Genomic DNA, 50,575 nt, shown 5'->3' with positions numbered 1-50,575 from the left:
ATCTTGCGCAGGTCGAAGGTCCCGCCCATGCCGGCGTCGTTGATCAGCTCGGGCAGGGCGTTGGAGAGCCCGCCGGCGCCGACGTCGTGGATCGAGACGATCGGGTTGCTGTCGCCGAGCGAGATGCAGCGGTCGATCACCTCCTGGACGCGTCGCTCCATCTCGGGGTTGGCGCGCTGGACCGAGGCGAAATCCAGCTCGGCGTGGCCGGCGCCGGAATCCTGCGAGGAGGCCGCGCCACCGCCCAGGCCGATCTGCATGGCCGGGCCGCCTAGCACGATCAGGAGGTGCCCCGGGGCGATCGGTTCCTTCTCGATCAGGTTGGGGCGGATCACGCCGACGCCGCCGGCGATCATGATCGGCTTGTGGTAGCCCCAGGCCTTGCGTTCGTGGCTGGCCTCGTCCTCGCCGGTGTTCATTTCCAGCGTGCGGAAATAGCCGCCGAGGGCCGGGCGGCCGAACTCGTTGTTGAAGGCCGCGGCACCGATCGGTCCATCGAGCATGATCTCCAGCGGGCTGACGATGCGCTCCGGGCGGCCGACGTCGGCGGTGGCCGCCTCCCAGGGCTGCGGCAGCGCCGGGATGCGCAGGTTGGAGACCGAAAAGCCGGTCAGCCCGGCCTTGGGCTTGCCGCCGCGGCCGGTCGCGCCCTCGTCGCGGATCTCGCCACCGGCACCGGTGGCCGCGCCCGGGTCCGGGGAGATGGCGGTGGGGTGGTTGTGGGTCTCGACCTTGGCCAGGAAGTCGATGCGCTCGTCGACCGTCTCGTAGCGGCCGGTGGCCGGATTGACGGCAAAGCGGGTGCCATCCTGGCCCTGCAGGACCGCGGCGTTGTCCTTGTAGGCCGACAGCGTGCCCTCGGGGTGGCGCCGGTGGGTGTTGCGGATCATGGCGAACAGCGACAGGTCGCGCTCTTCGCCGTCGATGGTCCAGTCGGCGTTGAAGATCTTGTGGCGGCAGTGCTCCGAGTTCGCCTGGGCGAACATCATCAACTCGACGTCGGTCGGGTCGCGATCGAGCTCCCGGTAAGCACGTGCGAGGTATTCGACCTCGTCGTCGCTCAGTGCCAGGCCCATACTCAGGTTGGCCGCCGCGATCGCGCCTTCGGCGTCATCGCCGAGCGTGATGCGCGAGAGCGGCGTGGGCTCGGCGTGGGTGAACAGGGCTTCCAGCGAGCGGCTGTCCTGGTAGACCGCCTCGGTCATGCGATCGTGCAAGACCTCGAGCAGCGCCGGGCGCCAGTCGAAGTCGTCGGCATTGATCGTTGGCCCGGAGACGGCGAACTCGACGCCGCGCTCGAGGCGCGCCACGCCGGACAGCCCGCAGATGCGGGCGATGTCGGTGGCCTTGGAGGACCACGGCGAGATGGTGCCGGCCCGCGGGGCCACCACGATGCGCGGCCATACCGACGACCAGTCCTCGGCCGGCTCGCCGTAGTCGAGCAGTTCCTCGAGCCGGGCCTCGTCGACCCGTCCGTCATCGTCGATGTCGACCAGGTGGACGAAACGCGCGTGCACGGCCTCGATCCCGGGATGGATGGCGGCGAGTCGCTCCTTGAGCTTGGCGAGTCGAAACGGGGATCGGGCGGCGTTACCGGTAATGATGCGCATAGGTCGGTCGGGCGTTTCGGTGTGTGTCGGGTGGCGATCACGGGCCCCTCAGGCGCCGGGGCGGGCGCGTGCGGCGGCTCGCGTCGAGGGCGGGAATTGTACAACAGGCCGGTGTAACCCCGGCAGGTTCCGGGACGTGTCTCCGGGACACTGGTTCGAGTGAGACGAACTCGCCCGCAGCGGCGAGTCAGGCGAGGAACAGGGCGCGCCAGTCGCGGTTGTCGTTCCGTGGCAGCTCGGGTTGCTCGCCCGGAAGCGGCAGTTCGATGCCGATCTGGCATTCGCCACTGTCGAGGCGCCGGCACCAGATCACCTCACCGACCAGGTAGAAGGGTTCGGCACTCTCCTCGAGCCGTGCTACAACCTCGACGGCACTGCCGGGAGGCACGCGGTCGACCCATTCGGCATCGCAGCGCAGGTTGAGCCCGTTGGCGCTGATATCGGCGATCCGCCCGCTGGCTATGGGGCGGGACTCGCCGGACCGACGCAGCAGCCCCGTACCGGTCTTGTCGAGCCGCATGAAATCACGGCGATCGCGGTACGGATCGCCCCGGGTGGGGAGGGTCGCGCGATCAGCGGTCATCGCGGTGCCTCTCCAGCTGAGCGCGCAGATCGGCGAGCGCGCGGTTGAACTGCGGATTTCCGAACACGAGCCGGGTGCGGCCGCCGAACAGATCCTCGAGCACCTGGCCGACCGGCAGGCTGAGTTTTGTCTGGCCCGTGCGATTGGCGAAGTTGACCACCCCGTTTTCCGGGTCGAGGTCGCGAATCTTCAGGCGACGCAACGCCCGGCCGGGACCGGTGTGGACCTCGAACCATTCCTCGCTGCGGCTCTGCTGTTCGAAGAACGTCCGGATGCCCTCGAGTGAGGCGAGCAGCAGGCCGTCGGTTGGAATGTCGCTCTCTTCCGGTTCACGCAAGGTGGCCTCGGGGTCGCCATTGGCGGGCGGTGGGGCGGAATCGCGCAGGCCGGGTGATTCGGAGGAACTCGTGGCCGACTCCCGCCCGGTCTCGCCTGACGGGACATCGGTGGCCGAATCCTCCGGCATCGCCTCGGACCGGGCGGATTCGGGCGGGACGGGCGCGACGTCCGTGGCCGCATGCTCGACGGGCCCCGGCTCGGCGTGCCTCGGCGGTTCGGGTGTCGGCTCGGTAAAGCTCGGGTTCTCGCGGCTCTGGAGCACCAGGTAGTCGACAAACGCGTCGAGGGCCAGCTGTTCGCCGGCAAGCAATGCAGCGCTGTCCCGCTCGCCGAAAATGTCGGCTGCCTTGCGGCAGAAGACCTTCACGTCATCCGGATCGATCGAGGGGTCGATCTGCAGGGTCAGCGCGTCCTGCAGCAGATCGATGATGCCGGCCCAGGGCGCACTCTGGCGCCCCTGGTTGATCATGGTGCGGACCATGAAGGGCTGGAATACCTGGTCGAGCAGCGCGCGGGTGGGCTCGCGCAACGGCATGTCGTTGGCGTGGCCGGCAAGGATCTTTCCTACTCGAAGTCGGCACCGCTCCTCGATCTGTGCGAGACGTTCCTGGGCGGGAGTGACTACAGGCACCGGAGCGTCGGTCGTCTGGCCGCGTGAGATGTCGCGCAGACGGTCGGACAGGGGGGTGAGGCCGGCGGGATCGTCGATCGTGGCCTGCTGGATCGGGCCGAGCAGGGTGGCGGAGGACTCGACGTCGGGTTTCAAGTCGGGGTCGGAACCGATCAGCGCGAGCAGGTTGAGGATGCGCCGCATCGGATGGTCGGCGTCCGAAAGGAAGTGCCTGTCACGCGCGGCAAGCAACAGTACCGCGAGCTGCAGCGTGGCGATCTGTCGGCGATGGCGCGGATCGATGAGGCGGTCGTTGAGCACGTCGCTCAGGGTCATGCCGACCAGGCGGATGATCTCGCGGCTGCGCGTGGGCCAGTTGGCCGCCGGCAGGGTGGGTTCGAGCTGTTCCATGATGAAGCCGGCGAAGTCCTCGGCTCGCCAGTCCTGGTCGCGTTCGAAACGGAAAAGGTACTGGTCGTCGCCGGCGATGGTGGCTCGCACCAGGGGAATCAGGCGCTCGGCCAGCACCTCGGGCACCGGACCGGCGTGCCGTGGCACGTCGGGGATACTCGGTTGGGGTATGGTCGCCTCGGTCAGCGGGGCGGCGTCGGCAAGGGGGTCTCGTAGGCGCTTGATCCCGGGCAGGACCCCGACCTGGATCAGGTAGTCGTTGAGCACCGAGTAGATCGGCGAGAGGCGGAACAACACCTGTTCGGCCCAGTGGGCGATCAGGCGGTGGCGCACGCTGTCCGGCAGGTCGAGGGTTCGGGCGAGAAAGACGCGGCTGATCGACTCGAGCGTGAACAGTCCGGCGGGCACATTCTCCGGGTCGTCCTCGTGAAGTTGCCCGACCCGCGCCTCGAACTGGGCGTGTTCGATGCCGCAGCGCTGGCTGGCTTCGGCCAGGTCGTCCTCGAAGCGCATCGCGCGGGCGCGATCCCCGATCAGTTCGTGCCACTCGGCGGGCTGCCAGTCGGACCCGGGGGCCTGCAGTTCCGCCATGAGCGACCGGAAGAATTCCTCCTGTCCGCTGCGACACAGGGCGATCGCCTCGAAGGCCTCGGACCGACCATCGCTGTCGGTTGCCGACGAGGCAAGGTCGAACAACTGTCGCTCGGCCTGGACAAACAGTCGCTTGACGCCCTCTTGCAACGCGGCCCCCATCAGGCGGGCCAGTTCGTCGCGAACCTGCGCCGGGCTGGTCTGGAATCGGTTCATCATTGTCGGTCAGCGTTCGAAATCGACTGGTAGAGATCGAGGTAGGAACGGGCACTCGCGCCCCAGTCGTACTGCTGGCCCATTGCCTCCAGGCGCACCTGCCGGAGATCGTCGGCACGGTTGAACAGGGCGGTGAATTCGTCGATCGCCCAGAGGATCGAGGTGACGTCGACGTGGTTCATCACGATGCCCGTCGCGCTGCCGTCGCGCAGGGTGGCCGGGGTGACCGGGGTGACGGTGTCGGCCAGACCGCCGACGCTGTGCACGATCGGTACGGTGCCGTAACGCAGGCTGTAGAGCTGGTTGAGCCCGCAGGGCTCGAAACGACTCGGCATGATGAACGCATCGCCCCCTCCCTCCAGTCGATGGGCCAGCCCCTCGTCGTAGCCGATGCGCACGGCGATTCGCTCGGGGTCGGCCTCGGCGCGTGCCCGCAACGCCTGCTCGAAGCGGCGCTCGCCGCTGCCCAGACAGGCGAACTGCACGTCCCGTTGGCCGAGCATCGACAGGGCCTGGATGACCAGGTCGATACCCTTCTGCTCGACCAGCCGGCCGACGTGCACGATCAGCGGCACGTCATCCCGTATCGGCAGGCCGAGCTCCTTCTGAAGGGCCGCCTTGTTGGTCGCCTTGCCCTCGAGTGTCTCGCGCGAATAGGGCGCGACCAGGGCCGGGTCGGTCTCCGGGTTCCAGTCGGAACCGATACCGTTGAGTATGCCCACAAGGACATCGCGGCGATGGCGCAGGAGTCCATCGAGCCCGTAGCCGAACTCGGGCGTCTGGATCTCGCGGGCGTAGTTGGGGCTGACCGTGGTGATGCGGTCGGCGAACACGATGCCGCCCTTGATGAACGACATGTTGCCCCAGAATTCCAGTCCGTCCGGGCGCCACAGGCTCCAGGGCAGACCGAGGCGTTCGAAGGTGGAGCGGTCGAACACGCCCTGGTAGGCGAGGTTGTGAAGGGTGAAGACGGTATGCGGTTTTTCCGCCTCGTGAAGCAGGGCGGGGATCAGGCCGGTCTGCCAGTCGTTGGCGTGCACGACGTCAGGGCGCCAGCCGGGTTCCACGTCGCCGGTGGCCACCGCGACGGCCGCCCGCGCGAACAGCGCGAACCGGTCGGGGTTGTCGTGCCAGGAATTGCCGTCGGGCCCCATGTAGGGATTGCCCTGGCGTGCCGAGAAAGTCGGGTGGTCGACCAGGTAGACGCGCACGCCGCTGTCGGGAATGACCGTGTGCAGGATGTCGACCGGCTGGCCGAGCACGTCGAGCCGGGCGACGTGTTCGGTGGTCTGGTCATCGCGCAGGGCGAGGTCGCCGTAACGCGGCAGCACGAGGCGCACGTCGACCCCCAACTCGGTGAGCGCGGCGGGGAGCGCGCCGGAGACGTCGGCAAGACCCCCGGTCTTGATCAGGGGATAGGCTTCACTCGTCGCAAACAGCACAGACAGCGACACGTCGGTATCTCCTCGATATCGGTTGGGGCGGCCGGCCCGGTTCATGCCGGGTTCAGGCCTCGCCGGGTCGTGCGACCTGCGTGCCCGATTGCACCAAGTATCGCATGTTATCGGAGCGGCGTGGTTGGCCACAGCGCCATGCGACTGGTTCACCCGCCGGGCAGGCCAGACTCACGCACGGGTCCCCTTGAGCACCACGGCGGACAGGCCGGGCAGGTCGAGCGTCAGGCTTGCCGGCTGATCGTGCCAGGGCGTGGCCTCGCCGGTGCTCGGCGAGGGGTTGTGGCCCGAGCCACCGAAGCCTTCACTGTCGGTGTTGAGAAGCACCTGGTAGCGCCCAGGCTCGGGCACCCCGATACGGTAGCCGGGCCGTGGGACCGGGGTGAAGTTGAAGACCGCCACCACGGTTTCGAAATGCCCGTTGCGCCGGAAGCTGATCACCGACTGGTTGCGGTCGTTGCAGTCGATCCAGGCAAAGCCGCCGGGGTCGAAGTCGCGCTCGTGCAGTGCCGGCTCGTTCCGGTAGCGGAAGTTGAGCTGATCGACCAGGGTCTGGATGCCCTGGTGCAGCGGGTAGTCGAGCATCCACCAGTCGAGCTCACGGGCGTGCGACCACTCGTTGCCCTGGCCGAATTCGGTGCCCATGAACAGGAGCTTCTTGCCGGGGAAGGTGTATTGCCAGGCGAGCAGCAGGCGCAGATTGGCAAAGCGCTGCCACTCGTCGCCCGGCATCTTGTTAGGCAGCGCTCGCTTGCCGTGTACCACCTCGTCGTGGGAGAGCGGCAGGATGAAGTTCTCCGAGAAGGCGTAGAGCAGGCCGAAGGTCAGCAGGTTGTGGTGGTGCTGCCGGTGGAGCGGATCCTCGGCGAAGTAGGCGAGCGAATCGTTCATCCAGCCCATGTTCCACTTCATGGAAAATCCCAGCCCGCCGTGTTCCGGTGGCCGGGAGACCATCGGCCAGGCGGTGGATTCCTCCGCCATCATCAGGGTGCCGGGGTTGCGCGACAGGATGGTGTGGTTGAGGCGTTGCAGGAACTCGATCGCCTCGAGGTTCTCGCGGCCGCCATGACGGTTGGGCAGCCAGTCGTCGGCCTGCCGCGAGTAGTCCAGGTAGAGCATCGAGGCGACCGCGTCGACCCGCAGCCCGTCGAGGTGCAGTTGCTCGATCCAGTACTGGGCCGAGGCGATCAGGAAGTTCTGCACCTCGCGCCGGCCGTAGTTGAAGATCAGGGTGCCCCAGTCGCGATGCTCGCCGCGCCGGGGGTCATCGTGCTCGTAGAGCGCGCTGCCGTCGAAACGCGCCAGGGCGAATTCATCGCGCGGGAAGTGGGCCGGCACCCAGTCGAGGATCACGCCGATGCCGGCGGCGTGCGCCCGGTCGACGAACCGGCGGAAGGCCGTGGGGTTGCCGAAGCGGCTGGTGGGGGCGAAATAGCCGGTCGTCTGGTAGCCCCAGGAGCCGTCGAAGGGGTGTTCGGTGACCGGCAGCAGTTCGATGTGCGTGAAGCCGCGTTCCTGGACGTAGGGGATCAGCTGGTCGGCCAGTTCGTCGTAGGTCGGGAACCGGCCGTCGGGCAGCCGCCAGGAGCCCAGGTGCACCTCGTAGATGGTGATGGCGGCCTGGTCCCACTGCCATTGCTCGCGGCGCGTGATCCAGTCCTCGTCCTGCCATTCGTAGGGCTGGAACTCCGGGACGATCGCGGCGGTGTCGGGGCGCAACTCGAAAGCGCGTCCGACCGGATCGGTACGCAGCCGGGTCTCGCCGGTGATGCGGCTGGTGATCTCGAACTTGTACAGGTCGCCAACGGTCATGCCCGGGACGAACAGCTCCCAGACGCCGCTGTCGCCGAGGACGCGCATGGGGTGGCGGCGGCCGTCCCAGTCGTTGAACGTGCCGACCAGGCTGACGCGCTCGGCGTTGGGGGCCCAGACGGAAAACCGGGTGCCGACCACCTCGTCGACCGACAGCACCTGGGCGCCCAGCATCTGCCAGAGCTGCAGGTGGCGTCCCTCGGCGAACAGGTGCAGGTCGAGCTCGCCCACGGTCGGCAGGAAGCTGTAGGGGTCGACGATCTCGTAGCGATGCCCGCCGGTCAGGGTAATGGTGTAACGGGGATGTTTCGGCATCCAGGACCGGGGCAGGGTGGCCTCGAACAATCCCGGGCAATCCTCATGGCGGCTGAGTGCCAACCATTCGCCGTCGCGGTCGACCGTTTCGACGGCCTCGGCCTGCGGCTGATAGGTGCGCAAGCGGACGTTTTCGTCATCGACGGCGTGGACGCCCAGTACCCGGTGCGGATCGTGGTGGCGCGTGTCGACGAGGGCTTGGAGGTCGTTTTCCATGCGGGTTCGGTTCCGATGAGTGACGCGGATATGAGCTGGCGGGCGATGCCCGTCCTCGGACACCGACTATGGCATAGGCGTCCGGTTGCGGCGAGTCCGGTCAGGTGTTTCCTTGAGTTTCGATCCGGGTGGCCACCAATGCCATCCGGGATCCATTGAGGAATCTCAGCGCGACTGGCAATGCCGCTCTGGCTTGCCGGGTCATTCGCCATCCAGGCGCGGTATCGCAGGCGTGCCGGTGGTCACGTCAAGGCACCGTAACGCCGTGGGCGGGCGGCTCGGCAAGCGTTGGACGGCGCGCCGTGAGGCCGGCATCTGCCGCGTTGCCTCCTCGAAAATGGGACCACCCTTCCCCGGCGGACGGTCGCCTTGAATTTGCCCCCGGCTCAAGGCTCGCAGAGCACTATCACGGTTCGAGCAGAGGCTCCACCGGGAGTGTCTGAACCGAAACATCCCAGGAGCATTCGGGTTCGCTGTCCGGCTTCCATTCACCGGCCCGGGGAGAAGTTGACATGCCCACGAAAATTGTTATCCAACGGAAACACGGATGCGCTAGTCTCTTGAGTGACGGCTTGCCGCCGATCTCGACCACACGGACCGCGAGAGGAAATTCGGGATGATTGTCGACAGCCCCAAGCGACTGGTCAGTCGAATCACCAGAGACACGTTGGCGCTGGTACTGGCCGGTGGGCGCGGCTCGCGCCTGCGCCAGCTGACCGACTGGCGTGCCAAGCCTGCGGTGCCTTTCGGCGGCAAGTTCCGCATCATCGACTTCCCCCTGTCGAACTGCGTCAATTCGGGCATTCGCCGCATGGGCGTGCTCACCCAGTACAAGGCTCACTCGCTGATCAAGCACGTGCAGCTCGGCTGGGGCGGCAACCATGTCGCTCGTGGCGAGTTCGTGGAACTGCTGCCGGCCCAACAGCGGATGAACGACCAGTCCTGGTACAGCGGCACGGCCGATGCCGTCTACCAGAACATCGACATCCTCCGCGCTCACGCGGCGGAGTACACGCTGATACTGGCCGGGGACCACGTCTACAAGATGGACTACGGCCCGATGATCGCTTATCACGTCGAGAAGGGGGCCGACCTGACGATCGGCTGCATCCAGGTGTCCGTCGACGAGGCGAAGGCCTTCGGCGTCATGGGCATAAGGGAGGGTGGGCGCATCGAGTCGTTCGTGGAGAAACCCGAGCACCCGCCGACGATACCCAGCTCGCCGGACCAGTCGCTCGCCTCGATGGGTATCTACGTGTTTCGGACGGCATTCCTGTTCGAGCAGCTGATCCAGGACGCCGACGACCCGGATTCCGAGCACGACTTCGGCAAGAACGTCATCCCGCGGCTGATCGAGGAGCATCACGTCTACGCCTATCCCTTCCGGGAGCCCGGCTCGGACGCGCAGTCCTACTGGCGTGACGTGGGGACCATCGACGCCTACTGGTCGGCCAACCTCGAGCTGATCGGCGTGCAGCCGGACCTGAATCTCTACGACACGGAATGGCCCATCTGGACCTACCAGGAGCAGTTGCCGCCGGCGAAGTTCGTCTTCGACGAGGACGGCCGGCGCGGCATGGCGATCGACTCGATGGTCAGCGGCGGTTGCATCATTTCCGGCGCCGTGGTGCGCCATTCGCTCTTGTTCTCGAACGTCATGGTGCGTGATCAGGCCTACGTGGAAGACTCGGTCATCCTGCCGAACGTGCAGGTGGGCGAGGGCGCCCAGGTGCGCCGGGCCGTGATCGACAAGGGCTGCATCATCCCGCCGGGCATGAAGATCGGAATCGACCTCGAGGCCGACCGAGAGCGGTTCGAGGTCAGCCCCGGCGGGGTGGTGCTGGTGACCCCGCAGATGCTGGGACAGAATTTGCACATGGTGCGCTGACGCCCGCCGGGCGCCGGCATCCTTCACGACAAACCGGGTGCCCGCGGCACCCCCACGGGTTTCTTCGGCATGACAAGCAAACGCCCATCGACCGGCGTGTCCGCGCCTTCGGTTTCAGTGGTGTTCCTCTGGCACATGCACCAGCCGGAATACCGCGATCCGCGCGACGGGGTCTACCAGCAGCCCTGGACCTACCTGCACGCGATCAAGGACTACGCCGACATGGCCGCCCACCTCGAGCGCTGGCCGGAGGCGCGTGTGGTGGTCAATTTCGTGCCCATCCTGCTCGAACAGCTCGATGATTACGCCGAGCGCATCGAGACGTACCGCCGCGGCGGCGTCGATGACCTGCGCGATCCCGTGCTGGCGAGCCTGGTAGCTCCCGAATCGTTGCGGGGCGAGCCGCGCCTCGAGGTATTGCGCAGCCTTTTGCGGGCCAACCGTGATCGCATGATCGAGCGCTTCGCACCCTTGTCCCGCCTGGTCGAGGCCGCCGAGGCGTTGCTGCAGACGGCCGATCCGGCCGGCTACGCCAGCGACGCCTTCCTGGCCGACCTGTCGACCTGGTATCACCTGGCCTGGTGTGGGGAAACCCTCCGCCAGGCGAATCCGGTGATCCAGGGATTGCTCGATCAGGAACAGGGGTTCGACGCCACACAGCGTGATGCCCTGCTCGGGGTGATCGGCGAGACGATCCGGGGGCTGTTCGAGCGCTATCGCCGTCTGGCCGATCGCGGTCAGATCGAGCTGTCGATGACGCCCTACGCCCATCCGATCATGCCGCTGCTGCACGATCTTCGGGCCGGCCACGAGACCGAACCCGATGCCCCGACCACCCGTTCGGAAAGCTACCCCGACGGTGAGGAGCGCACCCGCTGGCATATCGAACACGGCCGGGAGGTATTTCATCGACTGCTCGGCTGCGAGGCACGCGGCTGCTGGCCATCGGAGGGGGCGATCTCCGCGGACATCGCCCGCCTGCTTGACGATGCCGGGTTCGCCTGGGCGGCCAGCGGTCAGCAGGTCTTGCGCAACAGCCTCAATCGCGCCCACCAGTCGCTGCACTGCGAACACCAGGTGTTCACCCGGCCGGAGTCGTCGTTATGCCTGTTCTTCCGCGACGACGGCTTGTCCGATCGGATCGGCTTCGATTATCAGAACTGGCATTCCGACGACGCGGTCGAGGATCTGACCCACCACCTGGTATCGATCGCCGATACCTGTGACCATCTCGGCGTCGAGTACCCGGTCGTGCCGATCATCCTCGATGGCGAGAACGCCTGGGAGCACTACCCCGACAACGGGTTCTGGCTGCTCGACGGGTTGTACAAGCGCCTGTCGGCGCACCCGCGCATCGAGATGACCACGTTCTCGGCGGTGCTCGAGCGCCAGCCGCCGGCGGTGGTGCTGCAATCACTGGTCGCCGGCAGCTGGGTATACGGCAACCTCGCCACCTGGATTGGCGAAGCGGCCAAGAACCGGGCGTGGGACCGGCTGGTCGAGGCCCGGCGCGCCTACATCGAGGCCGAGTCCCGCGGCGGCTGGGACCGGGAAACGGAGGCGCGCAACGCCCAGCAACTGGCCGTCTGCGAAGGCTCCGACTGGTTCTGGTGGTTCGGTGACGACAATCCGGCCGACGCCACGCGGGACTTCGATCGCCTGTTCAGACTGCAGCTTGCGCGTCTCTACGAGCTGATCGAGGTGCCCGTGCCGGCCAAGCTGGACGAGCCGATCAGCGTGCCGACCGACACGCCGGGGCAGGTGACCGGCGGCGGAACGATGCGGCGGGGGCAGGCGTGACCCCGGACGCTGATGCAGAAGTTGGCCCGCCGTCGGTCTTCGAACCACCGGCCACCCGCCGTCGCGCAGGATTGTTGCTGCCGATCGGCAGCCTGACCACACCCGGTTTCGGTGGTGAGGCGCGCGAGGTGCTGGGGTTTCTTCAACGCGCCGGGTTGACCGTCTGGCAGGTCCTGCCGCTCGGCCCCACCCATCCCGACAACAGTCCCTACCAGTGCCTTTCCTCGTTCGCGCTCGAGCCCGCCTATCTCGACGAGCGAGACCTGGCGGACGATCCGGCCTTCGACCCCGGGGTACCGGTAGGCGAACGTCGTCACGGTACCGGTGCGAGCAAGGAATTGCGCGCGGCGTTCGAACGCTTCCGTCATCGCGAATCGCATTGGCTCGAGGATTACGCTCGCTTCGTCGCGATCCGTGAGGCGCAGGGGAGCCGGCACTGGACGGAGTGGCCCCGGGGACTGAGGGACCGGGAACCCGAGGCGATGGACAGCTTCGAACAGGCGAACACCGAGCGGATCGAGGCGATCGCCTTCGAGCAGTTTCTGCTCGAGCGCCAGTGGCAGGTGTTGCGAGGAGAGGCCCTCAGGGGCTCGATTTGCCTGTTCGGCGACCTGCCGATCTTCGTCGCCGGCGATTCGGCCGATGTCTGGGCGAATCGGCGCCTGTTCCAGCTCGAGGCCGATGGCCGGCCGAGCGTCGTGGCAGGTGTGCCACCGGATTATTTCTCCGCGACCGGGCAGCGCTGGGGCAACCCGCTGTTCGACTTCGCGCAAATGGCGGCGGACGGGTACGCCTGGTGGCGGCAACGCCTCGCCCGGCACCTTGCCTTGTACGACTGGGTTCGCATCGATCATTTCCGCGGAATCGCCGGCTACTGGGCGATCCCGGCCGAGGCACCGGATGCCACCGAGGGCGAATGGGTCCCCGGGCCCGGGGACGCCCTGCTCGAGGCACTGGGCACGGTCGGGTCCGTCGATGGCGGTCTGCCGCTGGTGGCCGAAGACCTGGGTGTCATCACCCCGGACGTGACCGCGCTGCGCGATCGGTTCGACCTGCCGGGGATGGTCGTGCTGCAGTTCGCCTTCGACGGCGACGAGGACAACCCGCACCTGCCGGTGCACCATCGGCCACGGAGCGTGGTCTACACCGGCACGCACGACAACGACACCACCCTCGGCTGGTGGCGCTCGCTCGACGAGGCCTATCACGCCCGGGTGAGACGCTGGCTGGAGTCGATGCAGGGCATCGATGCGGGATTGCCCATGCCGGAAGCCCTGATCGAGTCGGCGCTGGCCTCCCGGGCGAATCTGGCGATATTGCCCGTGGGCGATCTGCTCGGACTGGGTTCGGAGGCACGCATCAACATGCCCGGCACGGTGGAGGGCAACTGGTGCTGGCGTCTGCCGGCGGGCGCGCTCGATGACGGGGTGGCTGCCCGCCTGCGTGAACGACTGTCACGTCGCGATCGGCTGGTCTGAATCGAGACGACACGACTCCGCCATAAACGACAGACCGCCGCCCGAGGGGGTCGGATGACGGCCTCTCTCCCGGCCAGGCCCCAAGGCCCGGATCGACGCCCTGCTCAGCCGGTATTGCGCATGCCGGCGGCAATGGCGTTGATGCTGCGCAGCAGCGGCGGCAGCCATTTCTCGCGCTCGCCCTCGGGCACGGTCTCGTCCCGGTGGCGGGAGAGCAGGGTGATCTGGATGTGGTTGAGCACGTCCAGGTAGGGGTTGCGCCGCATCATCGAGGTGCCGATGTACTCGTCGATCTCCACCAGCGAGTCGGCGTGGGCCACCTCCAGCAGCTGCTCGACCGCGCAGTCGTATTCGGCACGTATCTTCTCGTAGACGGCCTGGGCCTGTTCCTGGTCGGAAACCAGCCCCGCGTACTCGCGCGCGATGTTCATCTCGCCCTTGGTCAGCGACAGCTGCGTGTTGCGCAGCATGCTGTGGAAGAACGGCCACTGCTCGAACAGCTCGTGCAGCAGATCCTCCCGACCCGGATTCTCCTCGCGCCAGCGCTTGAGCGCCGAACCCATGCCGAACCACGCCGGCAGCGTGTGCCGCGATTGCGACCAGCCGAACACCCAGGGAATGGCGCGTACCGAGGCCTTGGAGAGGTCGCCCTTCTTGCGCGAGGCCGGGCGCGAACCGATGTTCAGCAGACCCAGTTCGCGTACCGGGGTGGCCTCGTGGAAGTAGTGAAAGAAGAACGGCGTGTGGTCGGTGAGGTCGCGATAGGCCTCCTCGCCGAAGCGCGCCAGATCCCCCACCACGTGCTCGTATTCCGTCGGCACGGGGTCCTCGTCGACCACCTGGTGCTGCGAGGCCTTCATCAGGCCGGTCGCGCCCATGGTCAGTTCGTAGATCGCCGTCTCGTTGTTGCTGTACTTCGAGGAGAGCACTTCACCCTGCTCGGTGAACTTGATCTGGCCCTCGACGGTGCCCTGCGGCAGCGAGAGGATCGACTCGTGGGTCGGGCCGCCACCGCGAGCGACCGTCCCGCCGCGCCCGTGGAACAGTCGGCATCGAACGCCGTGGCTGCGGGTCAGGCGGATGACGCGCTTCTGGGCGTTGTAGAGGCTCCAGGCCGAGGCGAGCGAGCCGCCGTCCTTGCAGGAGTCGGAGTAGCCCAGCATGACTTCCTGCAGTTCGCCGGAGGCGCGCACCAGGCCACGGTAGGTGGGGTTGTCGAACAGCGTGCCCAGCACATGTTCGATGTGCTTGAGGTCCTCGATGGTCTCGAACAGCGGCGAGACCTGGATATCGCTGAACCACTCGTCGTTCTCGGTCTTGCCCACCAGCCCGGTCAGCGAGGCGAGATACATCACCTCCATCACGTGGCTGGCCGAGTGGGTCATCGAGATCACGTAGGTGCCGAAGCACTCGCGGCTGATGTGGTCGATCAGCTGGCGCTTGATCTCGAGCACCTTGATCACCTCGCGGGATTTCTCGCTCAGGCCTTCACCGAGGTCGTCGACCCGATGCGTGCCCGCCTCGATCAGCTCGCCCAGCACGCGCGTGCGATCGTCCTCGGCCAGGTTGGCGTAGTCGATCTCGGGGGCCAGCTGTCCCAGCACCTGGGTAACCGTTTCGGTGTGCTCGGTGGATTCCTGTCGGATGTCCAGCCGCACCAGGTGCCAGCCGAAGGTCTCGGCGAGGCGAATCAGATCCTTGAGATCCCCCTCGGCCAGCAGGCGGTCGCCGATGCCGATCAGCGAGTCGCGCAGGCGGTAGAGGTCGTCGAGGAAGGCATCCTTGCTCTGGTAGGCGCGCGGGTCGAGCGCGGTCGGCTTGCCATCAAGTTCGCTGTGGATGTAGGCGAGGTTGTAGCGCAGGCGCTGGCGGATGGCGCGCAGCTTGAGGCGGTAGGGCTCTTCGGGGAAGAACTCGCCATCCTGCTGGTTGGCCTCCAGCATGCCCAGGGCCTCGGCATCGGCCTTGAGCTGCAACTGCTCGCAGTCGATCTCCGGCACCAGCTGCAGGGAGTGGGTCAGGATGCGCTTGAGGGTCTCCAGCCGGTCCAGGTATTCCTCGAGGATGGTCTCGGATGCCAGACAGACCGCCTTGACGGTGACGTCGTGGGTGACGTAGGGGTTGCCGTCGCGATCACCGCCGATCCAGGAGCCGAACTTGAACAGGCTCGGCACCGTGATCGGGTTTTCCGGGTGGTGCGAGTTGTAATTGAGATTGACCGCCCGTTCGAGGTAGCGGTAGGCCTTGGGCACGGCGGTGAAGATCGAGGTGCGGAAGTAGTACATCCCCAGGCGGATCTCGTCTGCCACCTCGGGGCGCGTCGTGCGCACCTCGTTGGTGCGCAGCAGGGCGAGGATGATCGATTTGACTTCATCGAGCAGTCGCTCGCGTTCGACGCCGGTGGATTCCGGGCGGTCGAGTTCACCGCACAAAAGGAAGATGCGGCGTTGCAGGTCCATGACCGTGCGCCGCTTGGCTTCGGTCGGGTGGGCGGTGAACACCGGCATGTAGACCAGCTGGTCGAGCAGGCCCTGCAGCTGTTCCGGCGTCATGCCCTGGCGCTGGAAGCCACGGATGGTGTCGTAGAACGAGCCGCGCCACAGCCGCAGACCACGGCGGATCTGTCGACGGCGATGCTGGTGGGAATAGTCCTCCTCGGCGATGTTGACGAGGTTGAAGTACAGGCCATAGGCGCGCACGACCAGGTTGAGGCTGTCGGCGTCGAGCGCCTCGATCTCGTCCATCAGCTCGCGGTAGAGCTCGGGGTCGTAGCTCTTGCGCAGGCGGATGAAGCCGCGGCGCAGGCTCTCGACGATGTCGAACACCGAATCGCCGGCCTGTTCGCGCAGCACTTCACCGAGCAGGTTGCCGAAAAGGCGCACTCGGGCGCGCAGGGCCTTGTCCTTGTCTTTGCTAATCGTCATCGCGTATGAGTTCTCGCGGATTGATGGTTGCGGCTCCGGGCCGCCGTTAGTCTCGGCCGGAGTGGCCCGTCCGACCGGGGGGACCCTGGGGTTGGCCCGTGGGAAGGGGGTCGGGATCGTCGGGCAAAATCGCGGGCATTATAGCGATTTCTGTCCGTCCTTGCCGGTTTGCCGTGGCATCCGCGTCATGGCGGCGTTTGGGACGGTCACTTCCCGCGTCGTCATGTAATTGGAACGTTCGTTGGCTAGGATTTGCGGTGAGAGTCGGCGTGCCGTCGCCCCCGGCGCCTCGCCTCGCCAGATGTGGTCGGCACAAGAGGGGATACGGTAGCGGGTGCCTGCCGAGCGCCCGTGGTCTGGTGCAGACAGCGTCGACGGTAAATGGCGCGAACCTTGCTCGACGTTTAGTGCTAGCGTTTGGGTTGCCCGTCGCCGGGCACCGGCTGGCAAGATGGCGGGCGGACGTAGCGGTGTCGCCGCGGACCGGTCAGCCGGCGGGACTCAACCATTCAACACAAGGGAGACGGTGTCGATGAAACTCGCGATTATCGGACTTGGGCGCATGGGCGCGAACATGGCGCGCCGCCTCTCGCGCGGCGGGATCACGGTGGTGGCGCACAATCGCAGCCGCGGGCCCATCGACGAGCTGGTGGCCGAGGAGGAGCACGTCGTGCCGGCCTACGAGGAAGGCGACGTCTTGCGGCAACTCGACGGCCCGCGCGTGATCTGGTTGATGTTGCCGGCAGGCAGGGTCACCAGTCAGGCGATCGAGCGGTTGTTGCCGCAGATGAGCCCCGGCGATGTGCTGGTCGACGGAGGCAACTCGCGTTACAGCGAGACCATGGCGCACGCCGAGCGTGTCGAGGCCGCCGGAGTGCACTTTCTCGATTGCGGCACCTCCGGTGGCGTCTGGGGGCTGAAGAACGGCTACAGCCTGATGGTCGGGGGCACCCGTGAGGGCTTCGCGCTCATCGAGCCCGCCATCCGTGTGCTCGCACCCACCCCCGATTCGGGTTGGGGACATGTCGGCCCGGCGGGAGCCGGTCACTTCACCAAGATGATCCATAACGGGATCGAGTACGGGATGATGCAGGCGATGGCCGAAGGCCTGGCGGTACTGCGCAAGAAATCCGAGTTCGATCTCGATCTCGCCCAGGTTACCGAGCTGTGGCGCGAGGGCTCGGTGGTGCAGAGCTGGCTGCTGGACCTCACCGCCGAGGCGCTCAAGCAGGAAGGTCAGGGGCTGGAGGCGATCCGGCCGCACGTCGCCGATTCCGGCGAGGGCCGCTGGACGGCCATCGAGGCGATCGATCTGGGCGTGGCCGCGCCGGTGATGACCCTGGCCCTGCAGATGCGCTTTGCCAGCCAGGACGAGGAGGGTTACGGCAATCGCGTCCTGGCGATGATGCGCAACGCCTTCGGAGGTCATGTCGTGCAACGTCGGGACGAATCATGATCACGCGTTACCTTCGGGATTCACCAATCGGGAGTGGCCTGCATGCGTAAACCCATCCGCCGTGAACCGCCGAGCCCCGTAACCATCGTCATTTTCGGCGCGACCGGGAGCCTGTCGCGGCACAAGCTCTTGCCGGCGTTGTATCAGCTCGAGCGCGCCGGCCAACTGGCCGAGGGCAGTCGCATCATCGGTTTCGGTCGGCGTGATTGGGACGATGCCACCTGGCGGGAAGAGGTGCGGCGCCTGTGCCTGGCCGGCGAAGGCGAGAAAGACGATTGCCCGTCGGACCACTCCATCGAACGCCTGCTGGGCAAGCTGCACTTTCACAACGGCGATCTCAACGAGACCGACTGCTTCGAGAACCTGGCCGACCGACTCACGCACGACGAGTTTCCGGATTGCGTGGTGTTCTACTTCGCCGTCTCGCCGTCCGCCTTCGGCGCAATCTGCCGCAACCTCGGAGCCTGCGGTCTGACCGACGAGACGCTCGGTTGCCGGCGGGTGGTGATCGAGAAGCCCTTCGGCCACGACATCGACAGCGCGCACGCCCTTGACGGCCTGTTGCACCAGTATTTCGACGAGCACCAGATATTCCGCATCGACCACTATCTCGGCAAGGGGACGGTGCAGAACATCATGGTGATGCGGTTCGCCAACCTGCTGCTCGAGCCGCTATGGAATCGCAACTACATCGACCACGTACAGATCTCCCACGCCGAGCAGCAGGGCATCGAGGGGCGCGGGGAGTACTACGACTCGGCCGGCGCGCTGCGCGACATGGTGCAGAGCCACCTGATGCAGATGCTCGCGCTGACCGCGATGGAACCGCCGGCCTCGATGGATGCCGAAGCGGTGCGCGACGAGAAGGTCAAGGTGCTGCGCTGCATTCGTCCGATTTCCCATCGCGGCGTGCACGCGCAGGCGTTCCGGGCGCAGTACGCCCGCGGCACGGTGGACGGACAGAACGAGCCGGGTTATCTCGACGAGCCGGGTGTGCCCGACGACTCGGTGACCGAGACCTTCGCCGCACTCAAGCTCTACATCGACAACTGGCGGTGGCGGGACGTGCCGTTCTATCTGCGCACGGGCAAGCGCATGGCCAAGAGCCATTCGCAGATCTCGATTCGTTTTCGCGAGCCGCCGCAGCAACTGTTCCGCGAAACACAGATCGCGAACACCGCGCCCAACTGGCTCCTGATCGGCATCCAACCGGAGGAGAACTTCCGCTTCGAGATGCAGATCAAGACCGAGGGGCTGGAAATGCGCACGCGCACGGTGCAGATGGATGCCACCTACACCGGGGAGGAGCCGACCAACCTGGACGCCTACGCAACGCTCCTGCTCGACGTGATCAACGGCGATCAGACCCTGTTCCTCCGCTATGATGAGGTCTCCTGGGCCTGGCGAGTGGTCGATCCGATCCTGCGCAACTGGGCGGTCGAACGTGACTACATTCCGACCTACTCAGCGGGCAGCTGGGGGCCGCCGGAGGCGGATCGGCTGTTCGATGCCGACTGGCACCGCTGGAGAAACAACCTCAAGATCCCGGGAGAGAATTGATGCGAAAGGAACGATACGTCGGCCGGATGAGCCCGATCTGGCAGTTGCTCGAGGTCAAGGCGACCGAACACATGCGTCGTCACCCGAACGAGTGGTTCGAGACCGACGTCGATCGGGCGAACCGACTCTCGGGACGGGCGGCGGGGCTGTCGATCGATTACTCCAAGCAGCGCGTGACCGATGACGTCATCGACGGGCTGCTCGCGCTGGCCGAGGAGCGCGGCGTGCTCGAGTTGCGCGACGACATGTTCAACGGCGTGCACATCAACGGCAGCGAGGACCGGGCGGTCCTGCACGTGGCACTGCGCAACCGGTCGAACCGGCCGATCCTGCTGGATGGACAGGACGTCATGCCCGAGGTCAACGCCGTCCTCGACCACATGGAAACCTTCGTCGAGTCGGTCCAGTCGGGTGAATGGCGTGGGTATGCCGGCGATCCGATCACCGACGTGGTCAATATCGGGGTCGGCGGCTCGGACCTGGGCACCCGCATGGTCTGCCGGGCGCTGGGGTCGTATGCCGATCGCTCCATCCGGGTGCACTTCGTTTCCAATATCGCGCCGAGCGATCTGGCCTCGAAGCTCGCCGTACTCGACCCGAAGACCACCTTGTTCGTGGTGGCATCCAAGAGTTTCGGCACCCAGGAAACCCTGGCCAACGCCCGCTCCGCGCGCGCTTGGTTCCTCGAGAGTGCGCCGGACGAGGAGGCGATCAAGAAGCACTTCGTCGCCGTCTCCACCCACACCCAGCGGGTGCGCGATTTCGGCATCGACCCGGACAACATGTTCCCGATCTGGGACTGGGTCGGCGGGCGGTATTCGCTCTGGTCGGCCATCGGCCTGCCGATAGCCCTGTATCTCGGCATGGATCGTTTCAAGCGCCTGCTCGACGGGGCACATGCCCTCGACGAGCACTTCCGGCTCAATACCGGACGCGACAACCTGCCGCTGATCCTCGGCCTGATCGATGTCTGGAACGCCGACTTCCTCGGTTCGGACTCGCTGGCGGTGTTCCCCTACGGCACGCGACTGGGCTTTCTGCCCGCGCACCTCCAGCAGGTGATGATGGAATCGAACGGCAAGCGCGTGCGCATCGACGGGCAGCCGGTGGATTCGCACACCAGTGCGGTGCTTTGGGGCGGGCTGGGCACCAACGGGCAGCACGCCTTCTACCAGTTGTTGCACCAGGGCACGCGGTTGATCCCGTCGGATTTCATCAGCGCGATCCGCACCCACTCCCCGATCGGTACGCAACAACGCCAGCTGCTCGCCAACCTGGTCGCGCAGAGCCGGGCACTGATGCTGGGTCGCACCCAGGAGGAGGTCGAGGCGCAGATGCGTGCGGAGGGCGCCGACGAGGAGACCATCGAGCGCATCGCCCCCCACCGGGTCTGTCCGGGCGGTCAGCCGTCGAACACGATCCTCTTCCCGCAGATGACCCCGGAGGCGGTAGGGGCGCTCCTGGCTCTCTACGAGCACCGGGTGTTCGTGGCCGGGGCGGTCTGGCAGATCGACTCGTTCGACCAGTGGGGGGTGGAGCTCGGCAAGCAGATGGCTGACGAGATCGAGCCCTTCGTCGGCAGCGACCAGCCCGACGATCCCTTCGACGGCTCGACGTGCTGGCTGCTCGACGAGATTCGCCAGCACTGGGACCCGGCCCAGGACGGCTAGGACGCCTCCTGACGGGAGGGGGGGGAACGCTCCCGCATCCTTGTGGAGTCATGACGCCGCACGGTCTTCCGTGTCGGTTCCGTTAGAATTCGCGCCTGTCGAGTCCTTGCCTCGAATCGACGCCGTCCGGCCATGCCGGGTCGGCCGTCATCCTTCTGTTCGTATCGCGCCGGGGTGCCCGTGAACATTCTGTACTTCGACTCCTCCACCGAGGCCTGCACCGCCGGCGTGCTGGCCGGAGAACGACTGGTCACCGACTTCGAGGTCGCCCCGCGGGGACACGCGGAAAGGCTGTTGCCCATGGCCGAGGCATTGCTCGACGAGGCGGGGATCGGGTTCGATGATCTCGACCTGGTCGGATTCGGCCGCGGGCCGGGATCGTTTACCGGCGTGCGCATCGCCACGGCCATGGCCCAGGGGGTCGCGATCTCCCGCGACCTGCCGATGGCGGGGGTTTCGTCGCTCGCCTGTCTCGCGGCCGGTGCGTTTCGTCGCCTGCAAGCCAGCGGGGAAACCACCGAGGGGGTGGAGGCCCGGGCTGCGATCGATGCCCGCATGGGCGAGATCTACCGCGCCGCCTACCGGCTGGACGGGGCGGGCGGGCTGGTCACCGTTCTCGAGGAGGCGGTGGCCGAACCGGTCTTCCCGCCGACGGCATCCGGGCGTGTCGTGGCCAGTGGCAGCGGTTTCGCCCGCTATCCTGCCCTTGGTGAAGGGAGCGAGGTGCTCCGTCTCGAGCCCGACGCGTTGCCCCACGCCAGGGATGCCCTTGCGATCATCCGCCGTCTGCCCGAGACGGCCTACATCCCACCGGATCGCGCCGTGCCCCATTACCTGCGCAACAACGTCGCCGGCCGGTAGGGACTTGCCTGGCAGGCCGGCCGGGCGGTCGGCTGAGGGTACAAACAAAAACGCCCCGGCCGGGGCCGGGGCGTCTGGTCAGGGTAAGGCAGTACGCTTACTGGATATTGCCGCAGGCGGTAATCGTGTCGTCATCGTAGACGGCGATCGAACGCGGCTGCCCCATGAGATCGTCGATCGAGATGTCGATCGTGGTCATGGATTCGCCGTCCTGGAACGGGGTGCAGCGAAACTCCGGCTCCTTGTTGAAAGCGAGATCTTCCGGCGCGCCCTCGCTGTCCTCGGCGTAACGGCAGAGGCCTCGGTGAATACCGACCGACATGTCGTCGGCATTCTGGGCATTGACCGTCACGGCGATCTTGCCGTCTTCAGGAACGAAGATCGCCGTGCCGGAAACGCCGGAATCCCCGCGCTCGTCGATCGTTGCCTGATACTGCTCGTACTTGTTGTCGGCTGCCATGCTCGGCATGCTCAGGCCCACCGAGAGTCCAGCAATGGCACTGGCGAGTAGCAATTTTTTCATGCGTTCTCCTTGACTTTGCTTGGGTTGAGAAGAGCGGTGGCGACCTGCAACGGACATGCTGGGGTCTGGATGACGGCTCGTCCCGGGGTCGTCGTACGAATGAAGCTTAGGACACTTGCGCGCCGTTTCAACCCGGTGCGGATGGGCGAACTATCGCAGGAGCCTGCCTTCACCGCGTCCTTCCGCTGACCGGGCGTGGCGGCGGGCCGTGATAACCTCGCGGCGATTCCTGATCATGGCGCCGGCGGTCGAGGTTCCCGCCGAGGAAAAGAGTGGCGAAATGAAACTGTACCTGTTGATCGGACTGGCCGGGGGACTCGGCGCCATGGCGCGCTACGCGATCACGGTGGCCTTGACCCAGCTCGGTGGCCGCGCGTTTCCCTGGGGTACGTTGAGCGTCAACGTGATCGGTTCCGGTCTGATGGGGTTTCTTGGCGTGTGGCTGCTCACTCGCTGGCAGTTGCCGCTGGAGTATCGTCTCGCAATCCTGACCGGCTTTCTCGGTGCATTCACCACGATGTCCGCCTTTTCCGTCGACACGCTGGCCCTGATGCAGCGCCAGGCGTGGCTGTGGGCGGGCATTTACGTGGTCGGCACGGTGGTACTGTGTCTGGTGGCCGCTCGGGGCGGAATGCTGATGGCCGAACGCCTGGGGGGCTGATCGTGGAGCCGTCCGAGCTCAAGCAGTCCATCCGCACCTGGGCCGGGGAACTCGGGTTCACGGACGCCCGCGTCACCGATACCGACCTGTCGGCCTACGAGGCGGGGTTCGAGCGCTGGCTGGCCGAGGGGCACGCCGGCTCGATGGGCTTCTTCGAGCGCCACGGGATGATGCGCTTTCACCCGGAGGAACTCGTTCCCGGAACCCGGCGCGTGTTGATGGTCACGCGTGACTACCTGCCGCCCGAATCGCACGGCCCATCCCGCGTTTTGGGCGCCCCCGGCCTTGGCTACGTCAGCCGTTACGCTCTGGGACGCGACTACCACAAGCTGGTGCGAAAGCGCCTGGCGCAACTGGCAGGGCGCATCAGTCAAGAGGTGGGTCCCTTTACCTACCGCGCCTTCTGCGATTCCGCGCCGGTATACGAGACGGGGCTTGCCGAACGGGCCGGGATCGGCTGGAAAGGCAAGCATTCGCTGGTGCTCAACCGCAGCGGGGGGTCCTGGTTCTTCCTTGGCGCGCTGTTTCTCGACATCGACCTGCCGGTCGACCAGCCGGTCGAACCGCATTGCGGGACCTGTACCGCCTGCCTGGACGTGTGCCCGACCGGGGCGATCGTCGCCGACGGAGTAGTCGATGCCCGTCGCTGCATTTCCTACCTCACCATCGAGTCCCACGACGATATCCCCGAGGCCTTGCGGCCGCTGATGAGCAACCGCATCTACGGCTGTGACGATTGCCAGCTGGTCTGCCCCTGGAACCGTTTCGCGCGGACCACCGATGATGCCGACTTCCACGCCCGCCAGGGGCTGGATGCCCCGGACCTGGTCGAGTTGTTCGAGTGGGACGAGTCGACCTTCCTGCACCGGACCGAGGGCTCGGCCATCCGGCGGATCGGCTGGCGCCGCTGGCGCCGCAATCTCGCCGTGGCGCTGGGAAACCTCCCGGGCGGGCACGAGCGTGTGCCGGCGGCGATCGAGGCCCTGCGAAAGGGATTGGGCCAGGCGGGCGACCAGGTCGATCGCCACATTCGCTGGGCGTTGGCTCGGCTGAACGGCGAGGTCTGAGAACGGATCAGATGCGGTCGAGCGCGGTGATGATCTCTCGTTGTCGATCGCCACCTGCGCCGCGAACCAGCAGGGTCGAGATCAGCTCGCCGTCGACCGCCAGTGGCGCGACCACCAGCCCGGCCCGGGTGGCCGCCTCGAGGGTCTTGTCGAGGTGCGGTGCGAGACGCTCGCGGTTCTGCTCGTCGATGCCCAGTGTCTCAAGCCGGGACTGCAGCCTGGTCAGCAATGGCGACTGGCCGAGAGCGAGGGTTTCCGGCAGCTCGCCTTGGCCCGCGCGGCACCAGTGGAAGCGACGCTGGGAACGCCCCTGTGCGGCGTTCTCGTAGAGCGCGATTTCCTCGACTTCATCGAACCGGGTCAGTTGCCGGATTGCCTCACCGATCCGCCGTCCGGGCGTGGTTGCCCTCGTGGTGCCGCCGCTGGCGTGAGAGACGTTGTCGCTTGCCTCGAGCCCGTAGTCCGCCGGCAGGGGCCAGAGCAGTTCTCGTCCGTCGTCATGCTGCACCAGCAGACGCCCCGGGTGATAGAGCGGGATGTCCACGAATTCGCGGGCATCCCAGAGCGTTTTCTTCACCGTCACGCGCCAGGCGGCCGCCGGCGAAAGATGCAGCTGCTCGGCGATCGCCGGGATCAGGCGGCGGATCACGGGGTGATACCAGCCGAACTCGCTGGCGAAGGCCAGACGGCGTGCCAGTACGAGAATGGCCTGGTGGTGCGCCCCCAGAACGGGAATGCTGGCTTCCTCCGCGAGGAGCATGACCGGCAGGTAATAGCGTTCGGTCAGAGCCGTTTCCAGTTCGAGCAAGTCGACGCCCGCCTCGGCCAGCACGGTCTCGAACGCGTGACCCACCGAAAAGCAGCGATCCATGCTGGCATCTTCCACGTAGTCCCGGGTGAATTCGATCAGGCTCGTTCTGGCGATCGCGAGTGCCTGGCGGGCCATCTCCGGGGCATCGCGCCAGAGGGCGAGTTCGATCAGGTTGTGGAGCAGGGCGGCGACCGAGACCATCTCGAAGCTGGTCTCGCGGCGTTCGATCAGCCATGCCTCGGTCAGGCGGGCGGCCCGCATGGCGCGCGAGGAGGCGGCGAGGTAGCCGGCCCGCTGGGCCTCGTCTGTGATGCTGTTCTCGAGGATCGGCAGCGTCGGCAGCTGGTTGCGGGCCCAGTCGCTGCCCAGCAGCGACAGGGCATGTTCGAGATTGTGTGGCGCACTCCGCTCGCGCTTTCGCTGTCCGCTGGCTGCCGTGCCCAGGACGAAACTGGCCGCCGCCGGGTCGCGGCGCAGCCAGCCGACGAGCCGGGGAAAGTCCGGCGACTCGCTCAGCAGTTCCCGGCACATGCCCTGATGAATTGCCCGCCGTACGGGCAGCGGGTGTTCGAGCAGGTACTCGCTCCAGTTGTCGGGCAGGGTCATGCCGGCATCCCCCAATCAGTCCCTCGACGCCGCGTGCCGGGCGTCATGCCGTGTCCTTCGGTCAAACAATGCGGGCTTTTCGCCCCTGGCGCAATGGTGAAGCCCGTCCGGCCGCTTCCGGGGCACGCTCACCTTGCATCTGCCCGGCTCAAGGCGCGCAGAGCGGTATGGCATTCGTGCAGAGAGTCCCTAGATGCGCTCGGCCATTTCCTTGGCGTTGCCGATATAGTCGCCCGGCGCCATGGAGGCAAGCCGTTCGCGTGCCTCGGGCGGCAGCTCGTCGATGCCCTCGATGAACTCGCGCATGGCCGGGCCGTCGACCCGCTGGCCGCGGGTGAGGGCCTTGAGCTTCTCGTAGGGCTTTTCCACGCCGTGGCGACGCATGACCGTCTGCACCGCCTCGCCGAGCACCTCCCAGTTGCCGTCGAGTTCGGCGGCCAGCTGGTCGGCGTTGATCTCCAGCTTGGACAGGCCCTTGGCCAGCGAGCGGTAGGCGATCAGAGAGTGACCGATACCCACGCCCAGCGTGCGCAGTACGGTCGAGTCGGTGAGGTCTCGCTGCCAGCGGCTGATCGGCAGCTTGCGGGCCAGATGTCCCATCACGGCGTTGCCCACGCCGAGGTTGCCCTCGGCGTTCTCGAAGTCGATCGGGTTGACCTTGTGCGGCATGGTCGACGAGCCCACCTCGCCCTCGACCAGGCGCTGCTTGAAGTGCCCCAGGGCAATCTGGCCCCAGATGTCGCGGGCGAAATCGATCAGGACGGTGTTGGCCCGCTCGATGGCATCGAACAGCTCGGCGATGTAGTCGTGCGGCTCGATCTGGATGGTGTAGGCGTTGTGGGTCAGGCCCAGCCCTTCGACGAAGCGCCTGGAGAATCCGGGCCAGTCGATCTCGGGGTAGGCGGCCAGGTGCGCGTTGAAGTTGCCCACCGCGCCGTTGATCTTGCCCATCAGCGCGACTTCGGCGATCTGGGCGCGCTGGCGCTCGAGGCGGGCGACCACGTTGGCGATCTCCTTGCCGATGGTCGACGGCGAGGCCGGTTGCCCGTGGGTGCGCGAGAGCAGGGAGACGGCGGCCCACTCGTGGGCCATCTTGCGCAGGGTGTCGATCAGCCCGTCGATTTCCGGCAGCACCACCTCGGCGCGTGCCTTTCTCAGCATCAGGCCGTAGGCGAGGTTGTTGATGTCCTCGGAGGTGCAGGCGAAGTGGAAGAATTCGCTGATCGAGGCCAGCCGCGGGTGGTCGGCGACCTGCTCCTTGAGAAAGTACTCGACCGCCTTGACGTCGTGATTGGTGGTCGCCTCGAATTCCTTGACGCGCATGGCCGACTCGACCGTGAACTCGGATGCGATGGCGTCCAGCGAGGCGCGGTCCTCGTCGTTCAGCGTCGGGACCTCGGCGATCTTGGGCTCGTCGGCCAGCGCCTTGAACCATTCGATTTCCACCAGCACGCGATACTTGATCAGCGCGTATTCGCTGAAGCACTCGGTCAGCGCTCGCGTGTGGCGGGCGTAGCGGCCATCGAGCGGCGAGACGGCGGTCAGGGCGAAGGCGGCCGGGGAATGAATCGTTTGGGCGGAGTCGGTCATGCGCGTTCCTGTGAGAATCGGTTGGTCGAGTCGGGAGAGAGTCTCGAATTCAACGGGTCGGTTCGTGATTATGCGATTTGGCGGTCAGGGTAGCCAAATGCGACCGGCACCCGACCAGGGTCGTCGGTCAGTCGCTGGCGGTCAGCTGGCCTTGCCGGGGCGGGCCAGGGCCTCGTGCAGCACGCGGGTCAGTTCACGCAGCACGTCGAGCGTCAGGCGTTGCTCGGCCTCCAGGCGGGTGGCCGGATCGTCCAGGCCGTCGTCGTCGAACTCGTCGTCGAGGGTATCGAGCGCCTTGACCTTGGTCAGCGCACCGTCGGCCCGGATGGTGAAGCGCAGCCGGTCTCGCCAGACCAGTTCGAGTTGCTCGACGGTCATGCCGTCGCGCAGGTGGGCCAGTACGTTCTCGTCGGGCAGTCCCAGGCGGGTGACCGTGATGCTGCCGCCGTCGCGCGGTTCGAGCAGCTTGGCCGAATCGCCCAGTTCGAACCCGGCCGGCGGGCCCTCGAGCAGCCAGCGCGACAGGCGACTGCCGTGCTCTTCCGAGCCGAACGCCGGGGTGACGCGCCACTGGCCGAGCGACTCGCGCAGCAGGGAGTTGATCTGGCTGTTGCGCTTTTCGCCGGCGTTGGCCAGCCACGCCTGTTTGTTGCGTGTATCGATGATTACCCGGGTCTCGGCCTGCCGCGGGAAGGCCTGCGGAAGCAGTTCGAGCAGGGCGGTCTCGCGTGCCTGGCGCAACTCGTCGCGGGAGGGTTCGCGTTCTCCGGCCTCTTCGGCCAGCTTTTTGGCCGCGTGGTCCTGGACCACCCGCGGCGGCACCGCGCGTTCCTCACGGCGGAACAGCAGTCCGAAGGCGCCGTCGGTCTCGAGGGCGAGCCTCTCGTCGACCACCGGCGCCCAGCCCATGGATTCCACCTGTTGGGAGAGGGTGGGGGTAAAGCGCTTCTCGGCCAACCGTTCGGACAGCGTTTCCAGTGACGGTTCCGACCAGTCTGACAGGTCGAAGGCGGCAATCTGGGTAAAGAGCATGGCGTCGGCGACTCCGGTGATTGGTTGCAAACGGGTGACCGGTGGTGGGCCACCGGGTTCACGACGGGGCGCATTATGCCTGATGGCCCGGACCATTGCCCGGGGCCATTGTCCGGGACCATTGATCGGACCATCGGCTGACGCAGTGCTCGGCATGAACAGGCGCGGAACCGATATGGTTCCTGATATGCTCTCGGGTTGAGCCGTCCAATTTCCTGTCGTCATTTCAAAGGCCACCATGACCGAACGACACGCGCACACTGTCCGCCTCGCCGACTATCGCCCGCCGAACTACCTGGTCGACCATGTCGACCTGACCTTCGATCTCGCCGCCCGCGGCACTCGGGTGGAGTCGTCGCTGAAGATCCGACGCAACGGCGAACACGACGAGCCGCTGTGGCTGGACGGCGACGAACTGACGCTGGAGTCGATCGAGCTCGACGGCGAGACACTTCGCGGCGATCGCCTCGAGGTACGTGACGACGGTCTTTCGATCCGGGGACTGCCCGAGACATGCACCCTGCGTGTGGTCTGCCGTGTCGACCCGGTCGACAACAGCAAGCTCGACGGCCTCTACCAGTCTTCCGGCAACTACTGCACCCAGTGTGAGCCGGAAGGGTTTCGGCGGATTACCTACTTCCCCGATCGGCCGGACGTGCTCAGTCGCTACCGGGTCACGCTGATCGCGGACAAGGCCAGTTGCCCGGTGCTGTTGAGCAATGGCAACCCGATCGAGTCCCGCGACCTCGAGGACGGGCGCCATCTGGCCGTCTGGGAAGACCCGCATCCCAAGCCCTCCTACCTGTTCGCGCTGGTGGCCGGCAATCTCGAGTCGATCCACGACCAGTTCACCACCTGTTCTGGCCGGACGATCGATCTGGGCATCTTTGTTGAGCCACACAACATCGACCGCTGTGACCACGCCATGCGGTCGCTGATCAAGTCGATGGCCTGGGACGAGGAGACCTACGGCCGTGAATACGATCTCGACGTGTTCAACATCGTCGCGGTCGACGACTTCAACATGGGCGCGATGGAGAACAAGGGGCTGAACATCTTCAACTCCAAGTTCGTGCTGGCGCGCTCGGAGACCGCCACCGACCAGGACTACGAGGGCATCGAGTCGGTCGTCGCCCACGAGTATTTCCACAACTGGTCGGGCAACCGGGTGACCTGCCGTGACTGGTTCCAGCTTTCGCTGAAGGAAGGCTTCACCGTGTTCCGCGATCAGGAGTTCTCCGCGGACATGGGCTCGGCCGCGGTCAAGCGCATCGAGGAGGTCAACCTGCTTCGCCAGGTGCAGTTCCCCGAGGACGCCGGCCCACAGGCCCACCCGGTCCAGCCCAAGGAATACGAGCAGATCAACAACTTCTACACCGCGACCGTCTACAACAAGGGCGCGGAGGTGGTGCGGATGTGGCACAACCTGCTGGGTTGGGAGGCGTTTCGGCGCGGCACCGACCGCTACTTCGAGCGCTTCGACGGCCAGGCGGTCACCATCGAGGACTTCATCGACACCATGGCCGAGCAGGCGGATTTCGATACCGCCCAGTTCCGTCGCTGGTACGACCGGGCGGGCACGCCGATCGTGCACGTAGAAAAACGCCGCGACGGCGATGAACTGGTGGTCGAACTGGAGCAGGACGTCCCCGCCGTGGCGGGGCAGGACGACAAGCAGCCCTTCCTGATCCCGCTGGGGCTGGCCGCCTTCGATCGCGACGGGCGGCCGCTTGCGCTCGACGGGCCGGACGGCAACGGCGAGCCGGCGCAGACCCTGGTGTTGTCGAAGATCCGCGAAACCCGGCGTTACCGCCTATCGGGTCAGGACGAGCTGCCCGTGCTCTCGCTCAACCGCGGCTTCACCGCGCCGGTCAAGATCGAGCACGACTACAGCGCTGCCGATCTCGCCTTGCTTGCCGGTTCCGATACTGACGAGTTCAACCGCTGGGACGCCTACCAGCGCCTGGTGCTCCTGACCCTGGTCGAGCGCATCCGCGAGGCCAACGAACTGGGGGAATGGCCGGAAACGGAATTGCCCGAGGGGCTGAGTGCCGCCTTCGGTCGCTTGTTGCACTCGGCGGTCAGCGAACAGGGCGGTGCGGACCCGCGCTTCGTCGCCGAATGCCTGAATCTGCCGAGCGAGAACTACATCGCGGAGCAGTTCCCTCGCGACGTGCCCGTGGATGCGATTCACCGGGCGCGTGTCGAGCTGCGCGAGCAGTTGGCAAACGAGTGGTCGCAGACGCTGGTGCTTGCCTTCGAGAAACTCGCCGTGGAAGGGGAGTACCGATTCGACGGGGTGGACGTGGGTCGCCGGGCGTTGCGGGCGCAGACGCTTTCCTATCTCAATGCGCTGGACCATCCAGCCTGGCGCCGTCTGGCGGTGGAGCAACTCGAGCAGGCGGACAACATGACCGAGCGCTTCAATGCGCTCGTCGCGTTGTCCCTGCGGTCAAGTTCCGAGCGCGATCAGGCCCTCGAGTCCTTCGCCGACGAGTGGCAGGACGACCCGCTGGTCATGGACAAGTGGCTCGCCCTGAGCGCGCGCATCGTCGAGCCGGACGACACCGCGACACTGGCATCGCTGGAGGCGCACAAGGCGTTCTCGATCCGCAACCCGAACCGGGTGCGCGCGCTGGTGGGGACGTTCTCGCGTGGCAACCCCGTCGCGTTTCACGCCGCGACGGGTTCAGGATATCGCTGGGTTGCCGACAAGATTATCGAGATCGATGGGTTCAATCCTCAGATCGCCGCTCGCATGGCGACGGTGTTCAGCCGTTGGCGCCGGTATGATGGTGGTAGAGCCGATCGGATGCGGGGCGAACTGGCTCGCATGCTTGATCGCCCGAATTGCTCTGCCGATCTCGCGGAAATCGCCGGCAAGGCACTGAAATAGAAGGCCAATGATTCGTTTTCTGGAGGCTGTCAATCCATGATGGTTGCAATTGGTTGGCTAATCGCTTTGGCCAGTGTTTTTGGCGGCTTCGTGCTGGCCGGCGGGCACCTGATAATCGTGTTCCAGCCGGTGGAGTATCTGATGATTTTTGGCGCTGCGATTGCAGCGCTGGTTGCGGGAAATTCACCCAAGACACTCAAGGCTACCCTTGGAGGATTCGGAACCGCCTTCAAGGGGTCGCGCTACGGCAAGAAGCTCAACATGGAGACCCTCGGTCTCCTGTACGCGATCTTCACCCGGGCACGGAAGGAAGGCTTGATGGCCATCGAGGAGGATATCGATGACCCGGAAAACAGCGAGCTTTTCAAGAGTGCGCCGACCGTGATGAAGGATCACCATACGGTCGAATTCATCACCGATTACCTGCGGTTGATGGTTTCAAGCACGCTCGACGTGCACCAGATCGACAACTTGATGGATCTGGATATCGACACTCATCACGAGGAGGCCGACCTGCCGCGATCGACGATCGCCAAGATGGGTGAGGCGTTACCGGCCTTCGGTATCGTTGCCGCGGTGCTTGGTGTGGTACACACGCTCGAGTCGGTCCACTTGCCGCCGGAGGAACTTGGCAAGCTGATCGCCATCGCGCTAGTCGGCACATTCCTGGGCATATTGGCGGCCTATGCGTTCGTCAACCCTGTGGCCGCAAATCTCGAGCACAAGGTGAGCGATTCGACCAAGTATCAGCAGAGCATCAAGGCATCTCTGATCGCCTTCATGAACGGATACCCCCCTCAGGTGGCGGTCGAATTCGGCAGGAAAGTGCTGTTTGCATCGGAGCGTCCCAGCTTTTCGGAGTTGGAATCCTACCTTAAGGACAACAAGTAACTTTCCGTTAAACGGTTGAAATCGACGTGGCAGAGCAGCCAGACCAGAACCAGCAAATCGTCATCAAGAAGGTCAAGAAAGGCCACGGTGGTCACCACGGTGGCGCCTGGAAGATTGCCTTTGCCGACTTCGTGACGGCAATGATGGCCTTCTTCCTGCTCATGTGGCTGCTCGGCTCGATGGGGGAAGAGGACCTCAAGGGCATTTCCGAGTACTTCGCCAATCCGACCAAGGTCACGCTCGAAGGTGGCGACAGTGCCGGGATGAGCGAGAGCCTGATCGACGGCGGGGGAGATGATCTCACTCGCGAGCAAGGCCAGGTGAACGCCGGGGACCGACCCACGCCGGAGAAGCGCGATACCCAGTCCGAGGAGAAGACTGCCGACCCGACAGAGATGTCGGAGGAGCAGATGCTCGAACAGATCGAGAAAATGGAGCGTGAGCAGATCGAGGACCTCAAGGAGCGCCTCGAGTCGTTGATCGAGGTCGACCCGGCGCTCAAGGCCTACAAGGATCAGATCAAGCTCGACATCACCCGCGACGGACTGCGCATCCAGATCATCGACAAGGAAAACCGACCGATGTTCGAGCTCGGTTCGGACGAAATGCAGGAATACGCCGACGAGATCCTGCACTCGCTGGCCCCGGTGCTCAACGAAATGCCCAATCGCCTGTCGATCGAGGGGCACACGGATGCGCGTCCCTTCGGTCGGGAGGGGCGCAGCAACTGGGAGCTGTCGGCCGAACGGGCGAATTCGGCGCGTCGCACCCTGGCCGACTACGGTTACGAGGACACGAAGTTCCTGCAGGTGATCGGCATGGCGGACGCCTTGCCATTCGTCGACGAAGATCCCCTCGACCCTCAGAACCGCCGTATTTCGATGACGGTCATGAAGGAATCGGCGACTCGGCGCATTCTCAAACCTACCCGTGAAGGCGGCATGAGTGTCGAAGACCTTCTCGAGAACACGCCGGGGAGTGAGTCGACGCTCCCCGAAACGACCGAGTCGAGCGAGCCCGAGCTCGAGGGTGAGGCCGAGGGCGATGGCGAGGTCCAGGCACCGTAATTGCCCATGCGTCGTCACCTTGCTCTCCTGACTGCGTTTGCCGTTCTAGCCCTTGGCATTGTGGCGAGCTTGTTGATTGCCCGGGCCTGGACACAGTGGCAGCACCAAATGCCTCCGGCATGGCTGATCGCCGTCCTGGCGGGCGTGCTTGCCATGGTCATGGGTTGGCGGTTGCTGCCGACTTGGTGGCGCGGCGTACTGTTGGTCGCCCCGCTGGTGATGTGGGGCGGGCTTCAGATTCACCCGGGCTGGTTTCTTGCCGCGGCAGTGCTCCTGTTGCTGGTGCAGTTCAATGCAATCCGCCATCGAGTGCCGTTGTACCGGTCGGGCCCGGCAGTAATCGGTGTCCTGGACGGAGAAATCCGGCAACGACGCATCCGCCACCTTGCCGATGTCGGCTGTGGTGACGGTCACGTGATCGCAGCCCTGGCCAGACGATTTCCCGAGGTTCAATTCACGGGATTCGAGACGGCACCACTGCTCTTCGTGATAGCTCGATGGCGATGCCGCGACCTACCTAATTGCCGGGTCAGGTTTCGCGATTTCTGGGGGGAGTCATGGAACGACAAGGACGCCATATTCGCGTTTCTCTCACCCGAGCCCATGTTGCGTTTGTGGCGCAAATGTCAACGAGAACTTCCCAGTGAGGGCGGGCTGTACTCATTGGCCTTCGAGGTGCCGGGCGTAGAATTCGGGGCGGTTATTCCGGCCGGTCGATTTGACCTGTATTTTTATCCAAGGCTACCGCGGCAAAAGCGCGCTCGCGGGCTCGAGTAGAAGTACGAGGGTAAAGTGTCCCTTCATCGTACCTGAGACAGAAACAGAAAAGCCGGCGCAAGGCCGGCCTTTCGTCGTCACTCTGGGACAGCGCTTCAGAAACGCGGGCGGAAACCGCCACGGTCGTTGTTGCGCTCACGCGGACGCGCCTCGTTGACACGAATGTTGCGACCGTCCATGTCCGAGTCGTTCAGCGCTTCGATGGCCTGCATGCCGGCATCCTTGTCGGACATCTCGACAAAGCCGAAACCCTTGGATCGACCGGTGGCCATGTCCTTGATCACCTTGGCGGACTTGACCTCGCCAAAGGCTTCGAAGGCGGCCTGAAGGCCCTGGTCATCCACGGAGTAGGGCAGGTTGCCCACGTAAATATTGATCATCTCGAAAACAAACTCTCAAAGCCGTGCTGATCTGGCGACCGGCCGGGATGTTCAGCACGCATCCATCCCGGTCGGATGAAGAGACCGTGATGCGGCCACGACAGGACGTCATGGGCAGCGTAGGGCTCTCCATTCGCCTGACATTAAAGCATTCGGCCGCGAACGCAAGTGGTCTTTTGTGAGGGTCGTTCGCCGGTACGATTCAGGTCTCACCACGAGAATGTCTGCCAAACAAATCTCGGTTTACTAGACTCCCCTCCGTATCTTTGCTGCCGACTTTGCCAGCAACGCGTTGACCAACCTCGCCTTGGCCGTAAGCGGAAGGGGCGTGGCCAGACGATTCAAGGGAGACTCATGCTAAAGCCGCAGGTGGTCACGAAGCGCATGGCGTGGTCCGCGTCCCTGCTGCTGACGATGTGTTTCAGTGCCTGCGCGGAGTCGATCGAGGTCGGCAGCTGGTGGAATGGCCAGGGCGATTCGATTGCCGAATCCAAGGCGTTGTCGCGACTGAACGGGGCGTCCGTGATTTTGCTCGGCGAGGTGCATGATTCGCCCGAGACGCACCGTCGTCAGCTGGAGTTGCTGAAGGCGCTCGACGGTCCCGTAGTGCTGGGACTGGAGCAGCTGGATCGGGCAGGTGCGGATCGTGTCGATCGTCTCAACGGGGAAACGTTCGCCAGCGGCCGGGCGCGGGCCGAGGCCGGCGACTTCGATGTCGAGGGGTGGGGCTGGGAGCACTACGGCCCATTGTTCGACTGGGCTTGGCAAAACCGGACGCCGTTGTGGCCGCTGAATCTGTCACGCGAAAAGGCGATGGCGGTGGCGATGGCCGAGGGTGACGACTGGCGTGAATCCCTGGACCCGACGACCTCGGCCTGGATCGAGAGGTGGGCACCGGATCTCTCCCTGCCCGATGACGAGCAGGGCGAATTGGTCGAGGTGCTGGAGCGCTCGCATTGTCGTGAGATTCCGGACGCCATGGCTCGTCGTATGGTCAGGGCACAGGTTGCGCGGGATCTCGTCATGGCCGAGGCGATCATGGCGTCGCGCGAGGCCTATCCGTCGTACCGGGTCGTTGCCGTCATGGGCAATCAGCATGCCCGGCTGGACCGTGGGGTGGGTTACTGGCTGGATCGAGTGGTGGAGGGCAATCCGGATGTCTTGTCCGTCGGCATGCTGCCGATCGATCAAATGGATGTGAAGCCGGGTGCCGGGGACGCCTACGACCTGATATTGATCGTGCCGCCGATCTCGCGTGACGACCCCTGCGCCACGGAGCGTGACCAGCGCTCAGCGCCATGAACTCAGTGGCGGTCCGGGCGACACGGGGGATACCCGAAAAGGGGGTTGGGGCCCCGTGTTAGCGTGGCGGAAGGCCGCGAATAAAAACGAGCTGAGCCGTTGTCAGACAACGAATAATGAGGGAAGAAGATGATGAAGAAACGATTTCTCGCAGCATCCGTGGCGTTTGCCTTGGGACTCCCAGCCGTTGGCATGGCTGAGTCTCCCTCGGAAGAGGAGGCGAGCGCATTCGATTTTGACTTCTACGGATCTATCCGTATGCAAGGTGAGTACGTCGATCCCGACGACAGCTCGGTAGAAGACGATTATTTCGGGTTTCGCGATGCCTACTCCCGACTCGGTGCGAAGGCGAGCTATGACGCTGGCCCGGTAACATTCTTTGGTCACGTCGAATCAGGTCTGGATTTGGCGAACTTCAGGATCCAAGGCCCGTACGAGCAGAACGACACATCGGCTCATGATGAAGGCCAGCTTTGGGATCATCTCCGAATCGCAAAAGTGGGTATCTCGGGTGATTTTGGTACCGTGGCATTCGGTCAGGATTGGCTTCCATACTACAACGCGATTGCTTATCCGGTGGATATGTTCTCCACGTATTACAGCGGGTTCGCAACGTATACCGCTTTCCGTCGTAACAATACGCTTGCCTATTACAGCCCGGATTGGTCAGGGTTTTCGTTTTCCGGTGGGTATAGCCATGAAGGTGGTGATTTTGAGGAAGACGGTGATGCCGATGACCGTTACCAGCTGACCGCTAGTTATACCGTCGGAGGCACGACATTGTCCGCCGGACTCGATGATCTGGGTGGGGCTGACGACATGAGGATCTACGGGCTGTCCCTTATGCACACCATCGAAAACGTTGGCGACGGTTCCGTATACATTGGTGCGAAAGCCGAGCGTTTCGCTTCGGATCGCGATGACGGCTACGGCGAGGATGGCGACACGGCCGTCAACCTGTTCGCTTCGTACTCGGTCGGCAAGCACACGGTCAAGGGCATGGTCGCGGATGTGCCGGAATACGGCGACAACGTGTTCCACGCCGGGTACGACTACCAGTTGATGGAAGACCTGAAGCTGTTCGCCGAATACTATTACGAGGAAGAACCGGCTGCGATCACGACTCGGCGGGGCGGGGCAACCGATACCCTGGATGCTGGTGGTGGCCAGACCGTCTCGCTAGGGTTCCGTTACGATTTCTAGGATTTCTAGGGCGGGGTCTGTGGTGAGATCGGAATCTCCACTTCCAGCCGGCGCTCCACGGAGTGCCGGCTTTCCTCGTTCCGTCGCCCCGTCGTCTTCATGACCTACGCTTGAGGGACGTGCGGGAGCAGTGGCCCGGAAACCTCGCGGGAGTGTCAGCCATGGAAGCCGAAGTCCAGGAAATTCGCGATCACTTGCGGCAATACCCGCCGTTCGATCGGCTCGACCCGCACTGGCTGGACGAGATTGCCGCCCGCACGGACGTCGCCTATTACCGGGAAGGGGCGACCATCCAGGAATACGGCGAGCCGATCGACACGATGCGCTACATCCGCAGTGGCGCCGTCGAGGTCTACCGTCACAACGGCGAGTTGTACAACCGGATCGGCGAGGGCGACATCTTTGGCCACACGGGCCTGCTGCACCATCGCCGAGTACGTTTCCCGGTTCGGGCGATCGAGGACACGCTGCTCTACCTCATCCCTGCCGATATCTTCGACCAGCTTTGCGAGCAGGACGACCAGTTTGCCGACTTCGTCGAGCTGTCGGGCCCGCGCCTGCAGTCCACGGTCGAGCGGAACGAGCGCGACAACGACCTGATGGTCAGCCGAGTCCGCCGATTGCTCACCCGCTCGCCGGTCAGCATCGACGAGAACGCCACGGTGCACGACGCGGCACGCCTGATGACCGAGAACCAGGTCTCGTCCATTCTTCTGTTGTCACCTACCGGGGAGGACGACGAACGCGGCTTTTCCGGTGAGGGGCATGGCCACTGGCGACTGACGGGTATTCTGACCGACGAGGATCTGCGTGGCCGGATCCTTGCCGTCGGGCTGCCGGGCGATACGCCGCTGACCCGGATCAAGCACGACCGGCTGATCACCATCCAGTCTGACGAGTCGGTCTACGAGGCGATGCTGGCGATGCTGCGCAACAACGTCCATCACCTGCCGGTCCTGCATCGCCGCCGGCCGGTCGGCGTGGTGCACCTGTCCGACATCGTGCGCTACGAGACGCACAGCAGCCTGTACCTTGTCAGCAATATCTTCAACCAGGGTTCGGTCAAGGGCCTGTCGCGCCTGATGCCGGACGTGCGGGCGGCGTTCGTGCGCCTGGTCGACGACGGGGCGACCTCGCAGATGATCGGCCAGGCGATGTCGAGTATCGGCCGCAGCCTTATCCGCCGGTTGATCGAACTGGCCGAGGCGGAACTCGGGCCGCCCCCGGTGCCGTATTGCTTCATGGTCAACGGTTCGATGGCGCGAAACGACCAGACCATCTCTACCGACCAGGACAACGCCCTGATTCTGGACGACTCTTTCGATCCGGCCGAGCACGACGCCTGGTTCGCCGCGCTGGCCAAGCGTGTCAGCGATGGACTGCATGCCTGCGGCTACCCCTACTGCAGCGGGGGAATCATGGCCACCAACGACAAATGGCGTCAGCCGCTGTCGGTCTGGCGTCGCTACTTCACCCAATGGATCGACGACCCCGACCCGGAAAAACTGCTGCACAGCTCGATCTTCTTCGATCTCGAGGCCGTTCATGGCGAGGAGCGTTTCGTCGAGCAGTTGCAGGACCTGATCGCCGAACGGGCAAGCCGCAGTCCGCTGTTTCTCGCGGCACTCGCGCGCAATGCACTGAGCCGGACTCCACCACTGGGCTTTTTCCGGACCTTCGTCATGGAAAAGGACGGTCAGCACAACAATTCCATCAATCTCAAGCGCCGCGGTACCGCGCCGCTGGTCGATGTGATCCGGGTGCATGCGCTGGCGGTGGGATCGCGCTCGCAGAACTCGTTCGAGAGGCTGGATGACATCGTCGCGGCCAACTCCCTGCCGGCCGGGCAGGCGGACAAGCTGCGCTACGCGCTGGAGTTCATCTCCATGGTGCGTATCCGACACCAGGCACACGACCTCAAGCACCATCACCCACCGGACAACAACATCGAGCCGGAGAACGTATCGGACGGCGAACGACACAATCTCAAGGACGCCTTCCAGGTGCTGAGCAACGCGCAGAAGTTCCTGCGGTTCCGTTACCCCATGCCCAATCGGTGAACCGAGACGTGTCTGACGAGCAATCGGGAAATGGGACCTGGCCGACGTTCTTCGCCGATCGGGCACGACGCTGCCACGATCCCGCCCTGCGCGCCTTCTACGCCGCCGGCGTCCCTGACCCGGAGATGCCGATAGACAACGTCCCGTTGATGGCGCTCGACTTCGAGACCACCGGCATGGACGTGCACCGTCACGCCATCATCTCGATCGGAATGGTGCCGTTCGACCTGTCCCGGATACGCCCCTCGGCAGGGCGCTACTGGGTTGTGCGTCCGCCTCGCCCCCTGGACGAGGCCTCGATCCGCTTTCACCGCATCACTCACGCCGAGGTGTCTGGCGCGCCCGATCTCGACGAGGTGCTTGACGAGGTGCTCGCGGCCCTGGCCGGGCACGTGGTGGTGGTCCATTTTCGCGGCATCGAGCGGCCCTTTCTCGACGCGGCGGTGCTCGCCCGTCGCGGGGAACGCTGCCTGTTTCCCGTGATAGACACCATGAGCATCGAGGCACGGCAGGTGCGCGCCGGGTGGTGGAATCGGATCAAGGCGCAGTTCTCGGCGGGCCGAACGTCGATCCGGCTGGGGGATACCCGCGCTCGCTACGGCTTGCCGGCCTACTCGGCGCATCACGCAAAGCTCGACGCGCTGGCAGCGGCCGAACTCCTGCAGGCGCAAATCGCATGGCACTACTCCCGGGACACGCCGGTCGGCGACCTCTGGGAATAAACCCGGGCCGGGGAAATCGTCTGCTGCAAAAGAAAAAGGCGACCGAGGGGTCGCCTTTTCTGCAATGGCTGGATGGTTTCCGATTCGGGGCGGGATGGCTCTGTGCCGACCGGACCCCAGGTGGGGTTACTTGCCGCGTGGTTCGCTCATCAGTCCCTTGACGATGGCATAGCAGCCCACCAGCAGGACCACCGTGAACGGCAGGCCGGCGGCAACGGCCGCGGATTGCAGCGCCGCGAGGCCGCCGCCGACGAGCAGGGCAATCGCGATCGCGCCCTCGATCACGCCCCAGAACACACGCTGGGGTTTGGGTGCATCGATCTTGCCGCCGGCAGTGATGGTGTCGATGACCAGCGATCCAGAGTCCGACGAGGTCACGAAGAATATGATCACGAGGAAGATGCCGATGGCCGAAGTGATCTCGGCCATCGGCATCTGGCCGAGCACCTCGAACAGCTGCACGGGCAGGTCCGAGTCCTTAGCCCCTTCAAAGCCGTTCTGCAGTTGGTTGATGGCGGTGGTGCCGAAGGCGGTCATCCAGAACACGGAGACCGTGGAGGGCACCAGCAGCACCGCGATCAGGAATTCGCGCACGGAGCGGCCGCGTGAGACACGGGCGATGAACATGCCGACGAACGGCGACCAGCTTATCCACCAGGCCCAGTAGAACGTCGTCCAGCCCTGGCTGAAGTTGGCATCTTCTCGGCCGAACGGGTTGGAGAGGAACGGCAGCTCGGTGAGGTAGGAACCGAGATTCTTCACGAAGCCGGTAGCGATCAGGAGCGTCGGGCCGACGAAGACCACGAACATCAGCAGCAGGAAGGCCAGCACGAGGTTGATCTGGGACAGGCGTTTGACCCCTTTGTCCACACCGGCGACGATCGACACCACCGCCACGGCCGTGATCGCCGTGATCAGGAGCACCAGCGTGGTGTTGCCCTCGGGCAGGCCGAACAGGTGAGAGAGCCCCGCGGACGCCTGCTGTGCCCCGATCCCCAGCGAGGTGGCCAGGCCGAACAGGGTCGCGAAGACCGCCATGATGTCGATGACGTGGCCCGGCCAGCCCCAGATGCGCTCGCCCAGCAGGGGGTAGAACATCGAGCGAACGGTCAGCGGCAGCCCCTTGTTGTAGGAGAAGATCGCCAGCGACAGTGCCACGATCGCATAGATCGCCCAGGGATGCAGACCCCAGTGGAAGATGGTTGCGGCCATGCCGAGGCTCATCGCGGCGCCCTGGTCGCCCTCGGCGCCACCGAGCGGGGCCCAGTCCGTTCGAGCACCGTCTTCCGTCGAGATGCCGCCGAGCGCGGTGCCGTAGTGTGACAGCGGTTCCGAGACGCCGTAGAACATCAGGCCCACGCCCATGCCGGCGGCGAACAGCATCGCGAACCAGGAGACGTAGCTGAAATCGGGAGCGGCCTTCGCCCCGCCGATGCGCACCCGGCCCAGCGGCGAGAAGATCAGCACCAGGCACAGGATGACGAAGATGTTCGCCGCGCCGATCAGGAACCAGCTCATTTCCTCGTTGATCCACTCCTGGGTGGCACCGAACCAGTTGGTGGTCTGCTCCGGGAGCGCAAGAGACAGGACCACGAAGGCCAGGATGACGAGCGAGGAAAAGGCGAATACCGCGCCATGGATGTCGATGTTCACGCCCATCGGCGCGGCCTGGTAGTTGTCCTGCCCGATCCTGTAATCGGTGTCGATCAGGTTTGCCGGTCCTTCGGGGGCCGGGACACCGACCGATTCGCTACGTGTATCCGGTGCGTTATCGGGTTTGTTGTCCACGTGTGTCTCTCCGTCGGTTTCTGGTTGACCAGGTCAGTCGCTTCGATCGATCAGGGAAGGTCTTGATGATCCTTCCGGATTCAGGGTCGAACGAGGAAGACCGAGACGTTCGAGTGCGCGGCGACCTTGCTGCCGTTGGCCGGCATGATCGCGTCGATGTGGTGGGGCAGGTGGGTGCCCATCACCACCAGGTCGGCGCCGACGTCGTCGATTGCCTCGAGCAGGATGTCGTCCAGGTCGGCCACGGGATCGTGACTGTTGTAGACACGGGCGGAGGGTGTCTGGCCATTGTCCGGTGCATGTTCCCGGGCGAAGGCCATGAGCTTGTGTTGGTATTCCTCGGGTGTTCTGGCCACCGAACTGGGTTGGGAGGTGGTGACACCCACGTAGCAGAGTCGGGCGTTGTAGTGGCGGGCCATGTCGGCCGCCACCGTCAACGGCTTTTCCAGCGCATCGAGATGCGCGAGATCCACCGGGACCATTATCGAGTGGTACATGCGTTCGGCTCCTCCTGGAATGTTCATCGAAACGGGTTCGATCCGTTTGTCATGCACGATACATTGCGGACGACGCGTGCCGATAATGGGTTTCGTTTCTCGACAGGACGCCCGGAACGGCTCGTCCGAGTATAGGCACATGCCCGGGGGCTGGGGTGAAACCCGTCGGCCCGATTGCCTTCGAGGGCAGGCCGGCTGACAGCATAACGGCCCTGTCAAACCCGATGGCCATGGCGGCATGGCAAATGCCTTGCGCTGGAAAATCGCGGGCGCTTGAAAGGAAAAAGCGGCGCGCCCCCGATAAAACCTGGCCGGTTTTATCCGTCAGCGCTGATCAACCGCCACAGGCGCTGGCCACTCGCTCGGTACTTGCGTTCGAAAGGCGTCAGGGGCGCGGCGTCGACCGGGATCGGTTCGACCCGAGCAGTGCGGCCATGGAAGGCCAGGGCCCGGGAGAGTTCGTCGAGATAGATGCGCCAGTTGCTGCGCGACTCGATCCGGCCCCCGAGGGCGACTACGGTGGGGAAGACCGGGTGGGCGTGAAATCGACGCTTTAGGTGCCGGGGCTTGGGCTCCGGGTTGGGGTAAAGCAGGTAATGGTGGGCCGGGGCCCAGCCCTGCTGCCGGGCCAGTCGCCAGAAGTCGATCAGGTCGGCCCGAACCAGCAGGCAATTCGACGGGGTGTCCGGGCGCTGGCGCGACAGGCGGTCGGCGGAACGGTCGACGCCCACGACCCAGTGGTCGGGAAATCGGCGCGCCAACAGCCGGCTGCTGTCACCCGTGCCGCAGCCGGAATCGAGAATCAGCGGGCGATCGACTGTGGCCAGTCGCGAGGCAACCCGGTCGAAGGCCTCGCGGTTGTAGTCGGCGATCGGCTTGGCGAACGGTCGACGCGCGTGGCGTTCGAGCTGGCGTTCGAGATCCTCGTGAGGACCCGTCTGGCTCGATGTGACCGGGCGCGAATGCCCGGGCGCCGGCCCGCTCCCCTCGGCGTTGCGGCCAGCGGTCGGATTGCCGGTTCCGGCGGCGTCATTCATCCGTCGTGACGGGCTGCCGACGCACCCGGTCGCTCAGGAGAATGCCCGCCCAGCGTGTCTGCGGGCTCGAATCGAGGGCCAGCTTGGCGATCATGGTCAGCGGTACCGCCAGCAGCATCCCGATCGGACCGAACACCCAGCCCCAGACCAGCAACGAGATCAGCACGATCACCGGCGAAAGCCCCAGGCTCCGGCCGAGCAGGCGTGGCTCGAGAACGCTGCCGATACTGATATTGACCAGCAGATACAGGGCAGCGACCAGGAACAGATCGATCGTGGAGCCGCTCACCACGGTTACCAGCAGTGCGGGTACTGCGGCGATGAACGAGCCGATGGTGGGGATGAAGTTGAGCAGCCCGGCGAGGATGCCCCAGAGAATGGCGAAGTCGATGCCCAGCCAGGAGAGTCCCACGCCGATAAGCACGCCGGTGACAAGGCTCGCGCCGGTCTTGATCAGGAGGTACCGGTAGACCGAGCGCAGGAAGCGGCGGGTGCGTACCCGGGCCCGGCGACGGCCGGGGAACGCGGCCGCCAGTTTGTCGGCGAAGGTGCGTTCCTCGAGCAGCAGGAACATGAACGCGAGCAGCACCAGCAGCGTGCTGGCGGTGAACTGTCCCAGCCCGGTCGCGATCCCGGTGGCCGTGCCGGTGATGGTGCTCGTCGCCGGCAGGGGAATCTGCGCCGGGAGCAGTTCCGGGGGCGCCCCGCGTTCGGCGAGCATGTTCCGGATCTGCTCGAGCCAGCCGGCCAGCTTGGCCTGGTAGGCGGGTGCCTGGGTCGCCAGACTCTCCGCGGCGCCCTGCAGGGCGACGAACAACAGGAAGAAGGCCAGCCCGACCAGGGAGAACAGGAACAGGATCGAGATCAGGCCGGGAACGCCGCGACGTTGCATCCACGCCATGGGCGGGGCGCTGATGATGGCGAGAAATGCGGCCAGCAGGAACGGTGTCACGATGTGGCTGACCGTCTTCAGTCCCGCCAGCAGGATGAAGACCGCCGCGGCACCCAGCAGCCAGGCCAGCGGGCTTGGCTTGTTTGTCGAGGGGGCGGTCGGGGTCATCGCGACACATCCTCGACACTGGCAATGCCGTGCTGGCGCAACAAGGGCTCGATGCTGGGTTCGCGGCCACGGAACGCCTTGAACAGGGCCATCGGGTCCTCGCTGCCGCCGCGTTCGAGGATATGGACCAGGAAGTCCGAGCCCGCCCGCTCGTTGAAGACCCCGTCCTCCTCGAAACGCGACCAGGCGTCCGCCGAGAGTACCTCGGCCCACTTGTAGCTGTAGTAGCCGGCGGCGTAGCCACCGGCGAAGATGTGCGCAAACCCGTGCTGGAAGCGGTTGTAGGCCGGCGGCTGCACCACGGCCACGGAGCGGCGCACCTCGTCGAGGGTTTCCTGGATGCGCGCCCCGGTGGACGGATCGAAGTCCTGGTGCAGGAGCAGGTCGAACAGCGAGAACTCCAGTTGCCGGACCATCTGCATGCCGGCCTGGAACTGGCGCGCCGCGCGCATGCGCTCGAACAACGAGGCTGGCAGCGGCTCATTGGTCTCGACGTGATGGGCGAACAGGTCGAGCGCCTCGCGTTCCCAGCACCAGTTCTCGAGGAACTGGCTGGGCAGTTCCACGGCATCCCAGGCGACGCCGCTGATGCCGGCCACCCCGGCGGCATCCACGCGCGTGAGCAGGTGGTGCAGGCCATGGCCGAATTCGTGGAACAGCGTGGTGACCTCGTCGTGCGTGAGCAACGAGGGTTTCCCGCCCACCGGCGGGGTGAAGTTGCAGGTGAGGAAGGCGGCCGGTCGCTGGATGCTGCCATCCGGCAGGCGACGGCGCTGGATCGCACCGGCCATCCAGGCCCCGCCGCGCTTGTTCGCCCGGGCGTAGAGGTCGAGGTAGAAGCGTCCGCGCGACAGACCATCGCGGTCCTCGATCTCGAAGAAACGCACGTCCGGGTGCCAGGTCGGTACGTCGCGGCGTTCGCGCACGCGGATGCCGAACAGCCGCCCGACCACGGTAAACAGCCCGTCGACCACGCGATCGGCCGGGAAGTAGGGTTTCAGCTGCTCCTGGGAGATGGCGAAACGGTCCTCGCGCAGCTTTTCCCCGTAGAAGGCGATATCCCAGGGTTGCAGCGTCTCCGGACCGCCCGACTGACGTGCGAAGGCCTGCAGTTCGTCGAGCTCGCGACGCGCCTTCGGCACCGCCTGGTCGGCAAGCTCGCGCAGGAAGGCAAGGACCTCGGCCGGGTCGCTGGCCATCTTGGTCTCCAACGAGCGTTGGGCGTAGTTGTCGAAGCCGAGCAGTTGCGCGAGTTCGTGGCGAATCTCGAGGATGCGTTCCATCACCGGGCCGTTGTCCCACTTCCCCGCGTGCGGGCCGACATCGGAGGCACGCGTGACGAAGGCCTGGTAGAGCGTCTCGCGCAGATCGCGGTGTTCGGCATGGGTCATCACGGCGATGAAGCTCGGCATGTCCAGCGTGATCCGCCAGCCGGACCGGTCGGCGTTCTCGGCCGCCTGGCGGAACATGGCGCGGGCCGACTCGGGCAGCCCGGCCAGGCGGGATTCGTCGTCGATGTCCAGCGACCAGGCATTGGTGGCGTCGAGGAGGTTGTTGGCAAAGCGCGTGGTCAGTTGCGACAACTCGCTCTTGAGGGCCTTGAAACGTGCCTTGTCGTCGGGATCGAGGTCGACGCCGGCAAGCCGGAAGTCGCGGATCGCATTCTCGACCACGCGGCGCTGTCCCGCCGAAAGGCTCGCGAAATCGTCACGTTCGCTCACCGCCCGGTAGGCCGCGAACAACGCCTCGTTCTGACCGAGGTCGGTGGCGTAATCGGAGAGCTTGGGCAGGCAGGCCTCGTAGGCGGCGCGCAGTTCGGGGGTGTTCACCACGGCGTTGAGGTGGCTGATCGGCGACCAGGCTCGGTCGAGACGATCCTCTAGCGCCTCCATCGGGGCGACGAAGTTATCCCAGGTGAACGGTGCGCCCTGCTCGAGCCGTGCGTCGATGGCGGCACGGTTGTCACCGAGGATCCGGTCGATCGCCGGTTCGACGTGCTCGGGCGCAATCCGATCGAAGGCCGGGAGGTCGGGGGTATCCAGCAAGGGGTTGGACATGCGTGGCTCTCGACTGAAGGTGAACGACTGACCGCGCAGATTAGCATTTTTGCCGATTCGCCCGGGCGATCCGTGGCAGGAGCGCGACCTTGGCACTACCCTGAAGACGTTCACATTTGCATGAATCCATCCATTCCGACCGCGTCACGGTGAAGGCCGCCGGATCCGGTCCTGTTTCGGTACGCCCATGACACCTCGTCCGGTAATGCACGCGCTCGTCCTTGCCTTCTCGTCCGCGGCCGGGGGGCTTCTGCCGTCCTTCGCGCACGCCGCCGACGCCCCCCGGGTGATCACCGAACCGGCCACGACCGGCGAGATCATCGAGGTGGTTCGGCTCGACGGTACGGTCAACAGCCTGCACAGCGCGGAACTGTCGGTCGAGATCGCCGGGCTGGTCGATACCGTTTTCGTGGAAACGGGCGATCGCGTGACCGCCGGCATGCCGCTGTTCGAACTGGACGACAGCCTGGAGCGACTGGCCGTGGCCGGCCTGGAGGCCGACCGCCGACAGGCTGACTCCGCCCGCCAGGACGCCGCGCGACGACTCGAGGAGGCCCGGTCGGTCGGGGCCGGGCGCAATATCGCCGAGACCGAGGTGCAGGCGCGGGCAAGTGCGGTTGAAGAGGCCGCGGCGCGTCTTGCCTCGGTTTCCGCGAACCTGGATCGCGGCCGGGCGCGGCTCGAGCGCCACCGGCTGGTCGCGCCCTTCGACGGGGTGATCACCGAGCGCCACGCCGAACGGGGCGAGTGGGTCGAGCCCGGTGAGGCGTTGGTTCACCTCGTCGACCGCGAGGCGTTGCGCCTCGACTTTCCGGTACCGCAACGTTATTACCGCCTGCTCGGTGAAAAGGCGCAACTGCGCTACCGCGTCGACGGGGGCGCGGACGACTGGCAGCGTGCCGCCATCGACACGATGGTGCCGGTAACGGATTCGACGGCACGGACCTTCCTGCTGCGCGGCGAGCCGGCCGAGAGCGCGGGCCTGTTGCCCGGCATGGCGATCGAGGGACGCCTGCGCCTGCCGACCGGGCGCGAGGGGCTGACCGTGGCCCGGGACGCGGTGCAACGCTACCCGGACGGGCGCACCACCGTCTGGGTGATCGACGATCCCGAGGCACTGACGGTCGCAGAACGGCAGGTGACGATCGAGCGGGGTTACGACGAGCGGACCGTGATCACCGACGGCATCGAGGCCGGCGACGAGGTCATCGTGCGCGGCAACGAGGCCCTGGAGCGGGGCATGGAGGTGCGGGTGGAGGATGAGCGCGGTGGGGAGGACGACTGATGTTTGCCGCGGTCGTCCGGCACGGCACACTGGTCACGGTGATCACCCTGATCATCGCGATCCTCGGCGTGGTCGCCGCCCTGCGGATTCCGGTGCAGATGATTCCCGACCTGGACGTGCGCACCATCACCGTCGAGACACGCTGGCCGGGCGCCACCCCGCAGGACATCGAGAAGGAGATCCTGATCGAGCAGGAACGCTACCTGCGGAATATTCCCGGTCTGGCGGAACTCAACGCCACGGCCACCAGCGACAGCGCCGAGATCGAACTGGAATTCCCCTTCGGCACGGACATCACCGAGGCCCTGATCGAGGTCAACAACGCCCTGAGCCAGGTGCCCGGCTACCCGCGCAACGTCGACGAGCCCAGGATTGCGGCGACGTCGTTCTCGTCGAATGCCTTCATGTACTTCCGGGTGGCGACCCTGCCCGACAATCCGCACGGGCTCGACATCGACCTGATGCGCGACTTCATCGAGGACGAGGTGCGCCCCCGCATGGAGGGCGTGTCGGGCGTCTCGGAGGTCACCATGGGTGGCGGTGCCGAGCGCCAGATGCAGGTCCACGTCGACGAACGCCAGCTGGCGCGCCGCGGACTTACCCTGCTGGACCTGCGCGATGCCATACGGGCGCGCAACCAGGATATCTCGGGCGGGGAGGTGGACGCCGGCAAGCGTCGCTACCTGCTGCGCACCGTGGGGCGGTTCGCCGATGCCGAGGAGCTCGAGCGGCTGGTGATCGCGCGCCGGGGCGATGCCGTCACTCGGCTGGGCGATGTCGCCACGGTGGTGCAAGGCGGATCGCGCCAGCGGTCGCTGGCGTTCACCAACGGCCAGAAGGTGATCGGTCTGCAGGTGCGTCGCGAGAGCGGCTCGAACGTCATCGACATCAAGCACGCGATGATCGACGAGGTCGAGCGCATCAACGAGGAGGTCCTCGAGCCGGCCGGGATGGTCCTCGAGCTCAACACCGACGATGCGCGCTACGTGCAGGCTTCGATCAAGAACGTCTGGACAAACCTGGGGCTGGGGGCGGCGATCGCCACCCTGGTGATGTTCCTGTTCCTGCGCTCGCCGCGCGCGACCCTGGTGGGCGTGATCGGGATACCCCTGTGCGCGATCGCCGCGTTTCTCGGGCTGCTGATCACCGGGCGCACCGTCAACGTCATCTCGCTGGCCGGCGTGGCCTTCGCCATCGGCATGACCGTGGACAACAGCATCGTCGTGCTGGAGAACATCGAGCGATTGCGCCGACGCGGCATGGCGAGACTGGAATCGGCGGTCGAGGGGGTGCGCGAGGTCTGGCCGGCGGTGCTTGCCTCGACGGCGACCACGGTGCTGGTGTTCCTGCCGATCCTGTTCATCCAGGAAGAGGCCGGACAGCTGTATTCGGACGTGGCGATCGCCATCGCCGCGGCGATCGTCGCCTCGATGCTGGTGGCGGTGATGCTGATCCCCACCTTGAGTGCGCACCTCGACTTCGGCCGTTCCGGGCGCAAGGGCCGGGCCACGCCCGGCTGGGCGCGTGGCGTGGCCGCCGGCGTGCGAGGCATGATCGGTTCCCGGCCGCGCCGCTGGCTGACCATGCTGGTGGCCCTGGCGGGGAGCGTGTCGATCGTGGTGTGGCTGACCCCGCCGGCGGAATACCTCCCCGAGGGGGAGGAGCCGAAGACCTTCGCGGTGATGAACGCGCCGCCGGGCTACAACCTCGATGAGATGGCGCGCATCGCCGAGGAGGTAGAGGCCCATCTCCTGCCGGCAGTCGACGCCGACCCGGCCGAGTTCGAGCGCGGCGAGACTCCGGTGCCGCCGATCCGCAACCTGGTGATGCAGGTACAGCCCACGCAGCTTCGGGTGATCTCGGAGACCCTCGATCCGGATCACATCGACCCCCTGATGGCCGAGATCACCCGGTTCTACGAGCAGTACCCGGGCATGCGGGCGTTTGCCGCCAAGGGTTCGATCATCTCCAGCAACGACGGCGGTACCCGCAGCATCTCGCTGGACATCGCCGGGTCGGACCTGGCCGCCATCTACGAGGTGGCCAATCGCGCCTACGAGCGTGCCGAAACCATCTTCGACAACCCGCGCATCCAGACCCGCCCCTCGACGCTGGAGCTGGCCCAGCCGCTGGTGGAGATCCGACCGGACTGGGAGCGGGCCGAGGAACTGGGATTGAGCATGGAGGCGATCGGGTTTTCCGTCTCCGCGCTGACCGAGGGGGCCTACGTCGACGACTTCTTCCTCGGTGACGACAAGATCGACATCTACCTCTACGGCCCCGGCGGACGTGATCCTCGGCTGGCGCGGCTCGAGGAGATCCTGGTCAAGAGCCCGCAGGGGGCGAGCCTGCCGCTGTCTTCGGTGGCCCGGATCGAGACGCGCGTCGATACCAGCATCGTCCGCCGTGTCGACGGCAAGCGGATGGTCACTCTCGACATCATTCCGCCCGAGTCCGTCGCACTCGAGGCCGGGGTGGAACGGGTGCGCGACGAGTTGGTCGGCGAGATGCGCGCCGCCGGCGAGATCCCCGCCGGGGTGAGCCTGTCGATCTCGGGTGCCTCGGATCAGCTCAACGCCACCCGGGAGGCGCTGTCGGAAAACTTCGTCATCGCGCTGGCGATCATCTACCTGCTGCTGGTGGCGATCTTCACGCACTGGCGCTACCCGCTGCTGATCATGACCGCCATCCCGCTCGGCATTGCCGGGGGGATCGCGGGACTGGCGCTGATGAACCTGGTGGGCGGAATGCTGCCGCTGGTCGGCCTGAAGGCGATCAGCCAGCCGTTCGACATGATCACCATGTTGGGCTTTCTGATCCTGATGGGGACGGTGGTCAACAATCCGATTCTGCTGGTCGAACAGGCACGCCGCAGTTTTGCCGACGGACGTGATGCGGTCGATGCGGTAATGGAGGCGGTGGCGGTGCGCCTGCGACCGATCGTGATGACCACGTTGACCACCATCAGCGGGCTGTCGCCGCTGGTGCTGATCCCGGGCGAGGGCACCGAGCTCTATCGCGGGGTGGGCGCGATCGTGATGTTCGGCCTGCTCGGGGCGACCATCGTGACCCTGACCTTCCTGCCGGCGCTGACGGCGAGCGTGCTCGGGGTCGCCCAGCGACGGCGTGCAGGGGCTGCCTGAGCGTAATGAATAGCGCCACAAACAGGCGGAAAACAAAAAGCCCCGAGGGCGATGCCTCGGGGCTTTTCTCGATCTGGTTGCGGGAGCAGGATTCGAACCTGCGACCTTCGGGTTATGAGCCCGACGAGCTACCGGACTGCTCCATCCCGCGTCTGGTATGGCGCGCATTGTACGCGGACTCGCCATGCTGTCAAGAAAAGTTCGACAGGAATCCGAGTGGTTCCATTCGACATGAAAAAAGCCCCGAGGCGAGGCCCCGGGGCTTTCCTGAATCTGGTTGCGGGAGCAGGATTCGAACCTGCGACCTTCGGGTTATGAGCCCGACG

At 65.5% G+C, this 50,575-nt stretch carries 35 protein-coding genes and 1 tRNA gene; 19 read left to right on the top strand and 17 right to left on the bottom strand.

Features of this window, described 5'->3' with window-relative positions; translation table 11 throughout:
* From ACLFRM_RS01745 to glgB, 5 genes are all read right to left on the bottom strand, one after another.
* A partial coding sequence (locus ACLFRM_RS01745; RefSeq protein ID WP_410753907.1) for an AIR synthase-related protein occupies positions 1–1,610 on the bottom strand: 1,610 nt, incomplete at its 3' end.
* 187 nt (positions 1,611–1,797) lie between these two features.
* Positions 1,798–2,193 (bottom strand): PilZ domain-containing protein, encoded by a 396-nt coding sequence (locus tag ACLFRM_RS01740; RefSeq protein WP_410753906.1) that lies wholly within the window; start codon positions 2,191–2,193, stop codon positions 1,798–1,800.
* Positions 2,183–4,363, bottom strand: a complete 2,181-nt coding sequence (locus ACLFRM_RS01735; RefSeq protein WP_410753904.1) for a DUF1631 family protein — start codon at positions 4,361–4,363, stop codon at positions 2,183–2,185. The genes ACLFRM_RS01740 and ACLFRM_RS01735 overlap by 11 nt, the downstream gene beginning before the upstream one ends.
* A complete protein-coding gene (gene glgA, locus ACLFRM_RS01730) occupies positions 4,360–5,808 on the bottom strand; it encodes a glycogen synthase GlgA (protein ID WP_410753910.1) in 1,449 nt (482 codons plus the stop codon). The genes ACLFRM_RS01735 and glgA overlap by 4 nt, the downstream gene beginning before the upstream one ends.
* 177 nt (positions 5,809–5,985) lie before the next feature.
* Positions 5,986–8,157, bottom strand: coding sequence for a 1,4-alpha-glucan branching protein GlgB (gene glgB / locus ACLFRM_RS01725; RefSeq protein WP_410753903.1), 2,172 nt, complete (start codon positions 8,155–8,157; stop codon positions 5,986–5,988).
* Positions 8,158–8,773: 616 nt separating this feature from the next.
* Between glgB and glgC the strand changes: the two genes are divergently transcribed.
* The 3 genes from glgC to malQ all read left to right on the top strand — a co-directional run bounded on the left by glgC (position 8,774) and on the right by malQ (position 13,323).
* A complete protein-coding gene (gene glgC, locus ACLFRM_RS01720) occupies positions 8,774–10,045 on the top strand; it encodes a glucose-1-phosphate adenylyltransferase (protein ID WP_410753902.1) in 1,272 nt (423 codons plus the stop codon).
* Positions 10,046–10,114: 69 nt separating this feature from the next.
* Positions 10,115–11,845 (top strand): glycoside hydrolase, encoded by a 1,731-nt coding sequence (locus ACLFRM_RS01715; RefSeq protein WP_410753901.1) that lies wholly within the window; start codon positions 10,115–10,117, stop codon positions 11,843–11,845.
* 71 nt (positions 11,846–11,916) lie between these two features.
* Positions 11,917–13,323 (top strand): 4-alpha-glucanotransferase, encoded by a 1,407-nt coding sequence (malQ, locus tag ACLFRM_RS01710; RefSeq protein ID WP_410753900.1) that lies wholly within the window; start codon positions 11,917–11,919, stop codon positions 13,321–13,323.
* Between the two features lie 104 nt (positions 13,324–13,427).
* On the opposite strand, the gene ppc is transcribed toward malQ, so the two are convergent.
* Positions 13,428–16,247 (bottom strand): phosphoenolpyruvate carboxylase, encoded by a 2,820-nt coding sequence (gene ppc / locus ACLFRM_RS01705; protein ID WP_410753899.1) that lies wholly within the window; start codon positions 16,245–16,247, stop codon positions 13,428–13,430.
* A gap of 451 nt (positions 16,248–16,698) precedes the next feature.
* Between ppc and gnd the strand changes: the two genes are divergently transcribed.
* The 4 genes from gnd to tsaB all read left to right on the top strand — a co-directional run bounded on the left by gnd (position 16,699) and on the right by tsaB (position 21,794).
* The gene (gene gnd, locus ACLFRM_RS01700; RefSeq protein ID WP_410753898.1) at positions 16,699–17,703 is read left to right on the top strand and encodes a phosphogluconate dehydrogenase (NAD(+)-dependent, decarboxylating); all 1,005 of its coding nucleotides are present in this window, start codon (positions 16,699–16,701) and stop codon (positions 17,701–17,703) included.
* A 42-nt stretch (positions 17,704–17,745) separates the two neighbouring features.
* Positions 17,746–19,263 (top strand): glucose-6-phosphate dehydrogenase, encoded by a 1,518-nt coding sequence (zwf, locus tag ACLFRM_RS01695; RefSeq protein ID WP_410753897.1) that lies wholly within the window; start codon positions 17,746–17,748, stop codon positions 19,261–19,263.
* Positions 19,263–20,933: a glucose-6-phosphate isomerase gene (pgi, locus tag ACLFRM_RS01690; RefSeq protein ID WP_410753896.1), complete on the top strand. Its 1,671-nt coding sequence runs from the start codon at positions 19,263–19,265 to the stop codon at positions 20,931–20,933. The genes zwf and pgi overlap by 1 nt, the downstream gene beginning before the upstream one ends.
* Positions 20,934–21,113: 180 nt before the next feature.
* On the top strand, positions 21,114–21,794 hold the full coding sequence (gene tsaB / locus ACLFRM_RS01685) for a tRNA (adenosine(37)-N6)-threonylcarbamoyltransferase complex dimerization subunit type 1 TsaB (RefSeq protein ID WP_410753895.1): 681 nt from the start codon (positions 21,114–21,116) through the stop codon (positions 21,792–21,794).
* A 97-nt stretch (positions 21,795–21,891) separates the two neighbouring features.
* Here the strand turns inward: tsaB and ACLFRM_RS01680 are convergent, their stop codons facing one another.
* Positions 21,892–22,317: a hypothetical protein gene (locus tag ACLFRM_RS01680; RefSeq protein ID WP_410753894.1), complete on the bottom strand. Its 426-nt coding sequence runs from the start codon at positions 22,315–22,317 to the stop codon at positions 21,892–21,894.
* Between the two features lie 280 nt (positions 22,318–22,597).
* Between ACLFRM_RS01680 and crcB the strand changes: the two genes are divergently transcribed.
* Together crcB and queG are read left to right on the top strand one after the other, a co-directional pair.
* Positions 22,598–22,978 carry a fluoride efflux transporter CrcB gene (crcB, locus tag ACLFRM_RS01675; RefSeq protein ID WP_410753893.1) on the top strand — a complete coding sequence of 127 codons (381 nt, stop codon included), beginning with the start codon at positions 22,598–22,600 and terminating at the stop codon, positions 22,976–22,978.
* Positions 22,979–22,980: 2 nt separating this feature from the next.
* Positions 22,981–24,045 (top strand): tRNA epoxyqueuosine(34) reductase QueG, encoded by a 1,065-nt coding sequence (gene queG / locus ACLFRM_RS01670; RefSeq protein WP_410753892.1) that lies wholly within the window; start codon positions 22,981–22,983, stop codon positions 24,043–24,045.
* 7 nt (positions 24,046–24,052) lie between these two features.
* On the opposite strand, the gene ACLFRM_RS01665 is transcribed toward queG, so the two are convergent.
* The 3 genes from ACLFRM_RS01665 to rdgC form a co-directional block, all read right to left on the bottom strand.
* Positions 24,053–25,462: a hypothetical protein gene (locus ACLFRM_RS01665; RefSeq protein WP_410753891.1), complete on the bottom strand. Its 1,410-nt coding sequence runs from the start codon at positions 25,460–25,462 to the stop codon at positions 24,053–24,055.
* 189 nt (positions 25,463–25,651) lie between these two features.
* Positions 25,652–27,052 (bottom strand): adenylosuccinate lyase, encoded by a 1,401-nt coding sequence (gene purB, locus ACLFRM_RS01660; RefSeq protein ID WP_410753890.1) that lies wholly within the window; start codon positions 27,050–27,052, stop codon positions 25,652–25,654.
* A 141-nt stretch (positions 27,053–27,193) separates the two neighbouring features.
* The gene (rdgC, locus tag ACLFRM_RS01655; protein WP_410753888.1) at positions 27,194–28,084 is read right to left on the bottom strand and encodes a recombination-associated protein RdgC; all 891 of its coding nucleotides are present in this window, start codon (positions 28,082–28,084) and stop codon (positions 27,194–27,196) included.
* Positions 28,085–28,322: 238 nt separating this feature from the next.
* Between rdgC and pepN the strand changes: the two genes are divergently transcribed.
* Genes pepN through ACLFRM_RS01635 form a run of 4 tightly spaced genes read left to right on the top strand, consistent with a single transcriptional unit; the run spans position 28,323 to position 33,715 of the window.
* A complete protein-coding gene (gene pepN / locus ACLFRM_RS01650; RefSeq protein ID WP_410753887.1) occupies positions 28,323–30,980 on the top strand; it encodes an aminopeptidase N in 2,658 nt (885 codons plus the stop codon).
* 36 nt (positions 30,981–31,016) lie between these two features.
* Positions 31,017–31,871: a flagellar motor stator protein MotA gene (motA, locus tag ACLFRM_RS01645; RefSeq protein ID WP_410753886.1), complete on the top strand. Its 855-nt coding sequence runs from the start codon at positions 31,017–31,019 to the stop codon at positions 31,869–31,871.
* A gap of 26 nt (positions 31,872–31,897) precedes the next feature.
* Positions 31,898–32,938, top strand: coding sequence for a flagellar motor protein MotB (motB, locus tag ACLFRM_RS01640; protein ID WP_410753885.1), 1,041 nt, complete (start codon positions 31,898–31,900; stop codon positions 32,936–32,938).
* A 6-nt stretch (positions 32,939–32,944) separates the two neighbouring features.
* Positions 32,945–33,715, top strand: a complete 771-nt coding sequence (locus ACLFRM_RS01635; RefSeq protein WP_410753884.1) for a class I SAM-dependent methyltransferase — start codon at positions 32,945–32,947, stop codon at positions 33,713–33,715.
* Positions 33,716–33,810: 95 nt separating this feature from the next.
* Here the strand turns inward: ACLFRM_RS01635 and ACLFRM_RS01630 are convergent, their stop codons facing one another.
* Positions 33,811–34,092, bottom strand: coding sequence for an RNA recognition motif domain-containing protein (locus tag ACLFRM_RS01630; protein ID WP_410753909.1), 282 nt, complete (start codon positions 34,090–34,092; stop codon positions 33,811–33,813).
* Between the two features lie 357 nt (positions 34,093–34,449).
* On the opposite strand from ACLFRM_RS01630, the gene ACLFRM_RS01625 reads away from it, so the two are divergent.
* The 4 genes from ACLFRM_RS01625 to ACLFRM_RS01610 all read left to right on the top strand — a co-directional run bounded on the left by ACLFRM_RS01625 (position 34,450) and on the right by ACLFRM_RS01610 (position 39,382).
* Positions 34,450–35,397 carry a ChaN family lipoprotein gene (locus ACLFRM_RS01625; RefSeq protein WP_410753882.1) on the top strand — a complete coding sequence of 316 codons (948 nt, stop codon included), beginning with the start codon at positions 34,450–34,452 and terminating at the stop codon, positions 35,395–35,397.
* Positions 35,398–35,526: 129 nt separating this feature from the next.
* On the top strand, positions 35,527–36,600 hold the full coding sequence (locus tag ACLFRM_RS01620) for a porin (RefSeq protein ID WP_410753881.1): 1,074 nt from the start codon (positions 35,527–35,529) through the stop codon (positions 36,598–36,600).
* 161 nt (positions 36,601–36,761) lie between these two features.
* On the top strand, positions 36,762–38,660 hold the full coding sequence (locus ACLFRM_RS01615) for a DUF294 nucleotidyltransferase-like domain-containing protein (protein WP_410753879.1): 1,899 nt from the start codon (positions 36,762–36,764) through the stop codon (positions 38,658–38,660).
* Positions 38,661–38,668: 8 nt separating this feature from the next.
* Positions 38,669–39,382 carry a 3'-5' exonuclease gene (locus ACLFRM_RS01610; RefSeq protein WP_410753878.1) on the top strand — a complete coding sequence of 238 codons (714 nt, stop codon included), beginning with the start codon at positions 38,669–38,671 and terminating at the stop codon, positions 39,380–39,382.
* A gap of 126 nt (positions 39,383–39,508) precedes the next feature.
* On the opposite strand, the gene ACLFRM_RS01605 is transcribed toward ACLFRM_RS01610, so the two are convergent.
* From ACLFRM_RS01605 to prlC, 5 genes are all read right to left on the bottom strand, one after another.
* Positions 39,509–41,170, bottom strand: a complete 1,662-nt coding sequence (locus ACLFRM_RS01605) for a BCCT family transporter (RefSeq protein WP_410753877.1) — start codon at positions 41,168–41,170, stop codon at positions 39,509–39,511.
* Between the two features lie 80 nt (positions 41,171–41,250).
* Positions 41,251–41,667 carry a universal stress protein gene (locus ACLFRM_RS01600; protein ID WP_410753876.1) on the bottom strand — a complete coding sequence of 139 codons (417 nt, stop codon included), beginning with the start codon at positions 41,665–41,667 and terminating at the stop codon, positions 41,251–41,253.
* Positions 41,668–41,984: 317 nt separating this feature from the next.
* On the bottom strand, positions 41,985–42,704 hold the full coding sequence (gene trmB, locus ACLFRM_RS01595) for a tRNA (guanine(46)-N(7))-methyltransferase TrmB (RefSeq protein WP_410753875.1): 720 nt from the start codon (positions 42,702–42,704) through the stop codon (positions 41,985–41,987).
* Positions 42,697–43,764 (bottom strand): AI-2E family transporter, encoded by a 1,068-nt coding sequence (locus ACLFRM_RS01590; RefSeq protein ID WP_410753874.1) that lies wholly within the window; start codon positions 43,762–43,764, stop codon positions 42,697–42,699. Before ACLFRM_RS01590 ends, trmB begins: the two co-directional genes overlap by 8 nt.
* Positions 43,761–45,821, bottom strand: a complete 2,061-nt coding sequence (gene prlC / locus ACLFRM_RS01585; RefSeq protein ID WP_410753873.1) for an oligopeptidase A — start codon at positions 45,819–45,821, stop codon at positions 43,761–43,763. The genes ACLFRM_RS01590 and prlC overlap by 4 nt, the downstream gene beginning before the upstream one ends.
* Positions 45,822–46,026: 205 nt before the next feature.
* Between prlC and ACLFRM_RS01580 the strand changes: the two genes are divergently transcribed.
* Both ACLFRM_RS01580 and ACLFRM_RS01575 read left to right on the top strand, forming a co-directional pair.
* Positions 46,027–47,106 (top strand): efflux RND transporter periplasmic adaptor subunit, encoded by a 1,080-nt coding sequence (locus ACLFRM_RS01580; protein WP_410753872.1) that lies wholly within the window; start codon positions 46,027–46,029, stop codon positions 47,104–47,106.
* A complete protein-coding gene (locus ACLFRM_RS01575) occupies positions 47,106–50,249 on the top strand; it encodes an efflux RND transporter permease subunit (RefSeq protein ID WP_410753870.1) in 3,144 nt (1,047 codons plus the stop codon). Before ACLFRM_RS01580 ends, ACLFRM_RS01575 begins: the two co-directional genes overlap by 1 nt.
* A gap of 74 nt (positions 50,250–50,323) precedes the next feature.
* Here ACLFRM_RS01575 and ACLFRM_RS01570 read toward each other — a convergent pair.
* Positions 50,324–50,400, bottom strand: a tRNA-Met gene (locus tag ACLFRM_RS01570).
* Positions 50,401–50,575 lie beyond the last annotated feature (175 nt).

The organism is Guyparkeria sp., from assembly GCF_046540515.1.
In the GTDB taxonomy this organism is placed as follows: Bacteria; Pseudomonadota; Gammaproteobacteria; order Halothiobacillales; family Halothiobacillaceae; genus Guyparkeria.
Note: the sequence above shows the minus strand (reverse complement) of the source record. Positions and strands in the feature narration are given on the sequence as shown.

Excerpts from the sequence above, each read along its gene's own strand:
- ACLFRM_RS01580 (WP_410753872.1), top strand. The coding sequence starts at position 46,027 with ATGCACGCGCTCGTCCTTGCCTTCTCGTCCGCGGCCGGGGGGCTTCTG.
- gnd (WP_410753898.1), top strand. The coding sequence starts at position 16,699 with ATGGCGGGCGGACGTAGCGGTGTCGCCGCGGACCGGTCAGCCGGCGGG.
- ACLFRM_RS01735 (WP_410753904.1), bottom strand. The coding sequence starts at position 4,363 with ATGATGAACCGATTCCAGACCAGCCCGGCGCAGGTTCGCGACGAACTG.
- ACLFRM_RS01635 (WP_410753884.1), top strand. The coding sequence starts at position 32,945 with ATGCGTCGTCACCTTGCTCTCCTGACTGCGTTTGCCGTTCTAGCCCTT.
- rdgC (WP_410753888.1), bottom strand. The coding sequence starts at position 28,084 with ATGCTCTTTACCCAGATTGCCGCCTTCGACCTGTCAGACTGGTCGGAA.
- glgB (WP_410753903.1), bottom strand. The coding sequence starts at position 8,157 with ATGGAAAACGACCTCCAAGCCCTCGTCGACACGCGCCACCACGATCCG.
- ACLFRM_RS01620 (WP_410753881.1), top strand. The coding sequence starts at position 35,527 with ATGATGAAGAAACGATTTCTCGCAGCATCCGTGGCGTTTGCCTTGGGA.
- ACLFRM_RS01680 (WP_410753894.1), bottom strand. The coding sequence starts at position 22,317 with ATGAAAAAATTGCTACTCGCCAGTGCCATTGCTGGACTCTCGGTGGGC.
- ACLFRM_RS01615 (WP_410753879.1), top strand. The coding sequence starts at position 36,762 with ATGGAAGCCGAAGTCCAGGAAATTCGCGATCACTTGCGGCAATACCCG.
- crcB (WP_410753893.1), top strand. The coding sequence starts at position 22,598 with ATGAAACTGTACCTGTTGATCGGACTGGCCGGGGGACTCGGCGCCATG.
- ppc (WP_410753899.1), bottom strand. The coding sequence starts at position 16,247 with ATGACGATTAGCAAAGACAAGGACAAGGCCCTGCGCGCCCGAGTGCGC.
- pgi (WP_410753896.1), top strand. The coding sequence starts at position 19,263 with ATGCGAAAGGAACGATACGTCGGCCGGATGAGCCCGATCTGGCAGTTG.
- purB (WP_410753890.1), bottom strand. The coding sequence starts at position 27,052 with ATGACCGACTCCGCCCAAACGATTCATTCCCCGGCCGCCTTCGCCCTG.
- ACLFRM_RS01625 (WP_410753882.1), top strand. The coding sequence starts at position 34,450 with ATGCTAAAGCCGCAGGTGGTCACGAAGCGCATGGCGTGGTCCGCGTCC.
- trmB (WP_410753875.1), bottom strand. The coding sequence starts at position 42,704 with ATGAATGACGCCGCCGGAACCGGCAATCCGACCGCTGGCCGCAACGCC.
- ACLFRM_RS01715 (WP_410753901.1), top strand. The coding sequence starts at position 10,115 with ATGACAAGCAAACGCCCATCGACCGGCGTGTCCGCGCCTTCGGTTTCA.
- ACLFRM_RS01665 (WP_410753891.1), bottom strand. The coding sequence starts at position 25,462 with ATGACCCTGCCCGACAACTGGAGCGAGTACCTGCTCGAACACCCGCTG.
- motA (WP_410753886.1), top strand. The coding sequence starts at position 31,017 with ATGATGGTTGCAATTGGTTGGCTAATCGCTTTGGCCAGTGTTTTTGGC.
- glgC (WP_410753902.1), top strand. The coding sequence starts at position 8,774 with ATGATTGTCGACAGCCCCAAGCGACTGGTCAGTCGAATCACCAGAGAC.
- zwf (WP_410753897.1), top strand. The coding sequence starts at position 17,746 with ATGCGTAAACCCATCCGCCGTGAACCGCCGAGCCCCGTAACCATCGTC.
- prlC (WP_410753873.1), bottom strand. The coding sequence starts at position 45,821 with ATGTCCAACCCCTTGCTGGATACCCCCGACCTCCCGGCCTTCGATCGG.
- ACLFRM_RS01575 (WP_410753870.1), top strand. The coding sequence starts at position 47,106 with ATGTTTGCCGCGGTCGTCCGGCACGGCACACTGGTCACGGTGATCACC.
- ACLFRM_RS01590 (WP_410753874.1), bottom strand. The coding sequence starts at position 43,764 with ATGACCCCGACCGCCCCCTCGACAAACAAGCCAAGCCCGCTGGCCTGG.
- ACLFRM_RS01740 (WP_410753906.1), bottom strand. The coding sequence starts at position 2,193 with ATGACCGCTGATCGCGCGACCCTCCCCACCCGGGGCGATCCGTACCGC.
- pepN (WP_410753887.1), top strand. The coding sequence starts at position 28,323 with ATGACCGAACGACACGCGCACACTGTCCGCCTCGCCGACTATCGCCCG.
- ACLFRM_RS01600 (WP_410753876.1), bottom strand. The coding sequence starts at position 41,667 with ATGTACCACTCGATAATGGTCCCGGTGGATCTCGCGCATCTCGATGCG.